Genomic DNA, 57671 nt, shown 5'->3' on the forward strand with positions numbered 1-57671 from the left:
CGTTGGCCGCGATCTCCAGGTCGGAGAGCTGCTCACGGCCGGTCTGCGAGGACGGCTGGTGGATCAGGACGCGGGCGTTCGGCAGCGCCATGCGCTTGCCGGGGGTGCCGGCGGCGAGCAGCACCGCGGCGGCGGAGGCCGCCTGGCCCATGCAGACCGTCTGGATGTCCGGCTTGACGAACTGCATCGTGTCGTAGATCGCGGTGAGCGCGGTGAACGAGCCGCCGGGGCTGTTGATGTAGATGGAGATGTCCCGGTCCGGGTCCATCGACTCCAGGCACAGCAGCTGCGCCATGACGTCGTTGGCGGACGCGTCGTCGATCTGCACGCCGAGGAAGATCACGCGCTCCTCGAAGAGCTTCGCGTACGGGTCGTACTCGCGCACGCCCTGCGAGGTGCGCTCCACGAAGCGCGGGACGATGTAGCGGTTGTCCACCTGCGGGCCGGTGTAGAGGCCGCTCGCGGACGCGCCGGGGAAGTTGTTCATGTGGGTGTTCACCATCCTGGTGGCGTTCTGTGGGCTGGGTTTCTCGGCGTACGAGAGATGCGGTGCGCGGTGCGGTGCGATCCGGTGGAGCCGGATCAGGCGCCGGTGCCGCCGCCGCCCGGAACGCCCGATGCGATCGTGATGATCTCGTCGATGAGGCCGTAGTCCTTGGCCTCTTCCGCGGTGTACCAGCGGTCGCGGTCGCCGTCGCGGATGATCGTCTCCACGGTCTGGCCGGAGTGGCGGGCGGTGATCTCCGCCATCCGCTGCTTGGTGCGCAGCAGGTACTGGGCCTGGATCTTGATGTCCGAGGCCGTACCGCCGATGCCGGCCGAACCCTGGTGCATGAGGATGTCGGTGTTCGGGAGCGCGAAACGCTTGCCGGCGGTGCCGCCGGTGAGCAGGAACTGGCCCATCGAGGCCGCCATGCCCATACCGATGGTGACCACGTCGTTCGGGATGTACTGCATGGTGTCGTAGACCGCCATGCCGGCCGTCACCGAACCACCGGGGCTGTTGATGTAGAGGTAGATGTCCTTGTCCGGCTCGGCGGCAAGGAGCAGGAGCTGTGCGGTGATCTTGTTGGCGATGTCATCGTCGACCTGCTGACCGAGGAAGATGATGCGTTCGCCGAGCAGTCGGCTGTAGACCTGGTCACCGAGGCCTCCACCGAGGGACGGCTCTCCGGCGGCGTAGGGCATCAGATTCGTCACGTATCCACCTGCTCGTCTCTGACGGCTCCGGCCGTCTCAGCGTCTTCGTACCGGGTGGGCCGGGACTCCCCGACCCTTCCTCTTCATGGACCCTAACGCGCAGGTGGGACAACGCCATCCCGCTTCCGCAACTGTTCGCTGGGAGCGCAAGCTCCGCAGTCCGCACAAGGGTTGTGGGGGGCGTCCGCCGATACGACGACGGGCTCCGGACGCGTTGGCGTCCGGAGCCCGTCGTGCGGGTTCAGCGCGAGGCTCAGGCCTCGGTCTTCTCCTCGGCGGCGTCGGCGGTGCCCTCGGCGGCCTCGACCACCTCGGTCGCCTCCTCCGTCGCCTCTTCGTCGTCCTCCAGCTCGACGACCTCACCGTTGGTGTCGATGACCTTGGCGGCCTCGACGACCACGGCCAGCGCCTTGCCGCGGGCGACCTCGCCGACGAGCATCGGCACCTGGCCGCCCTCGACGACGGCCTGGGCGAACTGGTCCGGGCTCATGCCGGAGGACTGCGCGCGCCGCAGGAGGTGCTCGGTGAGCTCCTCCTGGTTGACGTTCAGCTTCTCCTTGTTGACGAGCTCGTCAAGGATGAACTGGGTCTTGATGCCCTTGACGGCCTGCTCGGACGTCTCGGCCTCGAACTCCTCGAGGGTCTTGCCCTGGATCTCCAGGTACTTCTCGAGGTCGAGACCCATCTGGCCGAGCTGGTGGTGCTCCAGGTTGTGCTTGCGGGTCTGGACCTCGTCCGCGAGCAGCTTCTCCGGAATCGGGACCTCGGCGAGCTTCAGCAGCTCCTCGAGGACGCGCTCCTGGGCCTGGGTGGCCTGCTCGTACTGCTTGGTTTCCTCGAGGCGCTTGCGGCTGTCCGCCTTCAGCTCGTCCAGCGTGTCGAACTCGCTGGCCATCTGGGCGAACTCGTCGTCCAGCTCGGGAAGCTCGCGGGCGGCGACGGCGGTGACCTTGACGGTGACCTCCGCGTCCTTGCCCTCGGCGGAGCCGCCCTTCAGCTGGGAGGTGAAGGTGGCCTCGCCACCCGCCTCCAGGCCGGTGACGGCGTCGTCGATGCCTTCGAGGAGCTCGCCGGAACCGATGGTGTACGAGACACCCTCGGCCACGCCGTCCTCGAGGACCTCGCCCTCGACCTTGGCCTGCAGGTCGATGGTGACGACGTCACCCTCGACGGCGGCGCGCTCGACCGGGTTGGTCGAGGCGAAGCGCTCACGGAGCTGCTCCACGGCCTTCTCGACGTCCTCGTCGCTGACCTCGAGGGCGTCGACGGTGACCTCGATGCCGGAGTAGTCCGGGATCTCGATCTCGGGGCGTACGTCAACCTCGGCGGTGAAGGAGAGCAGTTCGCCGTCCTTCAGCTCCGTGATGTCGACCTCCGGCTGGCCGAGGACGTTGAGCTCACCCTCGTTGACGGCCTCGGTGTAGAACTTCGGGAGCGCGTCGTTGACGGCCTCCTCCAGCACTGCGCCACGGCCGAACCGCTGGTCGATGACCCGGTTGGGGATCTTGCCCTTGCGGAACCCCTTCACCGTGACCTGCTGGTTGATCTTCTTGTACGCCGCGTCGAGGCTGTCCTTGAGCTCCTCGAAGGGCACCTCAATGCTGAGCCGAACCCGGGTCGGGTTCAGGGTCTCCACGGCGCTCTTCACGGTTCGGTCTCCTTGGTGGCTGACTTCTTGGGGTTCTGCTCCACCGCACAGGAGGCGGCTTCGCGGACCGAGCCCGGTACATCAGACACACGGGCACGCATTTTGCATAGTAACGGCAAGGGGGAGAACTCCCACAATGCGATCTTGCCGGTGGTCGGGGTGGCCGGATTCGAACCGACGACCTTCCGCTCCCAAAGCGGACGCGCTACCAAGCTGCGCCACACCCCGTCGGTGCGACACGAAGGGTACATGCAGACAGGTGGTGCATCGGACGCTTTCCGCGGGCTTCGCCGGACTCGGCGCCGCGCGTCGTCATCGGGTGTGCGGGCAGACCCCGCGACCCGCTACGATGCTTCTCGTGCCGCGGTCCCCGTGACCTGCGGTGCGCTGTATGCGGGCGTAGCTCAATGGTAGAGCCCTAGTCTTCCAAACTAGCTACGCGGGTTCGATTCCCGTCGCCCGCTCCATGCTTCGGGCCCGGCTCGGCGGCTCCCCTCGGGGATGGCCGCCGGACCGGGCCCTTCGCATGTCCCGACCGTGCGCCGAGGCTGCGGCCCCGGGGGCGGCCGGACCGCCCTCGGGCCGGGATGCCTCAGAAGCTGATCTGGTTGATGCTCTGCGCTATCGAGTCCATGAACCTCTGGATCGACGGCGCCATGCCGGTCGACGCCAGGAAGAAGCCGAAGAGCACCGCGACGACCGCGGGTCCGGGCTTGATGGAGCCGCCTCGGATCATGACCACCAGGATGATCGCGAAAAGAAGCACCACAGACAGCGAAATGGCCACGACTGCTCACACCCTCGGTCGGTCCGCCTTGCCGGCCCGGAGGTGTGCGGCCACGCACTCCTCCGTTGCCTTCCATCGTGCCACCAACTCCCCTGTGGTCGCTGCCAGGTGACGGATAGACCTGGCGATATCGCGCCAACTTGCGCCCCCTGCGCCCCCTGTGCGCCGGTCACTTGACGAGGTCCGGGCGCAGTCCCGGCCGGACAGCCGCACGGACGGTGTCGCAGCGCTCAGCTGCGGAAATCCCGGAGTGCGCAGCAATTGAAACGGCGATCGTTTCCGTACTCACACAGTTTATTCACAGGCATTACCCGTGTCCGGGCGAGACGTAATTCCCGCACCCCAACTGCCTGCCGATATGCACGATTTAAGCGGGATTAACACGCCCATACCGGACAGATTTCGATGGTTTGGTATTTGATCCGACGGGAACACGCGATATCCGACGGCGGTTTTACGAATCGCAATCAAGACGTCTAGGGTGCCTGAGATGTTCCAAGCTCCGAACGTATTTCAGAGGGCCACGCTCCCACCGGCGACCCGGGAGTCGGAGCCCAGACGCCAAGCACCTTCGGCGACGGAGAACGGCCCCGTAGCGACCCCCGCCCGGCCTGCGCAGCCGGGCGGTGCCGAGCGGGCGGCCGGCGCGAAGAGGCGTGACGCCTACTTCGACAACGCGAAGTACCTGGCCATCGTGCTGGTCGCGGTGGCCCACTCGTGGGTGCCGGTCATGGACGGGAGCAGGGCCGCGCGTGCGCTGTACATGGTGACGTACACGTTCCACATGCCGGCCTTCATCATCATCTCCGGTTATTTCTCACGCTCGTTCGACATGAGCCCGGCCAAGGTGAAGCGTCTGGTCACCGGAGTCGCCGTGCCGTATGTGGTGTTCGAGACGGCGTACTCGCTGTTCCGGCGGTACGCGGACGATCCCGACGCCGCGATCACCCTGACCGAGCCCTGGTACCTGACCTGGTTCCTGGCCGCCCTGTTCATCTGGCGGCTCACCACACCGCTGTGGCGCAACCTGCGTCACCCGCTGGCGGTCTCGCTCGTCATCGCGTCCCTCGCCTCGCTCGCCCCCGGCATCGGCGACGATCTCGATCTGCCGCGCGTCCTGCAGTTCCTGCCGTTCTTCGTGCTCGGACTCCAACTCAGGCCCGAGCATTTCCAGTTGGTCCGCCGGCGCGAGGCAAGGATGCTCGCCCTGCCGCTGTTCGCCCTCACGCTGGTCTTCGCCTACTGGGCGGCGCCCCGGATGGAGCTGGGCTGGTTCCTGCGCAACTCGGCCGCCCAGGACATGGGAAATCCGTGGTGGACCGGGGTGGTGATGACGTTCGCGCTGTTCGGCTGCGCGACGCTGCTCACCGCCGCCTTCCTGTCCCTGGTCCCACGGCGCCACATGTGGTTCACGGTCCTCGGAGCCGGCACGATCTGCGGCTATCTGCTGCACGGGTTCATGGTGAAGGGCGCCACGTACGCCGGTGTCTTCGACCGGAACGAGTGGCTGATCTCCCCGACCGGTCTGGTGCTGGTCAGCGTCGTCGCCGCGGCCGGGGTGACGCTGCTGTGCACGCCGCCGGTGCGACGCGCCCTGCGCTGCGTGACCGAACCGGACTTGAACTGGGCCTTCCGGCGGGAGTCCGCGAAGCTCTGAGCGCGCGACATCACGCCCCTGGACATCCGCAGACACCGGAGCCCGGCCCACTCATGGGCCGGGCTCCGACGTGTTGGCTCAATCCTGCCGCTCGGCGGGTGGTCGCGGGGCGGCGAGCCCGAGCAGACCCCGTACCAGCGCATACTTCTCGGTCAGCCGGGTACGGGTCGCCGGTTCCAGCACCGCGAGGCGGGCCGGGTCGGCGTTGTGCGCGAGGTCGGCCTCCTTGATCAGCAGGGCGCCGGGCGTGGCCAGGACGCGCCGGGTGTACGCCGCCAACTCCTCGCCGTCCCGCTTGGTGACGGCCAGCACCATGTCCTTGACCTGCTGCGGAAGCGCGGCATCGGCCAGCCACCGCTCCGTCAGCGCGTCGTCCTCGACCGCGTCGTGCAGCCAGGCCGCGGCGATCTGTTCGTCGCTGCCGCCCCGCGCCCGCACCCCCTCGGCGACGGCCGCGAGGTGCTCGCCGTACGGCCGGCCCGCCTTGTCCCGCTGGGCGGCATGGGCCTCGCGGGCGATCGCCTCTACTTCGGCCAGGGTCAGTTGCGCTCGGGATGCGGTCATGGGGCGAGCCTAGGAGAGGCCGCATCGTCGGTACCCACCCGTTGCCGCGAGGCCGACGAGGTCGTCGAAGCCGTCCGGGCCGTCATAGTTGCATCGTCAATCGTTCGGTAAACTAATTACTGACGATTTCTTGACGCCCTCTTGACCTGACGATCTCCGACCCCACGAAGGATCAAGCTCATCGGACACGCAGACACGCTCATCGCCATGGGTGGCGCCTTCCTCGCCGCCGCAGTCCTCGCCCGCGTCGGCAGCCGCATCGGACTGCCGACCATCCCTCTGTTCATCCTTGCCGGGATCCTGCTCGGCCCGCACACCCCCGGCATCGTCCTCGTCGCCGACCCGCACGACCTGGAGATGCTCTCCGCACTCGGCCTGGTCCTGCTGCTCTTCTACCTCGGCCTGGAGTTCCACCTCGACGACCTCAAAGCGGGCGGCCGCAAGATGGCCGTCGCGGGCGGCGCCTATCTCGCCCTGAACGTCGGTGCCGGACTCGGCTTCGGCTTCGCGCTGGGCTGGGGTACGTCGGAGGCGCTGGTCCTCGCCGGGGTGCTCGGCATCTCGTCGTCGGCCATCGTCACCAAGGTCCTGGTGGACCTCGGCCGCATCGGCAACCCGGAGACCAAGCCGATCCTCGGCATCATCGTCGTCGAGGACGTGTTCCTCGCCCTGTACCTGGCGGCCCTCCAGCCCATCCTCTCGGGCGCCGACAGCCTCGCGTCTGCCGCGGTCGACGGGGGCAAGGCCTTCGGATTCCTGCTGATCCTCGCGCTGGCCGCCCGGTTCGGCACCAAGGTCATCGGCAAGCTCATCAACACGCGGGACGACGAGCTCCTCGTCATCTCCTTCCTCGGCGCCGCCGTCCTCGTGGCCGGCATCTCGGAGTGGTTCGGGGTGGCGGACGCCATCGGCGCCTTCATGGTGGGCCTGATGCTCGGCAGCACCACCTCGGGGGAACGCATCCTCAAGCTGGTGCACCCGCTGCGCGACGCCTTCGGAGCCATCTTCTTCTTCGCGTTCGGCCTCTCCATCAATCCCGGCGACCTGCCGACCGTGCTGTGGCCGGTGCTGGCCGCCGTGGCGGTGACCCTGGCCATGAACGTCGTCGCCGGACTCGCCGCCGCCAAGGTGTACGCGTTCGGCCCGCAGGCCACGGCGAACATCTCCACGACCCTGGTGGCGCGCGGCGAGTTCGCCCTGATCCTCGCCACGATGGCGGCGGGCGCGGGGCTGGACGAACGGCTCTCCCCGTTCATCGCGGGCTATGTACTGGTCCTCGCGGTCCTGGCTCCCCTGGCCGCCGGGCGCTCGCACTGGCTGGCCCGGTTGCTGCCAGGCGGGCGCGAGGCGGTTCCGCTCCCGATCCGGTGATGGACGGGTCCGCGTTGACGTACGTCCGGTTCGGGCAGGTTCCGTACGGTTCCGGATTCAGGACCGGCGCGACAGCAGCAGCAGCGCCCGGTCGTCGTTGACGTCCTTGGCGCAGGCCTCGATGAGATGCCAGGCCGCACCCTCGAAGCCGGTGGTCACATAGCGGTCGGCCTCGCCCGTCAGCCGGTCGATGCCTTCCGCGATGTCCCGGTCGGACGCCTCCACCAGACCGTCGGTGAACAGCATCAGGACGTCGCCGGGCGCGAGATGGCCCTTCACGGCGTCGAACTCCGCCCCGTCGTACACCCCGAGCAGCGGGCCCTCCGCCGCCATCTCCTCCCACTGGCCGCTGCCGGCGTGGAGCTGGAGGGCCGGCGGGTGGCCCGCCGAGAGGAGTTCGTAGTCGCCCGACTCCAGGTCCAGCACCAGATGGATGGAGGTGGCGAAGCCCTCGTCCCAGTCCTGGCGCAGCAGATAGCCGTTGGCCGCGGGCAGGAAGCCGTGCGGTGGCAGCGATCCGAGCAGTCCGCCGAAGGCTCCGGAGAGCAGCAGCGCCCGGGAGCCGGCGTCCATGCCCTTGCCGGAGACATCGGTGAGCACGGCCTCCAGGGTGCGGCCGCCGTTGGTGCGGGCCGCCACGACGAAGTCCCCGGAGAAGGACTGGCCGCCGGCCGGGCGCAGCGACATCTCGCGGTGCCAGCCCTGCGGGAGGCGGGGCAGGGCGCTCTGGATCCGGATGCGTTCGCGCAGGTCGAAGAGCATGGTGCCGCCGCGCCGCCACGGCACGCCGACCCGGGCGCGGAACTGGGCGAGGACCAGGCCCAGGAAACCGCAGGCGGCGACCGTCAGCACGGTGCCCGGGGTGACCCGGGCCGGTCCGTCCTCGTACGGGCCGAGCCAGAGGGACTCCACGATCAGGGCCGCGGCGGCGGTCGCGTACAGGCCGAGCAGGCTGGCGGGCCGCAGCAGGAGGCCGCCCGCGACGATCGGCAGGACGAGCACGGTCGGCGAGCACCACACCGGGTTCAGCAGGGTCGCGCAGGTGATCGCCGGAATGGTCAGCAGCAGCGCGGCCAGGGCGATCCAGTCCGAGCCGTCCCCGCGGAAGTAGTCGACCCCGGACCGGCGCAGGGCGGTGCGTACCCGGTGCGCCGATTTCCTCAATCGGGCCGGATATGTCTCTGCTCCTGCGCGTCGGGCCATTGCGGGGACCTTATCCACCCGGCGGGCTCCGGTGCAGGGGGACCCCTGTGACAATGTGTTCGAAATCGACTCGCCTCGCCGTGAAAGCCCTGGTAGGGATGGCATATGACAACAGAGCTCCGTGTTTTGCAGCCTTCCGAATGGAACAAGTGGTTCTCGTCCCTGGAGCTCGCGTTCGGTGGGTCCGAGGAGCCCGCCGAGCAGCGCGAGCAGTACAGGTCCGTGACCGAGTACGAGCGGTCGATCGGGATCTGGGACGGCGACGACGTGGTCGCGACGACGGGTGCGTTCACTTTCCGGTTGGCCGTGCCCGGCGGAGCGCTGGTCCCCGCGGCCGGGGTCACGATGGTGAGCGTCGCGTCCACGCACCGCAGGCGCGGTCTGCTGACCTCGATGATGCGCCGCCAGCTGGACGACGTACGGGCCCTGGGTGAGCCGATCGCGGTGCTGACGGCGTCGGAGCCGGAGATCTACGGCCGCTTCGGGTACGGGGCGGCGACCCGCCAGATGTCCCTGGCGATCGATACGGACCGGGTGCGGCTGAGCGTGCCCGAGGGCACGGACGAGGTGCGGCTGCGGTATGCGCGCGAGGACGAGGCGGTCGACGCGTGCGAGAGCGTGTACGCGCGGCTGGTTCCGGGCCGGCCGGGCACCCCGGCCCATGGCCCCGGCTGGGAGCGCAAGTCGCTGATCGATCCGGAGAGTTCACGGGCGGGCGGCTCGGCGCTGCAGTGTCTGCTGGCGGAACGTGACGGGGAGCTCGTCGGCTACACGAACTACCACATCAAGCCGGACTGGGACAATGCGGGCCCCAAGGGGCGCATCGTGGTGAGCGATCTGGCGGCGCTCGACCCGGCGGCCTACGCGGCGCTGTGGCGGTTCCTCTTCGCGATCGACCTGACGTCGACGGTCGAGGCACGGAACCGGCCGACGGACGACGCGGTGCTGCATCTGGTGTCGGACGTGCGGCGGTGCGACATCCGGCAGCGGGATTCGCTCCATCTGCGACTGGTGGACGTGGGCGCCGCGCTGGAGGCGCGGACCTACCGGGGGCCGCTGGACGTCGTGTTCGAGGTCGAGGACGCGTTCTGCCCCTGGAACGCCGGACGTTGGCGGCTGACGGCCGACGCGAAGGGCGGCGCGTCGTGCAAGCGTACCGAGGACGCGGCCGATCTGGCGCTGTCCGTACGGGAGTTGGGCACCGCGTATCTGGGCGGCGAGTCCCTGGGGTCACTGGCCCTGGCCGGGCGCGTCAGGGAGCTGCGGGCCGGCGCGGTGGCGGAGGCGTCGTCGGCGTTCCTGTCCGACGTGGCGCCGTGGCTGCCGCGGGGGTTCTAGGCGGGGTGCGGTAGCTGCCGCGGGGGTTCCAGGGTGGGTGCGGGTCCGTCCGGCGACAGGCTCTGTCCTCAAGCGCCGGACGGGCTTGATTCTGCCCGCGCGGGGACTCGGACACCGAGCGGCGTCGGCTGCGCCCAGCGCCCTGCGGGCGCTCTGTCCTCAAGCGCCGGACGGGCTGGATTGCGCCGGACAAGCCGGGGATATGCCTGACAGGCCGGAATGTGCCGGACGGGCTGGGAATATGCCTGACGGGCTGGGGATTCGAGCCCGTCCCGCGACTGGGGACAACGGTGCGGCCGGAGGCCGCACGCCGGTCGGGCCGGGACAGCCGCTACGCGGCCTGGCACCCCGGGCACCAGAACAGGTTCCGGGCCGCCAGGTCCGCCGTGCGGATCTCCGTGCCGCAGATGTGGCAGGCCTGCCGGGCGCGCCGGTAGACGTACACCTCGCCGCCGTGGTCGTCCACGCGCGGCGGGCGGCCCATCGCCTCGGGCAGGTGCTCGGGGCGCACGGTGTCGATGCGGTTGTTCCGTACGCCCTCGCGCATCAGCGCGCCCAGGTCCGACCAGATCGCGTCCCACTCGCGGCGGGTGAGGTCCTTGCCGGCCCGGTACGGGTCGATGCCGTGCCGGAACAGCACCTCCGCCCGGTACACGTTGCCCACGCCCGCGACGACCTTCTGGTCCATCAGCAGGGCGGCCACGGTGATCCGGCTGCGGGAGATCCGCTGCCAGGCACGCTCGCCGTCGTCGCCGCTCCGCAGCGGGTCGGGGCCGAGCCGGTCGTCTATCGCGCGCTTCTCCGCGTCGGTGATGAGGGCGCAGGTGGTGGGGCCGCGCAGGTCCGCGTGGTGCGCGTCGTTCAGGAGGCGGAGGCGGACCGTGTCAGTGGGCGGCGGGGCCGGGACCGTACCGAACTGGAGCTTGCCGAACAGGCCGAGGTGGATGTGGATCCAGCCGGTGTCCTCGAAGCCGAGGAAGAGGTGCTTGCCGTGGGCGTCCACCCCGTTCAGCACCCGGCCGTCGAGGAGGGCGGCGCTGTCGGAGAACTTGCCCTGCGGGCTGCTCACCCGCACCGGCCACCCGGCGAACCGGTCCAGGTGGTCCTCCGCGAGGCGGTGGATGGTGTGTCCCTCGGGCACGGCTGCGGATCTCCTCGATGAGGCGCGGGCGGACATGGCTGTGCCGCCGGGTATACCGGCGGCACGGTTCAGGGTAGGCGGTGGTCAGCCCTGCTGCGGGTGGTGGGCCGGGATCGGGGGAAGCTCGCCGGTGTTCTCGTACGCGGTGAGCATCTCGATGCGGCGGGTGTGCCGCTCCTCGCCCGAGTACGGGGTGGAGAGGAAGATCTCGACGAACTTGGTGGACTCCTCGGCCGTGTGCATCCGGCCGCCGATGGAGATCACGTTGGCGTTGTTGTGCTCGCGGCCCAGCGCGGCGGTCTGCTCGCTCCAGGCGAGTGCGGCGCGGACGCCCTTCACCTTGTTCGCGGCCATCTGCTCGCCGTTGCCGGAGCCGCCGATCACGATGCCGAGGCTGTCCGGGTCCGCGGCCGTCTTCTCGGCGGCGCGCAGGCAGAACGGCGGGTAGTCGTCCTGGGCGTCATAGATGTGAGGACCGCAGTCGACGACTTCGTGGCCCTGTGCCTTGAGCCACTCGACGAGGTGGTTCTTGAGTTCGTAACCGGCATGGTCGGATCCGAGGTACACGCGCATGGGAGGAGTGTGGCACGAGCGACGCCGGGTAACCGACGACGGGGTGCGGTGTGGCCCCGATGTGCGGGCCCTGTGTGGGCGATGCCACTGAGGCAACGATCCGGTCAAGGAACCGGAGGAATGGGTTCCGCTTTCGGGGTTCACCGGGCTTCAATGCATCGCTCGCCGCTCCACCACCGTGGCGCGGCGAGTCACGCAACCGAGTGATCCGAAAACGTAAGGATTCGATCCATGACGTCGCAGACGACTCTGGCAGGGCCGGGCCACCAGCCCGACGGGCCGGACCGTTCGGACCGGACGGGGCCCCGGGGCGGGCTCCAGGCGGGTCTCAAGAACCGTCACCTCTCGATGATCGCGATCGGCGGTGTCATCGGCGCGGGCCTGTTCGTGGGCTCCGGCGCCGGCATCGCCGCCGCCGGACCGGCCATCCTGCTGTCGTACGCGCTGGTCGGCCTGATGGTCGTCTTCGTGATGCGGATGCTCGGCGAGATGGCGGCCGCCCGCCCCGCCTCGGGCTCCTTCTCCACCTACGCCGACCAGGCGCTGGGCCGCTGGGCCGGGTTCTCGATCGGCTGGCTGTACTGGTTCTTCTGGGTCGTGGTGCTCGCCGTCGAGGCCACGGCGGGTGCCAAGATCCTGGAGAGCTGGGTTCCGGCGGTGCCGCAGTGGGGCTGGGCACTGATCGTGATGCTGGTGCTGACCGCGACGAATCTGGTGTCCGTCGGTTCGTACGGCGAGTTCGAGTTCTGGTTCGCCGGGATCAAGGTGGTGGCGATCGGCGCGTTCGTGATCGTCGGCCTGCTCGCCGTCTTCGGGGTGCTGCCCGGGTCGGACCATGCCGGATCCGGACTGGCCCACCTCACCGACACCGGCGGCTTCTTCCCCGAGGGTCCGGGCGCGATCCTCACCGGTGTGCTGATGGTCGTCTTCTCCTTCATGGGAAGCGAGATCGTGACGCTGGCGGCCGGTGAGTCGGAGAACCCGCAGCGCGCCGTGCAGAAGGCCACCAACAGCGTCATCTGGCGGATCGCCGTCTTCTACCTCGGCTCGATCTTCGTCGTGCTGACCCTGCTGCCGTGGAACGACCCGTCGATCCTCGACAAGGGCAGCTACGTCGCCGCGCTCGACGTCATCGGCATCCCGCACGCCGGCCAGGTGATGGACGTCATCGTGCTGACGGCCGTGCTGTCCTGTCTGAACTCCGGCCTCTACACGGCCTCCCGGATGGCCTTCTCGCTCGGCGGCCGCGGCGACGCTCCCAAGGCGTTCGCCCGGACCAACAAGCGGGGCGTGCCGCAGGCGGCGATCCTGTCCTCCGTCGTCTTCGGGTTCGTCGCCGTCTTCTTCAACTACCAGTGGCCCGACACCGTCTTCGCGTTCCTGCTGAACTCGTCCGGCGCTGTCGCGCTGTTCGTCTGGCTGGTCATCTGCTTCACCCAGCTGCGGATGCGCGGCATCATCCTGCGTGAGTCGCCCGAGAAGCTCGTCGTACGGATGTGGCTCTTCCCGTATCTGACCTGGGCGACCATCGCGATGATCTCGTTCGTGCTGGTCTACATGCTGACCGACGACGCGGGACGCGAGCAGGTGCTGCTCTCGCTGCTGGTCGCGGTGCTGGTGGTGGCCGTGTCCCTCGTACGCGAGGCGCGCAGGCGCCGGAGCGGCGAGCCGGCCGTGACCGTCGAGAAGTGATCATCCGTACCTGACGGACGTTTCCGGGGCGGGGCCTCCACGCCCCGGAAACGCGGAGGAGGCTCGCCGGTCGGGTGTCGCGATGCGACCCGGCGAGCCTCCTCAGTGGCAGCTACGGCATCAGCCGCGACGGCCGATGAGCTTCCAGGACGCCGGCAGCGCGCCCATCGCGAGCGCCGCCTTCAGCGCGTCGCCGAGCAGGAACGGCGTCAGGCCGGCCGCGATCGCGGCGCTCGCCGACATGCCGGTGGACAGCGCCAGGTAGGGCACGCCGACCGCGTAGATGATCGCGGAGCCGAGCACCATCGTGCCCGCGGTCCGCAGCACCGAGCGGTCGCCGCCGCGGCGGGCCAGGCCGCCGACCACGGTGGCGGCGAGCAGCATGCCGAGCACGTAGCCGAAGGAGGCACCGCCCGCGCCGGAGCTGCCGGCCGAGAACCACGGCATGCCGGCCATGCCGACGAGCGCGTACACGGCGAGCGCGAGGAAGCCGCGGCGGGCGCCGAGCGCGGTGCCGACCAGGAGCGCGGCGAAGGTCTGGCCGGTGACCGGGACCGGGGAGCCGGGGACCGGGACGGCGATCTGGGCCGCTATGCCGGTCAGCGCGGCGCCGCCGAGCACCAGGGCGGTGTCCACGGCGTAGCGGTGCCGGGCGGCGGGCAGCAGATCGGCGAGGACCGCTCCGGTACGGACGGGGGCGGCGGCAGCAGTGCTCATCGGGACTCCGCGGGGTGAGGGCAGGTGGGGACAGACTGGGGCTGACGTTAGCCGACGGAGCACGGCGGGATCACCATCAGCGGCCCACAAAGGGACGGTTGAGGGATTGGTGGGGTTCACACAAAGGGCGGCACGCAATCGCGGCGGGGCGTGATGCTCGTCACGGAGGTGGGACCAGATGCGGCGGCCGCCGAGCGGGAAGGCCTTCCGCGTCCGGACTGTGAATTCCCTCTAAAGCGAGGGTTCATGGCCGGGCGGGGCTCCACACGGCCGGGTGTGCGCGGCGTGTGAGCCTGGTGACCGTATAGCGGACAGCCGTTCCTCGTGAACGGGGCGCGTGTTCAGACTGTGTACCCGTCCCCCGTCTCACCGACCGAACAGAGCTCGTCCATGCCTCGGACCTCCGCGCCTCCCCCCACAGGCTCCCCGGCCGTCGCCTCCGCCACCGGAAGCGACTCGGCCCTCACCCACGGACTCAAGCAGCGCCATCTGTCGATGATCGCCCTCGGCGGTGTCATCGGCGCCGGACTCTTCGTCGGCTCCGGCGCGGGCATCGCCGCCGCCGGGCCCTCGATCGTCATCGCCTACGCGGTCTCCGGGCTGCTGGTCATGCTCGTGATGCGCATGCTCGGCGAGATGTCGGCGGCCAATCCGGCCTCCGGTTCGTTCTCCGTCCACGCCGAGCGGGCGATCGGGCCGTGGGCGGGGTTCACGGCCGGCTGGGCGTTCTGGGTGCTGCTCTGTGTCGCCGTCGGCCTGGAGGGCATCGGCGCCGCCCAGATCATCGGCGGCTGGCTGCCAGGGACCCCGGAGTGGGCCTGGGTAGCGCTGTTCATGGTGGTGTTCCTGGGGACGAACCTGGCCTCGGTGACGAAGTTCGGCGAGTTCGAGTTCTGGTTCGCGGCGCTCAAGGTCGCCGCGATCACGCTGTTCCTGGTGCTGGGCGTGCTGGCGATTCTCGGCGTGCTGCCGGGCACGGACGCTCCAGGGACCGCCAACCTCAGCGGCGAGGGCGGCTTCATGCCGAACGGGACCGAGGGCCTGGTCATCGGACTCCTCGCCTCCGTCTTCGCGTACGGCGGCCTGGAGACGGTCACCATCGCCGCCGCGGAGTCCGAGAACCCGGTGCGGGGTGTCGCGAAGGCGGTGCGGACGGCGATGTGGCGGATCGCGCTGTTCTACGTCGGCTCGATGGCGGTCATCGTCACGCTGGTCCCGTGGGACGACGCGAAGGTCGTGGAGGTGGGCCCGTTCTACGCGGCGCTGGACCACCTCGGCATCGGCGGCGCGGCGGAGATCATGAACGTGGTCATCCTGGTGGCGCTGCTTTCGGCGATGAACGCGAACATCTACGGCGCCTCCCGCATGGCCTGCTCGCTGGTCGCCCGCGGCCAGGGCCCGAAGCGGCTCGGCAAGGTCACCTCCGGCGTCCCGCGCACGGCGGTGCTCGTCTCGTCCGTGTTCGGCTTCCTGTGCGTGCTGCTGAGCTACTGGCGCCCGGACGACGTGTTCCCGTGGCTGCTCAACATGATCGGCGCGGTGATCCTGGTCGTCTGGATCTTCATCGCGGTCTCCCAGCTGATCCTGCGCGCCCGGCTGGAGCGCGAGGCGCCCGAGAGGCTGGTGGTGCGGATGTGGCTCTTCCCGGGCCTGACGGTGGTGGCGCTCCTCGCCATGGCCGGCATCTTCTTCCTGATGCTCCGCCAGCCCGACACCCGCGACCAGCTGCTGGCGACGGGTGCGCTGACGGCGGTCCTGATCGCGATCGGGGTCGTACGGCAGCGGCGCGCCGCTTCCCCCACGGACAAGTAGCCCCGGTACACGACACGCCGGGCGGGCCCGATCTCTCGGGCCCGCCCGGCGTTTTCGTGCGCCCGTGGACGCGTGGTCCTACGCCGAAGGACCGATGACCGCCCAGCCACTCCTACTGTTAGCCTGCTCTTGCATATAGGTTGCAATAACAACAGTTCAGCAGCTGGAGGGTTCGACCATGGCCACGTACACGCTCCCGGAACTCCCGTACGACTACGCGGCGCTCGAACCGGTCATCAATCCGCAGATCATCGAGCTCCATCACGACAAGCACCACGCCGCGTACGTGAAGGGCGCCAACGACACCCTGGAGCAGTTGGCGGAGGCGCGGGACAAGGAGGCGTGGGGCGCCGTCAACGGGCTCCAGAAGAACCTCGCGTTCCACCTCTCCGGCCACATCCTCCACTCGATCTACTGGCACAACATGACCGGCGACGGCGGCGGCGAGCCCCTGGCCGCGGACGGGGTCGGCGGCCTCGCGGACGCGATCACCGACTCGTTCGGCTCCTTCGCGGGCTTCAAGTCCCAGCTGACGAAGGCCGCGGCCACCACGCAGGGCTCCGGCTGGGGCGTCCTCGCGTACGAGCCGCTCAGCGGCAAGCTCGTCGTCGAGCAGGTCTACGACCACCAGGGCAACGTGGGCCAGGGCTCGGTCCCGGTCCTGGTCTTCGACGCCTGGGAACACGCCTTCTACCTCCAGTACAAGAACCAGAAGGTCGACTTCATCGAGGCGATGTGGCGCGTCGTCAACTGGCAGGACGTGGCCAAGCGCTACGCGGCCGCCAAGGAGCGCGCGGACGTCCTGCTGCTCGCGCCCTGAACTCCGGCGCACCGAGAACGTCCCGCCTCGTGATCGTCTTCTCAACTGTCGCCGGGCGGGCGGATGAAGGAAGGCCCCCCGCGAGGACGTGACTCGCGGGGGCCTTCCGTACGTGGACAGGGGTCCGGGTCAGCCGGTCAGCGGGCCGCCGAGGGCCGGCGTGGGAACGACATCCCCGGCGGGCGGTGCGGACACCCGGACCGCCTTCCCGTGGTCCGTCAGGGTCATGGTCGCCCTGGCAGCCCCCGGGAACCCCGTAAGCCATTCGAACTCGGTACGCAGGACCCGGCCGCTCTCGTCGACCCAGACGTCCGCCCGGACGGGAATGCCGGCGATCTCCTCCGGCATGCCGTCGACCTTGGCCCGCATGTCCTTCGTCATCCGCAGCGTGACGGTCTCCCAGCTGAGCGTGCCCCTGTAGTGCGTGGTGACCTCGCCCTTCACCATGGTCAGGCCGAGGCTCGAGACCCCGCGCATCTGCGCCACCTGTTCCAGGACGTGCCGGGGGTCGTTGGCCGGGGCGCGCAGCAGGTAGTGGGCCTCGGCCCGGTCCTGCCGGATCGACATCCAGGAACCGTTCATATCGGGGAGCCCACCCATGTAGACGGTGCCCCCGTGGAAGATCTCGTCCATCCGGACCGGCTTCTTGCCGGGGTCGTCCGGACTGCTGAGGCCGACACCGAGACGACCGCGGTTTCCCGCCCAGTCGAAGTCGCCCTTGACGGAGATGACGAAGGTGTTGGTGCCGTCCCCCATCGTGATCTCCTCGTCGATCCGGGCGCTGCTCTTCTGCGTCGCCGCCACCGCGGCGCGTATCGCCGCCGCGTGGTCGGTCTTCGGGGAGGGGGCTGCCGCGGGCTTGACCGTGGCCTCGGCCTTGGCCGGTCCGGATCCGTCGGAACAGCCCGCGCACAGCAGGGCCGCGACGAAGACGAGAGGAAGGAGGGTGCGCCGCATGAGAGCTCCGGAGAATGGTGGCCGCTGCACCGGCAGGTCACCGACACCGGGCGGGTGATCGTATCAACGCCGCCACGTCCCCCCGCCGTTGTCAGACCCCTGCCGCATGCTTCGTCCCATGGACTCCAAGGACTTCTGGAAGCTGATCGATGACGCGCGCACCCTGGTCGTCGACCCCGCCGACGCCGAGGCCGTGGCCGAGCGGGTGACGGCGCTGCTCGCCGAGCGGCCGGCCGACGACATCCTCGCCGCGCAGCAACTGCTGTGGGACCTGATGGCGGCTTCCTACCGGGCCCCGCTCTGGGCCGCGGCGTACACGGTCAACGGCGGCTGCTCGGACGACGGTTTCGACTACTTCCGGGGCTGGCTGATAGCGCAGGGCCGCGAGGTGTTCGAGCGCGTGGTGGCCGACCCCGACGCGCTGGCCGGACTGCCGGTCGTGAGGGCGGCGGCGACCGAGGGCGTGGATCTGGAGTGCGAGGCGGTGCTCGGGGTGGCGTGGGACGCGTACCGGGAGGCGACGGGCGAGGAACTGCCCGAGGGCACGTTCACCATCGACTATCCCGCACTGGACCCGGAGTGGGACTTCGACTTCGACGACGCGGAGCGGGTGGCGCTGCGGCTGCCGGAGCTGGACGCGCTGTACGGGTGAGGGGCGCGTGCTGCGGGGCCGGGCGCTGAGGGGCGGCCGGCTGTCGAGGGACGCGGGCTGCGGGGCCGGGCGGTGACCGGCCCCGCAGCGCACACCGTCAGTCGAAGACCGGGCCCTGCGTGCGGGTCCGCTTGATCTCGTAGAAGCCGGGGATCGAGGCGACCAGCAGCGTGCCGTCCCAGAGCTTCGCCGCGTCCTCGCCCTTCGGGGCGGGGGTGACGACCGGGCCGAAGAAGGCGATCTGCTCGCCGTCCGCGCCGGGCACCGCGATGACCGGGGTGCCGACGTCCTGGCCGACCTTGTCGATGCCCTCCTGGTGGGAGGCACGCAGTTCGGTGTCGTACGCGTCGGAGTCGGCGTACTCCGCGAGCTCGGCCGGCAGACCGACGTCCTTCAGCGCGGCCTCGATCGCCTCACGGGTGGGGCCTTCGCCCTGGTTGTGGAAGCGTGTGCCGAGCGCGGTGTACAGCGGGCCGACGATGTCGTCGCCGTGCTTCTGCTGGGCGGCGATCACCACACGGACCGGGCCCCATGCCTTGTTCTCCAGCATGTCGCGGTACTCGTCGGGCAGCTCGTCCAGCCGGTTCTCGTTGAGCACGGCCAGGCTCATCACGTGCCAGCGGACCTCGACGTCACGGACCTTCTCGACCTCCAGCATCCAGCGGGAGGTCATCCAGGCCCAGGGGCAGAGCGGGTCGAACCAGAAATCGGCGGGGGTCTTGCCGGTCACCGTGCTGTTGTCAGACATCTCTCTCCTCATGAGGACCGATCGCATCCTGTGGCCGAGAACACCGCCGGAGGCTTCCGCCATTCCCGAATGCCGGGCCGGAAGACGGCATGGGAGGATCAAAGTATTCGAACGTGACACAAAGGAGTGTGCTCGTGCCCGGTGAGAACCTGTCCCGCGACGAGGCCCGTGAGCGGGCCGAGCTGCTGACCGTCGACGGTTACGACGTCGAGCTCGACGTCCGCTCCGCGGTCGGTGGCCCCGACGGGGAGGGCGAGCAGACCTCCGGTCCGCGGACCTTCCGTTCGGTGACGACGATCCGGTTCCGCTCGGCGCGCGCCGGTGCGACGACGTTCGCCGATCTGATCGCCCCGTCCGTGAACGCGGTGACCCTGGACGGCACGGCACTCGACCCGGCCACCGTCTTCGACGGGGTCCGCGTGACCCTGGCGGACCTGTCGGAGGGCGAGCACGTCCTGGTGGTCGACGCGCAGTGCGCGTACAGCAGGACCGGCGAGGGCATGCACCGCTTCGTCGACCCGGAGGACGGCGAGGTCTACCTCTACACCCAGTACGAGCCGGCGGACGCGCGGCGCGTCTTCGCCAACTTCGAGCAGCCCGACCTCAAGGCCCCCTACCGCTTCCAGGTGACGGCCCCCGAGGCGTGGACGGTCTGGAGCAACGGGGCCGAGGAGTCCCGCGACGGCGGGGTGTGGCGGTTCGCCGAGACCAAGCCGATCTCGACGTACATCACGGCGGTCGTCGCCGGTCCGTACCACTACGTGACCGACTCCTACAGCCGGACCTTCGACGACGGCACCACGCTGGACATCCCGCTCGGCGCGCTGTGCCGCAAGGGACTCGCCCGGCACTTCGACGCGGACGACGTCTTCCTGATCACCAAGCAGGGCCTGGACTTCTTCCACGACAACTTCGACTACCCGTACCCGTTCGGCAAGTACGACCAGGCCTTCGTACCCGAGTACAACCTGGGCGCGATGGAGAACCCGGGCTGTGTCACGTTCCGCGAGGAGTACATCTTCCGCGGGAAGGTGACGCGGGCGTCGTACGAGAGCCGGGCCAACGTCATCCTGCACGAGATGGCGCACATGTGGTTCGGCGACCTCGTCACCATGCAGTGGTGGGACGACCTGTGGCTGAAGGAGTCGTTCGCCGACTTCATGGGCGTCTTCGCGATGGTGGAGTCCACCCGGTTCGAGGACGGCTGGATCACCTTCGCCAACAACCGCAAGTCCTGGGCCTACCGCGCCGACCAGCTGCCGTCCACCCACCCGATCACGGCCGACATCCGTGACCTGGAGGACGCCAAGCTGAACTTCGACGGCATCACGTACGCCAAGGGCGCCTCGGTGCTCAAGCAGCTGGTGGCGTACGTGGGGCGGGACGCGTTCCTGGAGGGCGCGCGGCGCTACTTCAAGAAGCACGCCTACGGCAACACGCAGCTGGGCGACCTGCTGTCGGTGCTGGCCGAGACGTCCGGCCGGGACATGACCACCTGGTCGCGCTCCTGGCTGCAGACCGCCGGCGTCAACTCGCTGACCCCGGTGGCGACCTACGACGCCGCGGGCCGGATCACCGAGCTGGCCGTCCTCCAGGAGGCGGCCGAGTCCCACCCGGAACTGCGGCCGCACCGGGTCGCGGTCGGCCTGTACCGGCGTACGCCCGCCGGTGAACTGGTGCGTTACGCGCGGGTCGAGGCGGACGTGGCGGGTCCGCGCACCGTGATCACGGAGCTGGCCGGGGCCGAGCGGCCCGAGCTGATCCTCGTCAACGACGACGACCTGACGTACTGCAAGGTCCGCTTCGACGAGGTCTCGCTGGCCACGCTCAGGGAACACCTGGGCGACATCACGGACCCGCTCGCGCGCGCCCTGTGCTGGTCCGCGCTGTGGAGCCTGACCCGGGACGGGCTGATGCCGGCCCGCGACTTCGTCTCGCTCGTCCTGGCCTTCTCCGGCCGGGAGACCGACATCGGCGTGCTCCAGATGCTGCACACCTGGACCCGGACGGCGCTGACGTACTACGCCGCTCCTTCGTGGCGCGAGGAGGGCGGCCGGGCGCTGGCCGAGGGCGCGCTGCGCGAGCTGCGGCTCGCGGCGCCGGGCAGCGAGCCCCAGCTGGCCTGGGCCCGCTTCTTCGCGGCGGTCGCCTCCTCGGACACGGACTTCCAGCTGCTGTCCGGGCTGCTCGACGGCACGGCCCGGATCGACGGGCTGGACGTCGACCAGGAGCTCCGCTGGGCGTTCCTGTCCCCGCTGGTCTCGCACGGCGTGGCCGACGAGGCGGCCGTCGACGCCGAGCTGGCCCGCGACGACACGGCGTCCGGCAAGCGGCACCACGTGCGCTGCCTGGCCTCGCGGCCGTCGGCCGCGGTGAAGGCTCAGGCGTGGGCCGGCGTCGTGGAGTCGGACGCCCTGTCCAACGCGCTGGTGGAAGCCACCATCCTGGGCTTCTCGCAGTCCTCGCAGCGGGAGTTGCTGGCGCCGTACGCGGCCCGGTACTTCGAGGTGATCGAGCGGGTGTGGGCCGAGCGGTCCATCCAGATCGGGATGGCCGTGGTCAAGGGCCTGTTCCCGGACCTCCAGGACGACCCCGCCACCCTGGCGGCGACCGACGCGTGGCTGGCGGAGCACACGGATGCGGCGCCGGCGCTGCGGCGGCTGGTGCTGGAGGCCCGGGACGACCTGGGCCGGGCGCTGCGGGCCCAGGCGTGCGACTCGGCCGCGGTCTAGGAACGGTTCCCGCGTGACGTCCTCGCCGGGGTGCCGGTCACCTCGGCGAGGGTTCCGTCCTCAAACGCCGGACGGGCAGGCTCGGGGCGTGCGCCCCAGGCGCCCGGCCGACGCGGCACGCCCCCGGTGACCGGCGCATAATCCCCGGCGGGTCCGCCCTTTTCGGCTGTCGAACGTCCGTACTTCAGGACGGCGTTGTCCTGGAATGTCGACGGACCTGTAACAGGCGTTAAGGCACCGGCCCCGAGCGGGATACACCGGAGCATGAACTCGGACACCCCGCTCTCCCCCAGCCACCATCGCGTCACCGCCGTCGCCCGCCAACGTGTACTGTCCGCCGCCCAGTTGAAGGCCCACGGGGTCTCCCCCACACAGGCCGCCGAGCAGTGCCGGACCGGCGGGCCGTGGCAGCAGCCGCTGCCCGGTGTCTTCGTCCTGCACCCGGGGCCGCTCAGCGGCCGGGAGCGGCTGCGGTCGGCGCTGCTGTACGCGGGACGGCCCCCGGCCGCCGGGCGCCGGACCGTACCGGCACAGGCCACAGGCGCGGATCCCGGTTACGGCGAGGCGATGATCACCGGCCTTGCCGCACTCTCGTTGTACGGCTTCGCCGCAGCGCCGCCCACCCTCGCCACGGACCGCATCGACGTGCTGGTGCCGCGCGTCCGGCGACTGCGCTCGGCCCGGTACGTCCGCCTGGTGCGCAGTTCCGATCTGCCGCGGCCGGAACACGTGGAGGGCCTCCCGGTGGCGCCGGTGGCCCGCGCCCTCGCGGACGCCGTCGCCGGGCTCGGGGACCCCCATGCGGTGCGCCGGCTGCTCACCGAGGCGGTCCGCGGCGGCCACTGCGAACCCGCGGTCGTGGTAGGCGAGTTGAACCGCGCGAAGGTGCTCGACCGCCCACAGGTGGTGAACGCCGTGGACTCGCTGCTGGCCGAGGGCCGGGCGCTGGCGGAGGAGCGGCTGTACGACATGGTGCGGACCCACGGACTCCCGGAGCCCTTGTGGAACGTGGATCTGCGGCTGCCCGGCGGCCCGCATCTGGGCGCGGTCGACGCCTACTGGCCCGAGGAGGCGGTGGCCGTGGAGCTGGACACCAGGGCCCCGCGCCACAGCCGGCTCGACGACGACCACCGCCGGCGGGAGCACGAGGCCGAGTGGTCCGCGTACGCCGCGCGGCGCGAGCACCTGGAGCGGCTGGGCGTCACCGTCGTCCATCTCACCCCGCGAAAGCTGCGGGACGCGCGGGGGCAGCAGGCGACCGTGGTGCGGACGGCTTTGATGGCGGCGGCCGACCGCGAACCCGCGGCGTACGTGATGATCCTGCCCCGGTGAGGCCTCCACTCCACCCGTATGCACTGTTTCGTCCCATGTGACGCTTCGGCACCACTGGCGGAAGTCCGCCATGTCCACAACTCGCCCCTCACAACTCTCCACAAACCCCTGTCATTTACGAAAGGGTGAGCGGTCATCCGGTACCGATTTCCGGACTCTCTCTTTCACATACAGGGATGCTGATGACCTCCGAATCCCCCAGCTCCATACCCGGGGCGAGACGCGTGGCCCGCGTCGCGGCCGCCGCCGGACTGGTGGCCGCCCTGGCCGCCACCGGCGCCGCCCCCGTCTTCGCGGCCGACGACCCGGCCCCCGCACCCGTCAAGACCGCCGCCGGCGGCAGCACGGCGGACAAGCTCGGCACGGCCGACGCCGAGGTTCTCACCCAGGCGAAGGCCAAGGGCGAGAAGAACATCACGATGATGGTCGCCACCGCTCCCGGTGCGACCGAGCAGGTCACCGAGCAACTGGACGCCGTCAAGGGCTCCGTGCTCGGGCAGGCCTACGACAAACTCGGCTATGTGCGGGCCACCGTGCCCACCGCGGCCGCCGAGGCCACCATCAAGGCGGCCTCGAAGCTGTCCTCGGTCCACGGCATCGATCTCAAGCAGGAGATCGTGCTGGACGATCCGACGCCGTCGGGCGACCGGGCGGCCGGCAGCCGGGCCTCGGTGAAGTCGACGGGGACCTACCCGGCGCCCGGGAAGAACACCCCGGCCAAGAACCCGTACAACCCGTCGTTCGAGACGGGTGCGGTCGACTTCGTCAAGCAGCACCCGAAGGCCGACGGCCGCGGCATCACCATCGGCATCCTCGACTCGGGTGTCGACCTCGGCCACCCGGCGCTGCAGAAGACCAGCACCGGTGAGCGCAAGATCACCGACTGGGTGACGGCCACCGACCCGGTCAGCGACGGCGACGGCACCTGGCTCCAGATGACGGACGCCGTGTCCGGCCCGACGTTCACCTACGGCGGCCGTACCTACTCGGCCCCGGCGGGTTCGTACCGGATCAAGGTGTTCAAGGAGGCCGCCACCAGGGGTGGCGACATGGCGGGCGACCTCAACCGTGACGGTGACACCACCGACACGTGGGGCGTCCTGTACGACCCGGTCACCGGCACCACCCGAGTGGACCTGAACAACAACGCGGACTTCTCCGACGACGCCGTCCTGAAGCCGTACAAGGAGAAGCACCAGGTCTCCTACTTCGGTACGGACGACCCGCGGACCGATGTCGTCGAGCGCGTCCCGTTCGTCGTCGAGACCCGCAAGAACGTCGTGTACAACGCGGCGGGCGACACGTCCGACTTCGTGAGCATCGGTGTCATCGAGTCCGAGCACGGCACGCACGTGGCGGGCATCACCGCCGCGAACGGCCTGTTCGGCGGCAAGATGAACGGTGCCGCACCCGGCGCGAAGATCGTCTCCTCGCGTGCCTGCACCTGGTCCGGCGGCTGCACCAACATCGCGCTCACCGAGGGCATGATCGACCTCGTCGTGAACCGCGGCGTCGACGTCGTCAACATGTCGATCGGCGGACTGCCGCCGCTCAACGACGGCAACAACGCCCGCTCGGAGCTGTACAAGCGCCTCATCGACATCTACGGCGTCCAGCTGGTCATCTCGGCCGGCAACGACGGTCCGGGCGTCAACACCATCGGTGACCCCGGCCTCGCCGACCACGTCATCTCGGTCGGCGCGTCCATCTCCAAGGAGACCTGGGCCGCGAACTACGGCTCCGGCGTCACCAAGAAGTACGACATGCTCCCGTTCTCCTCGCGCGGCCCGCGTGAGGACGGCGGCTTCACACCGACGCTGACGGCTCCCGGCGCGGCGATCAACTCGACGCAGACCTGGCTGCCCGGCGGACCGGTCAAGGAGGCGGGCTACTCCCTCCCGGCCGGCTACTCCATGCTCCAGGGCACGTCGATGGCCTCCCCGCAGGCCGCCGGCGCGACCGCGCTGCTGCTGTCCGCCGCGAAGCAGAAGCACATCGAGCTGCCCCCGGCCGATCTGCGCACCGCGCTGACCAGCACCGCCACCCAGATCAAGGGAGTGCCCGCGCACGCCCAGGGTGCCGGTCTGATCAACATCGTCGCCGCCTGGAAGCAGATCGAGAAGCAGGGCGCCCCGGCGCACGAGTACACGGTCAAGGCCCCGGTCGACACCGCGATCGACTTCGCGCTGAAGACCCCCGGCTTCGGCACCGGCCTCTACGACCGCGAGGGCGGCCTCAAGGCCGGCCAGAAGAAGTCGTACGACGTCACGGTCACCCGCACCACGGGCCCGGACAAGGACGTCAGGCACAAGCTGTCCTGGAAGTACAACGACGGCACCTTCACGCTGACCGGCCCGAGCACCGTCTCGCTGCCGCTCGGCAAGCCGGTGACGGTCAAGGTCCAGGCGAAGCCGGGCAGCGCGGGCGTGCACAGCGCGATCCTCCAGGTCGACGACGCGAAGACCTCCGGTGTGGACCAGCAGATCCTCGCCACGGTCGTCGTCTCCAAGGAGCTCGTGAAGCCGGGCTACGCGTACACGGCGTCCGGCTCGGTGCAGCGCAACGGCACCACGTCGTACTTCGTGACCGTGCCGGAGGGCTCCAAGACCCTTGAGGTCGCCATGAGCGCCCTGCGCTCGGGCAGCCAGACCCGCTTCATCTCCATCCACCCGTACGGGGTCGCGGTGGAGGACAGCGGGACGCCGTTCTGCTACCCGAACTACGAGAACCCGGCCAACACCTGCCGCCCGGACGTACGCTCGTACGCCGACCCGCAGGCCGGTGTCTGGGAGATCGAGGTCGAGGCCCGGCGTACGTCGCCGCTGCTGGACAACCCGTACAAGCTGGACGTCTCGCTGCTCGGCGCGACCTTCGACCCGGCGGTGCAGACCATCGCCGAGGCGAAGATCGGCACCCCCGCAGCGGTGGACTGGACGGTCACCAACAATGCCGGTGACCTGGCGGGCAAGCTCAAGGGCGGCTCGCTGGGCTCGGCCGACGTCGAGCGACCGTCGATGTCCACGGGCGACGAGTACGTCAAGGAGGTGACCATCGGTGCGGGCGTCGAGAAGCTGGACGTCGCCATCGGCGGTACCTCGGACGCCAACGCCGACCTGGACCTGTACGTCTACAAGGGCACGGCCGAGGTGGGCTCCTCCACCACGGCCGGTTCCGAGGAGTCCGTCAGTCTGGTGAAGCCCGCCGCGGGCACGTACACGGTCGTCATCCAGGGCTACGACGTCCCGGCCGGCACGACCGAGTACGACTACCGCGACGTGTACTACTCGCCGTCGCTCGGCGCGATCAACGTCGACGAGTCGAAGGCCGTGGACCTGGCCAACGGCGCATCGGCGCAGGTCAGTGCCGAGGTCGCGGTCGCCGGGGCTGCTCCCGAGGGCCGGCAGTTCTTCGGCGAGGTCCAGATGGTGAACTCCCGCGGCACCGCCGCGGGCACCGGCAGCGTCGTGATCGAGAAGGTCACGCCGTAACCGCGTCGCGGTGACCATGTGATCCGTACGACAGTGGGGCGGGCGCCCGGCGGGCGCCCGCCCCACTGTGCTGCGCGCCACGTGTCCGCAGGTCGGACAATGGATTGGACAAGGAAGCCGTGGACAGACGCATCATGAAGCGGCAACCATGCCCGTTCGTACGTCTGAGGGAGTTCCCGTGAAGGTCGGAATCGTCGGCGCCACCGGTCAGGTCGGCACAGTCATGCGCAGCATCCTGGCCGAGCGGAAGTTCCCGGTGGCCGAGCTGCGGCTCTTCGCCTCCGCTCGCTCCGCGGGCTCCACGATCGCCTACGAGGGCACCGACATCACCGTCGAGGACGCCTCCACGGCCGACTACACCGGCCTGGACATCGTCCTGTTCTCGGCCGGTGGCGCGACGTCGAAGGCGCTCGCCGAGAAGGTCGCCTCGCAGGGCGCCGTCGTGATCGACAACTCCTCCGCCTGGCGCAAGGACCCCGAGGTCCCGCTGGTCGTCTCGGAGGTCAACGCCCACGCGATCGCGAACCGCCCCAAGGGCATCATCGCCAACCCGAACTGCACCACGATGGCCGCCATGCCCGTGCTGCGCCCGCTGCACGAGGAGGCCGGTCTCCGGACGCTGACCGTCGCCACGTACCAGGCGGTGTCCGGTTCCGGGGTGGCCGGTGTCGCCGAGCTGCACGGCCAGGCGTCCAAGGTCGTGGCCGACGCCGACAAGCTGACCCATGACGGCGGCGCCGTCGACTTCCCCGAGCCCGCCGTCTACAAGCGCCCCATCGCCTTCAACGTGCTGCCGCTGGCCGGCTCGATCGTCGACGACGGCTCCTTCGAGACGGACGAGGAGCAGAAGCTCCGCAACGAGTCCCGCAAGATCCTGGAGATCCCGGAGCTGAAGGTGTCCGGCACCTGCGTCCGCGTCCCGGTCTTCTCCGGCCACTCGCTCCAGGTCAACGCCCGTTTCGACCGCCCGATCAGCGTGGAGCGTGCGTACGAGCTGCTGAAGGACGCGCCCGGGGTCGAGCTCTCGGAGATCCCGACCCCGCTCCAGGCGGCCGGCCAGGACGCGTCCTTCGTCGGGCGGATCCGGGTCGACGAGACCGTGGAGCACGGGCTCGCGCTGTTCGTCTCCAACGACAACCTGCGCAAGGGCGCCGCGCTGAACGCGGTGCAGATCGCGGAGCTGGTCGCGGCGGAGCTCGCGGGCTGACGGCGTCCGGCCACGTGGCGGGGGTCCGGGGGCTCTGCCCCCGGACCCCCGCTCCTCAATCGCCGGAGGGCTTGGACCTCACCCGGCGAGGCTGGTTCCCGGGCGCCGTACCTCGAAGTGCCAGCAGCCGTACTCCACCGCCCGCACGTGCACCAGTGCCACCTCCGGGTCGGCGAACGCCTCCGTGATGGCCTCGTCGTAGCCCCGCGCCTCGTCCGCCGGGATCTCCATCAGCCGGCCGCCCACGATGTGACCGTCCGCGTTGTAGCGCCGGACCGTCCGCAGCGCGCCCGCCCGGGAGAACGGATAGCCGGGCCGGTCCGCCGCAGGCCCCTCACACTCTTCGGCGTGGATGAAGACCGGGCCCTGCTCGTCGTACGCCCCGGGGCGGGCCCAGGTGGCCGCCGCCCAGCGCCGCAGCGGCGCGTACGACACGAGGGCGATCCTCTCCCCCACCTCGTTGCCCCGCAGGCAGCAGCGCAGCGGGCTGCCCGCCTCCGTGGCGGTGTACGGGACGCAGGGGCGCCCCGCGTCGTCCGTGTCCCGGAGTTCCTTCAGCGCGGCCGGGTCGATCGCGCGTGCCTCGTAACTGGTCATACGACGAGAATGGCCCGCCCCACCGGCGCGGTCCGGCGGAAAATGGACATCGCCCTGGGCACGGGTCACGTGGAAGGATGACCGGAAACATCACATATCAAGGAGATGACCGCGTGCCTGGCACGAATCTGACCCGCGAAGAGGCACAGGAGCGGGCGCGCCTGCTGACCGTGGACGCGTACGAGATCGATCTCGACCTCTCCGGAGCGCAGGAGGGTGGGACCTACCGGTCCGTCACCACCGTGCGCTTCGACTCCGCCGAAGCCGGTGCGGAGACCTTCATCGACCTGGTCGCCCCGGCGGTCCACGAGGTCGAGCTGAACGGCAGGGCGCTGGACGTCGCGGCCGTGTTCCGTGACTCCCGGATCGCGCTGGCGCATCTGGAGGCGGGTGCCAACGAGCTGAAGGTCGTCGCCGACTGCTCGTACACCAACACGGGCGAGGGCCTGCACCGCTTCGTCGACCCGGTCGACGAGCAGGCCTACCTGTACACCCAGTTCGAGGTCCCGGACGCGCGCCGGGTCTTCGCGAGCTTCGAGCAGCCGGACCTGAAGGCGACCTTCCGGTTCACTGTGAAGGCCCCGTCCGGCTGGACCGTGATCTCCAACTCGCCGACGCCGGAGCCGAGGGACGACGTCTGGTCGTTCGAGCCGACGCCGCGCATCTCCACGTACATCACGGCCCTGATCGCGGGCCCGTACCACTCGGTGCACAGCAGCTACGAGAAGGACGGCCAGACCGTCCCGCTCGGCATCTACTGCCGCCCGTCGCTCGCCGAGTACCTCGACGCGGACGCGATCTTCGACGTGACGCGGCTGGGCTTCGACTGGTTCCAGGAGAAGTTCGACTACGCGTACCCCTTCGCCAAGTACGACCAGCTCTTCGTCCCGGAGTTCAACGCGGGCGCGATGGAGAACGCGGGCGCGGTCACCATCCGTGACCAGTACGTCTTCCGTTCCAAGGTGACGGACGCGGCGTACGAGACGCGGGCCGAGACGATCCTGCACGAGCTGGCGCACATGTGGTTCGGCGACCTCGTGACCATGGAATGGTGGAACGACCTGTGGCTGAACGAGTCGTTCGCCACCTACACCTCGATCGCCTGCCTGGCGTACGCCGACGGTTCGCAGTGGCCGCACTCCTGGACGACGTTCGCCAACTCCATGAAGACGTGGGCGTACCGCCAGGACCAGCTGCCCTCGACGCACCCGATCATGGCGGACATCCGTGACCTGGACGACGTCCTGGTCAACTTCGACGGCATCACGTACGCCAAGGGTGCCTCGGTCCTGAAGCAGCTGGTGGCGTACGTCGGCATGGACGCGTTCTTCCAGGGCGTCCAGGCGTACTTCAAGGCGCACGCGTTCGGCAACACGCGGCTGTCCGACCTGCTGGGCGCGCTGGAGGAGACCTCCGGGCGCGACCTGAAGACCTGGTCGAAGGCGTGGCTGGAGACGGCCGGCATCAACATCCTGCGCCCGGAGATCGAGACGGACGAGGACGGGCACGTCACCTCGTTCACCGTGCTCCAGGAGGCGCCCGCGCTGCCCGCCGGCGCGAAGGGCGAGCCGACGCTGCGGCCGCACCGGATCGCGATCGGCTGCTACGACCTGGACGCCGCGTCCGGCAAGCTGGTCCGGACGGACCGGATCGAGCTGGACGTCGACGGCGAGCGGACCACCGTGCCGTTCCCGGCCGGCACCGCGCGCCCGGCCGTCGTCCTCCTCAACGACGACGACCTCTCGTACGCGAAGGTCCGCCTCGACGAGGAGTCGCTGCGGGTCGTCACGGAGCACCTGGGCGACTTCACCGAGTCGCTGCCGCGCGCCCTGTGCTGGGCGTCGGCCTGGGACATGACGCGCGACGGCGAACTGGCCACGCGCGACTACCTCTCGCTCGTCCTGTCCGGTGTGGGCAAGGAGTCGGACATCGGCGTCGTCCAGTCGCTGCACCGTCAGGTGAAGATGGCGCTGGACCTGTACGCGGCGCCGGAGTGGCGCGAGGCCGGTCTGACGCAGTGGACCGAGGCGACGCTCGCGCACCTGCGCGCCGCGGAGCCGGGCAGCGACCACCAGCTGGCGTGGGCCCGCGCGTTCGCGGACACGGCCCGCAACCCGCAGCAGCTCGATCTGCTGCAGTCGCTGCTCGACGGCACCGAGGCGATCGAGGGCCTGGCCGTCGACACCGAGCTGCGCTGGGCGTTCGTGGAGCGGCTGGCCGCCACGGGGCTGCTCGACGACGAGGAGATCGACGCCGAGTACGCGCGCGACCGGACCGCGGCGGGCGAACGCCACGCGGCGGCCGCCCGTGCGGCGCGGCCCTCCCAGGAGGCGAAGGCGGAGGCGTGGGCCTCGGTCGTCGAGTCCGACAAGCTGCCGAACTCCCTCCAGGAGGCGGTCATCGGCGGGTTCGTCCAGACCGACCAGCGCGAGCTGCTGGCCCCGTACACCGAGAAGTTCTTCGCCGCGGTGAAGGACGTCTGGGACTCGCGGAGCCACGAGATGGCCCAGCAGGTCGCGATCGGTCTCTACCCGGCGCTCCACGTCTCGCAGGAGACCCTGGACGCCACGGACGCGTGGCTGGCCTCGGCCGAGCCGGGCGCCGCGCTGCGACGGCTGATGTCGGAGTCGCGAGCGGGCGTGGAACGGGCGCTGAAGGCCCGGGCCGCGGACGCGGCGGCGGCGACCGCGTAGGTGTGATCCGAGGGCGGGGGCGGGTGTCGCGGACACCCGCCCCCGCTGTGCGTGGGGCGCGCGAACCCCGGTGAAGGCCGTGTGAGCCCGTGGTGTAGGTTCCGGGCACGCCATGGGGGTACCTGGCGTTTCGCGGCAGCTGGGCTGCCGCCTTTATCCGGGGGGATACCGTATGCGAAGAATCCTGGCCGTTTCGGGCTCGGTGGCGCTTCTTGCCACCGGGGCTCTCGCGGGGGCCGTGCCCGCCGCTGCGGTCGACAATTTCGCCTTTGAGATGGGGCGCGACTGGACGCTCATGCCCGGCGAGGGCCGTGCCGAGCTGGGTCCGGACGGCTGGTACAACGAGGCCGACGGGACCCTGGTCTACGCCCTGAGCAAGAAGCAGCTGAACGACCCGGCCTGGGCCGCCGGGGGTGTACCGGCGGGGCTCACCGTCGAGCTCGGCTCGGACTGCAAGGCGGCCGCGGTGGCCGGTGTCTATCTCTGCGACGCCCACGGCCAGGTGACCTCCCCGGAGGTCTCGGCCACGGCGACGGCGGCGGACGGCACCACGGCCTACGTCGGGCTGGCGTACGCACCGAGCGGAACGAGCGTCGACAAGGCGGTCAAGGAGGCCCAGACCGCGGCGACGTTCTCCGAGGACGGTCTGCACGCCGCGCGCACCCTCACGGTCAAGTCGGCCGAGCACGTCGCGCAGAACACGCTCGCGCTGAACACGCCGACGCTGACGGCGGGAGGCTCGGTCACCCAGTCGATCACCGTGCACGCCGTGGACACGGGGCACCTCTCGATCACGTTCGCCCCCGCCGAGGGCCAGCGCGGATGGGAGGAGTCCGAGGCCGACATCAGGATCGACTCGGTCTCGCGCGGCGACAACGCGACCTGCGACCACACGCTGGGATCGGTGGCCTACGGCGAGGTCCGCTGTGACGTCACCCCGGGCGACGTCACGATCGACTACACGCTGAGCGCCGGAGCGAAGACGGCGGCGTGGAAGGTCACCGCCTCCGCGGTGTACGAGGTCTACAACTGGGGCACCCACAACCCGGAGGCGTCGAGCAGCTTCGCGATCGACAGCCCGTACCCGGTCAGGCCGCACCACCTGCTCCTGGCCCGCGGCAAGGACGGGCTGCTCCGCTCCCATTACGGGACCGGCAGCGCCTCGGAGCCCTTCCGGGACTTCGAGGAGGTCATCGGCCGCGGCTGGAACATCTACAACCAGCTGACGAAGCTCGCCCCGGTCACCGTGCAGGCGGGCGGGGGCGGGGTGGTCGGCCGCGACACCTCCGGTGTGCTGTGGCACTACCGCACGAGCGGCGACTGGAACACGCTCACCGGGCGGACCAAGGTCGGTGGCGGCTGGAACGCCTACAACAAGCTGTCGGGTGTCACGGACGTGACGGCCGACGGCACGGCCGATCTGCTGGCCCGCGACACGTCGGGCGTGCTGTGGCTCTACCGGGGCACCGGCACCGGCACGGCCCCGTTCGCCGCGCGGACGAAGGTCGGCGGCGGCTGGGGCGTGTACAACGAGCTCACCGGCGCGGGCGACGTGACCGGTGACGGCCGGGCCGACGTGCTGGCCCGCGACGCCTCCGGTGTGCTCTGGCTGTACCGGGGCACGGGCAAGGCGGCGTCGCCGTTCACGGCGCGGACGAGGGTCGGCGGCGGCTGGAGCGCATACCGCTCGATGACCTCGCCCGGTGACCTGACCGACGACGGCCGGGCCGACCTGGTCGTCCAGGACAAGTCCGGTGTGCTGTGGCTGTACCGGGCGACCGGCAGCGCGACCACCCCGTACGCGGCACGCGTCAAGGTCACCGGCGCGGGCGAGACGTCGACGATCAGCGGGTACAACACCCTGCTCTGACCGTCCCGCAGGACGCGGCCGAGGGCCCGGACCGGTGTACGCAGCCGGTCCGGGCCCTCTCGCGTGACGGGTGCGCCCGGTGTGAACCGCCCGGCGAACGGGGCGCGGGGCTCAGCCGTTCGCCGGGCGGTGGTCGTGGGGCCTGTTACGCGCCCGACTCCTCGTAGCGGCGGGCCAGTCCGGCCGCGCCGGACTCCGTCAGCGAGCCGTGCAGGCGCATCCTGGCCACTCCGCCGTCGGGGAAGGCGTCGAGGCGTACGTGGGTGACGACGGCCCGGGCGCGGAGCGGGAAGCGGTGCAGGGTGTCGGGCTGGAGCCTGGTGCGCGGGATGATCTCGAACCACTCGCCCGTCTCGCCGTTACGGCCCTGGAGGGCGATCCAGCCGGCCGCGTTGCCCTTGAGGTAGGCCGTGTCGATCTCGACCGCGCGGACCGCGCCCTGGGCGGGCAGCCGGAAGCGCACCCAGTCGTTGGTGTCGCGGACACGGCGGCGGCGGTTCTCCCAGCCGTCGTCCATCTTGCGGGAGGTACCGGGCAGGATGATCTGGGTCGGCGAGGAGTAGAAGCGGTCCGAGGCGTCCTCGTAACTGCCGCCGTTCAGGACCGAGATCAGGTCGAAGGTGCCGAGCGTCGCGAGCCAGGACGGGTCGGGGAGCACCTCGCCGTGCACCCGCAGGCGGGCGATGCCGCCGTCGGGGTGCTGGCACAGGCGCAGGTGGGTGTAGCGGCGGCCGCCGGTGATCTCGAAGCCGTTGGCGGCGTGGCCGCGTACGGGGGTCGGCGGGACGATCTCGTCCCACTTGACGTCGTCGGCGAGGAGTTCGGCGGGGCCGGGCGAGCCCGCGACGGAGGTGGCCTGGACGGAGACGCGCTGCGGGTAGTTGCCGCGGAAGTGGGCCGTGTCGACGACGATGCCGCGGATGATGCCGGGGGCACCGAGGCGGATGAGGGCCCAGTCGTGCTCGTCCGGGGCGGGAAACGGGTGGGCGGCGTCCGCGCCGCGCCGGCGGCGGGTCTCCCAGCCGTCCATGATCTTGCCCTTGTGGCCGAAGTGCTCCGGGTCGAAGACGGCGCGCTCGCGGACCAGGAGGTTCTCGCGCTGGGCGAAGAACTCGTCGTTGGCGGCGATCACGCCCGCGCCGAGACGGCGGTCGGCGAGGTCCACGAGCTCGGTGAAGGGGAGGTCGGTGGTGCGGTAGTCGGCGTACGGGTCACCACCGCCGTACGGGGCCGCGTCGTTGGCGTGGGGGTCCTCGTGCTGGTTCTCATTCTGTCCGAAGGTCATGGGGTCACTGTCGTACGAGCGAAGCCATTAGGTCCATCGAAAGTTTTCGCATGAATCGTTAAGGACGGCTGAATGATGGGCTGAACGGCTGTGCCGCCTCGCGCAGCGCCGCGAGCACCCGGGCCACCGCCGGGCCCTGCTCGGCCCCCTGCCGGACCGCGGCCACCACATGGCGCCGGGGACGGTCCGCTTCGAGGACCCGCATCACCACACCGTCCCGGTTCTGCCGCTCCGCCGACGCCATGCGGGGAATCAGCGCGATGCCCATGCCCGCCTCGACCATGGCGAGGATCGCGGTCCAGCCGGAGGCGCTGTGCGCCTGCTCCGGCACGAAGCCCGCGGCCTCGCACGCGGCCGTGGTGATCTCGGACCAGGGTCCCGAGCCGCCGAAGATCCATGGCTCGGCGGACAGGTCCGCCAGCCGCAGCCCGGGCGCGCCCGCGAGCCGGTGGCCGGCCGGCAGCGCCACGTCCAGCGGGTCCGCGAGCAGCGGCAGCACGGCGAAGCGGGGGTCGCGCGCGGTCGGAGCGTGGGCGGCCAGCGAGAGCGCCAGGTCCACCTCGCCGGCGACGAGGAGTTCGTAGGCCTGCGCCGCCTCGGCCTCCCGGACCCGGACGTCCGGCCCCGGCCGGTCCTCGTCCCGCAGCGCCTGCACGGCCGGTACGACGAGGGCGGGGACGGCGGTGGCGAAGGCGGCGATCCGCACCTCGCCCGCCTCGCCGTGCAGATAGCCGGTCAGTTCGGCGTCGGCGCGCTCCAGTTGGGCGAAGACCGCCTCCGCGTGGCGGAGCACCAGGTGGGCGGCGTCGGTCAGGCGCACGCGCCGGCCCTGTGCCTCCAGCAGGGGCACGCCGAGCTGCCGGGAGAGGTTGGAGAGCTGCTGGGAGACGGCCGACGGGGTCATCAGCAGTGCCTCGGCGGCCGCGGTGACGGTGCCCCGGTCGCGCAAGGTGCGCAGGATGCGGAGCTTCTTGACGTCCCACTCGATCATGGCCGCAACCTACCGGGCGGACCGTGCACCGCTCCGGGACCGGGACCGGGTCCGGACATGCGAATGCGCCGCTCGGTACGTGGGTACCGGCGGCGCACCCGGGATGTCCTGGGTGTCCGGTGGGGGGACTAGGCCTGCTTCTTGGACTTGTCGAGGACCATGACCAGGCCCGCGATGACCGCGAACAGGGCCAGAGGGGCCACGACGAACAGACCGATCGTGTCGATCACGCTCAGGCCCGGTCCCGGGTCGTCGCCGTCGTCGCGGGTCAGCGCGAGCGCGGGGGACGACATCAGCAGCATCATCAGCGTCGTTCCGGCAGCGACCGCGCCGGCGCGCATAGCGTTCTTCTTGTCCACGGTGCAAACGTAGCGAACGCCTACGAGGGCCGCGCGCCCGGGGGTGCCGTACGGGTCCTCGGAGGCTCCTGACGGGGTCGGAGTACTTCCATCAGCCGGTGCAGCCGCGGCGAGGCGGCGAGTTCCTCCAGCGTGACCGGGCGGCCCTCTGCATCGGCGATGGGCAGCCGCCAGTTGGGGTACTGGTCCCAGGTGCCCGGCAGGTTCTGCGGGCGGCGGTCACCGATGGTGTCGGGGAGCCAGACGCCGGCCATGCGGGCGGGGGTGCGCAGCAGGAAGCGGTGGACGGCGCGGACGGCGGCCTCCTCGTCGTCGCCGCCCTCGGGGAGCAGGCCGAGGCGGGAGAGGAGGCCGAGCCATTCCGCGGTGTCGGTGCCGTCCTCGGTGCGTTCCTCGTCCAGCGGGCGGGTGAGCAGGCCGAGGCGGTGGCGCAGCGTCACATGGTCGCCGGTCAGCCGGGCGGCGGTGGACGGCAGGTCGTGGGTGGTGGCGGTGGCCAGGCAGTCCTCGCGCCATTCCTCCGGGGCGAGGGGGCGGCCGGTGCCCGACCAGTCGCGCTCGAACCAGAGAACGGAGGTGCCGAGGACGCCTCGGCGGGCGAGCGCCTCACGGACGCCGGGTTCCACGGTGCCGAGGTCCTCCCCTATGACGACCGTGCCGGCGCGGTGGGCCTCCAGGACGAGGACGGCGAGCATCGCCTCCGCGTCGTGACTGACGTAGGTGCCCTCGGTGGGCGGACGTCCTTCGGGCACCCACCAGAGCCGGAAGAGGCCCATGACGTGGTCGATGCGCAGAGCCCCGGCGTGCGCGAGGAGGCCGCGCAGGAGTCCCCGGTACGGGGCGTAGCCGGACGCGGCGAGGGCGTCGGGTCTCCAGGGCGGCAGTCCCCAGTCCTGGCCGCGGGCGTTGAAGGCGTCCGGGGGCGCGCCGACGGACATGCCGTGCGCGAAGGCGTCCTGCTGGGCCCAGGTGTCGGCGCCGCCCGGGTGCACCCCCACGGCGAGGTCGTGGACGATCCCGACGGCCATGCCCGCGTCCTTCGCGGCGCGCTGGGCGGCGGCGAGCTGAGCGTCGGTCAGCCAGGCGAGCCGGCAGTGGAAGTCGACCCGGTCCAGCAGTTCACCGCGGGCGCGGGCGGTCTGCGGGGAGCGGGGGTCACGCAGGGCGTCCGGCCAGGTGTGCCAGTCGGAGCCGTGCACCTCGGCGAGGGCGCACCACAGGGCGTGGTCCTCCAGGGCCTGCCCCTGCTCGGCGAGGAAGTCGCAGTAGGCGGCGCGGCGGCCCGGTGTGAGAGGGACGGCGACGAGGATGTCGAGGGCCTGCCGCTTGAGCTCCCAGACGGCGTCCCGGTCGATCAGGGCGCCCTTGTCGAGCACGGCCTCGCTGAGTTCGGCGGCCCGGCGGCGCAGGTCGTCGAGGGCGGCGGGGTCGGGCGCGTGCCCGTACTCGGGGACGGACTCGATGCGCAGGTGCACGGGGTCGGGGAACCGCCGCGACGACGGGCGGTAGGGCGAGGGGTCGGTGGGGTTGCCGAGGACCGCGGCGTGCAGCGGGTTGACCTGGACGAAGCCGGCGCCGAGGCAGCGCCCGGACCAGGAGGCGAGATCGGCGAGGTCGCCGAGGTCGCCCATGCCCCAGGAGCGGGCGGAGAGCAGGGAGTAGAGCTGGACGAGGAAGCCGTGGCTGCGCCCGGGCGGCTGCGGCACCCGGGCCGGGGCGACCACGAGCGTGCAGCTCTCCGTCACCGGCCCGCCCGAGCCGCTCCGCCGGCCCGAAGCACCCGCGCGGGTTTCCCGGTCCGGCCCGTCCGCGCCGGTTTCCCGGTCCGGCGCGCCCGGGGCCCGGACGGTCAGCCGGTGCACCCCCAGCGGCGGCTCGGTCCACCAGCCGGGCGCGGCGGGGGGCCGCGACGGGGCTCCTTGCCCGGGCGCCGCGGGGCCCGCCACCGCGGCCCGCGATTCGGCCGGGCGGGATTCGGCCGGAACCGTACCCCCGGCGGGGACGCGCATCGGGGCCGGCGGGGCCTCGGCGGGCTCCTCCGGGCGGATGGTCAGTTCCGTGCCGGGCGGCAGTGCGGTCAGGGCCGGGGGCAGCGGCTCTCCGGCCCAGACCACCAGCGTGGCCGGGAGCAGCCGGGAGCCGGCCGCGGACTCGGCGGCGGCGAGCGCCTCCCGTACCGCTTCGGGTGTGGTGGCGTCGACGCCGAGCGCGGCGAGCACCGCGACGACCGTGCTCTCGGGGACGGGCACCGTGACATCGGCGGACGGGGAGAAGGAGGTGGCGACGCCGTGCAGTGCGGCGAGCCGGGACAGGCCCATTCAGACTCCTGGGGACTCCATGCCCCGAGCGCTGCCGGAAGAAGCCGGCTCGCTGGTCAGCGGGGCGAGGACGGCGAGCGGGGGTTCGCTGGTCAGAGGTGTGGCGTCGGCGAGCGGAGGCTCGCTGGTCAGGGGTATGGCGTCGGCCAGCGGCGCCTCGCTCGTGAGCGGGCCGGGCGTGCTCGGAGTGGCCGGGGGCGCGCTGATGTACGGGGCGGGACCCGGTACCTGTTTGGACAGGGCGGAGAGCAGAAGCTGCGCGGCGGCGGGCATGGTGGCCTCCTGGCCGTGGAGAGCAGGACACAGCAGACCTACCCAGCGGACGCGGCCGCAGACGTAGGCGTTATGACAACGAGTTCAACGTGCTCCGGGTCACATTCCGTTCCCCCGGGGCGTGTTCTCCGTAAAACGTCCGCTTGTTTCGGCCATTCGGCGTGGTCTTTCGCGTGTGCCGCCGACCGGTGAGAACCCTCCACCGAGGCCGTCATATCGGGCATTCACCCCATGGTGACCATGCGCATTGACACTCTCGCGCGCGGGTGGTGGGCTCGGAGCCCACCAGTGGGCGCGTAGGGAGACGGGTATGCAGCTCAGGCGCAGGAAGCACGCGACGGCCGTCGCCGTGGCCGTGCTCGGCGGGCTGCTCTCCGCGGGGGCCCCGGCCGCCGTCGCCGCCCCCTCCCCGCCCGGCACCCATCCCCTCACCACACCGGACCGCACCGACGCCGCCGCGCCGCCCGCCGTGTGGCCGCGGCCGCAGAGCATCAAGGTGTCCGGGTCCTCGGTCCCGCTCTCCGGCGAGGTGACGCTCGTCGCCGGCGACGGCGCCGATCCGTACGCCGTCGAGGCGCTCCGCCAGGTGCTGCGCGACGCGGGCGTGCGGTCCGTCCACGAGGCGCTGCCCGGCGGCGGGCCCGTCATCCGGTTCGGCGGCGACGGTGCCGTGGACGCGCTGCGTACCCTGCGCGCGCCCGACCGTGCCGATCTGCCGTCCGGCGGCTACCGCGTCGCGGTCGGCCGGGTCGCGGGCCGGGACACCGTCGCCGTGGACGGCGTCGGCGACGACGGCCTGTTCCACGCGGTGCAGACGCTGCGTCAGCTGGCCGGGGGCGGCCGGATCGCCGGCGTCACCGTCCGGGACTGGCCGGCCGGCGCCGTACGCGGGATGACCGAGGGCTTCTACGGCCGGCCGTGGTCCCAGGAGGAACGGCTCGCCCAGCTCGGCTTCATGGGGCGCACCAAGCAGAACCGCTACCTCTACGCGGCCGGCGACGACCCGTTCCGGCAGGCGCGATGGCGCGATCCGTATCCCGCCGAGCGGCGCGCCGAGTTCCGCGCGCTGGCCGCGCGGGCCGCCGCCGAGCATGTGACGCTCGGCTGGGCCGTGGCTCCGGGCCAGTCCATGTGTCTGTCGTCGGACCGCGACGTGAAGGCGCTGACGAAGAAGATCGACGCGATGTGGGCCCTGGGCGTGCGGGTCTTCCAGGTGCAGTTCCAGGACGTCAGCTACAGCGAGTGGCACTGCTCGGCCGACGCCGACACGTTCGGCAGCGGCCCGGAGGCGGCGGCCAGGGCGCAGGCCCGGGTCGTGAGCGCCGTGGCGCGGCACCTCGCGGAGCGGCATCCGGGCTCGGAGCCGCTGTCCATGATGCCGACGGAGTTCTACCAGGACGGGGCGACGGACTACCGGACCGCGCTCGCCGGGGAGCTCGACGAGCGGGTCCAGGTCGCCTGGACCGGCGTCGGGGTCGTGCCGAGGACCATCACCGGCGGCGAACTGGCCGGTGCCCGCACCACGTTCCGCCATCCGCTGGTCACCATGGACAACTACCCGGTCAACGACTACGCCCAGGACCGGATCTTCCTGGGCCCGTACACCGGCCGGGATCCGGCGGTCGCCATCGGTTCGGCGGCGCTGCTGGCCAATGCGATGGAGCAGCCGTCCGCGTCCCGGATCCCGCTGTTCACCGCCGCCGACTTCGCCTGGAACCCGAAGGGGTACCAGGCGCAGGAGTCCTGGCAGGCGGCCCTGGACGATCTCGCGGACGGCGACGCCCGCAGCCGGGACGCGCTGCGCGCCCTGGCGGGCAACAGCGCGGGGTCCGTGCTGGGCGGTGACGAATCGGCGTATCTGCGGCCGCTGTTCGCCGCGTTCTGGAAGTCCCGTACGGCCGACGGCGCCCCGGCCCGCGACGAGGCGGCGCGCCGGCTGCGGGCCGCGTTCACGGTGATGCGCGAGACCCCGCAGCGGCTGACCGGGCTGGCCGACGGGCACCTGGACGACGAAGTGCGTCCGTGGAGCGAGCAGTTGGCGCGCTACGGCCGGGCGGGCGAGCTGGCCGTCGATCTGCTCCAGGCGCAGGCGCGCGACGACGGGGCGGCCGCCTGGCAGGCGTCGCTGGCCCTGGAGCCGGCGCTCAAGGCCGTGAAGACGGGCGGCGCGACGGTCGGCAAGGGGGTGCTCGGTCCGTTCCTCGACCGGGTGCGCAAGGAGTCCGCCGCCTGGACGGGCACGGACCGCGACAACGGCACGGTGGCCGAGGGTCCGGGCAGCTACACCCTGAGCTTCGACCGGGTGCGCCCGCTGGAGGCCGTCACCGCGATGACGGTGCCCGGCGACGACTCGACGGTGTCGGGCGCGACGGTTCAGGCCCATGTGCCGGGCGAGGGCTGGCGGAGCCTGGGCGCGCTGTCGGCGCGGGGCTGGACCCAGTCGCCGGGCCAGGGCGTGCGGGCGGACGCGGTCCGGATCAGCTGGCCGGCCGCCACCCCGGCGCTCACCGGCGCCCCGCCCCTGATCATCCCGCCGCTCGCGGGTGCGGCCCCGTCCGCCGGAACGGCCCCCCGCGTGCGCTCCCTGGTGCCGTGGTTCGGCGACGAGCCCGCCGCCCGGCTCGCTCTCGCACGCGGGGAGACGGACGCCGAGATCGGCGGCGAGCCACTGCGGGTCGAGGCCCGGCTCTCCGCGCGCCGCCCGGCCGAGGTGCGCGGCGCGCTCACCGCGAAGGCGCCCAAGGGCATCAAGGTGCGGGTGCCGAAGCGGACGACGGTGCCGCGCGGCTCCCGTACCGAGGTGCCCGTGGAGATCACCGTCCCCGCGGACACGCCCGCGGGTGAGTACGCGGTGCCGTTCTCCTTCGGCACCGAGGAGACCACCCTGACCGTCCGGGCCTTTCCCCGCACGGCGGGCCCCGACCTGCTGCGTACGGCCACCGCCTCCTCGTCCGGGGACGAGACCGCGGACTTCCCGGCGTCCGCCGCCTCGGACGGCGACCTGGAGACCCGCTGGTCCTCCCCGCCCGAGGACGGCGCCTGGTGGCAGGCCGAACTGCCGGCCCCGGCCCGCGTCGGCCAAGTGGTGCTGGACTGGCAGGACGCGTACGCCTCCCGCTACCGCGTACAGGTCTCCGCCGACGGGCGCACCTGGCGCACGGCGGCCACCGTCCGCGACGGCGGGGGCGGGCACGAGTCCGTCCGGATGGACGCGAAGGACACCCGTTTCATCCGGGTCCAGGGCGACGGACGGGCGACCGAGTACGGCTACTCCCTCTGGTCGGTCCAGGCGTACGCCGTAGCGGAGTAGCCCGCCCGGCGGGCCGTCGCACCACCCCCGGTCCGCCCTTCCCCCACCGCCTCGTGTTCTCACCCACGCCGAAGTATTCACTCAGTACATATACCGAGTATATAGTCACGCCCCATGAGCACCCGTCACATTCTTCTGGGCCTGCTTGCCGGAAGCCCCTGCCACGGCTACGACCTCAAACGGCGCTACGACGAACTCTTCCCCCAGGCCCGCCCGCTGGCCTACGGGCAGGTCTACACGACCCTGCAACGCCTGGTGCGGGACGACCTGGCCGCCGTGGAGGGCACCGACTCCGACGGCGGCCCCGAGCGCACCCTGTACCGCTCCACGGACCGCGGCGCGGACGAACTCGCCTCCTGGGCCCAAGGCGTCACCCCGCCCGCTCCGTTCGTCACGAACGAGATCTTCGCCAAGGTCGTCATCTCGCTCCTGGTAGCGGGGGCCGAGGGCGGCGAACGGACGGCGGAGGCGGCCACGTACCTCCGGGCCCAGCGTGCCGCCCACATGGTGCGCATGCACGAACTGACCGGTCTCAAGACCACACCGGGCGCCGACCTGAGCACCGTCCTCTCGGCCGACTACGCCCTGGCCCATCTGGACGCCGACGTGCGGTGGATGGCCACGACGGCCACCCGTCTCACCACCCTGACCGCGGAGGTCGACGCAGTATGAGCACACAGACCGAGCAGCCCCACGGGGCAGCGGAACCGATGATCAGAGCCACCGGCCTGACGAAACAGTACGGAAGGTCGCAGGCCCTGCGCGGTGCCTCGGTCACCCTCCGGTCGGGCGAGATCCTCGCCGTCACCGGGGCCAGCGGCAGCGGGAAGTCGACGCTGCTGCACTGCCTGGCGGGCATCGTCCGCCCCGACGAGGGCGAGGTGTCGTACGGCAGGGAGCGGCTGGACCGGGCGTCGGAGAACCGCCTCAGCGAGCTGCGGCGCACCGATTTCGGCGTGGTCTTCCAGTTCGGGCAGCTGATCCCCGAACTCACCGTGCACGACAACGTGATGCTGCCGCTGCTCCTCGCGGGGACCGCCCGCGCCACGGCGCGGGACCGGGCGGACGAGTGGCTGGAGCGCTTCGGTGTGCGCGGACAGGCCGCGCTGCGGCCCGGGGAGCTGAGTGGCGGCCAGGGCCAGCGGGTGGCGCTGGCACGGGCGTGGGTGACGGGTCCGAAGGCCGTCTTCGCGGACGAGCCGACCGGGGCCCTGGACTCGCTCGCCGGGGAGCAGGTGATGACCGCGCTGGTGCACGCCGCCCGCGAGTCCGGCACCGCGGTGCTGCTCATCACGCACGACGCCCAGATCGCGGCGTACGCGGACCGGGAGGTGTGGCTGCGGGACGGGGCCGTCCACTCCGGCGCCACGCCCTTCGTCGTCCAGGAGCACGCCCAGAGCGCCCGGGAGGCCTCCCGCCATGAGGGCTGACGCACGTATCGCCTGGATCCTGGCCCGCGGCTCGGACCGCCGCGAGTGGTGGCGGATCGCGCTCACCGCGGTGGGCGCCCTGCTCGCCACGGTGTTCGCGCTCGCCGCGATCACGGTCGCCGCGGTCCGGGGACAGGTCTCGATCCCGTTCGCACACGGCCTCCTGAACCAGCCGGGCGAGCGCGCCGGCGTGGTGGTCGCGCTGCTGCTCCTGCTCGTCCCCGTGCTCGGTCTCCTCGGCCAGTGTGCCCGGATCGGCGCCGTGCACCGCGACCGGCGGATGGCCGGGCTCCGGCTCGCCGGGGCGTCACCCGCGCAGGTGCGCCGCATCAGCGCGCTGGAGTCCGCGCCGGTCTGCCTGGCGGGGTCGGCCGGCGGGCTCGCCGTCGTCGTCGTGGCCCTCGCCGTCCAGGGGCACACACCGCCCGCGACGGCCTGGGCGGCCTTCGTGGTGGTCGTGCTCGGCGTGCCGGTGGCCGGCGCGCTGGTGAGTGTGCTGGCCCTGCGCCGCGTCGTCGCTTCGCCGCTCGGCGAGGTACGCCGGGTGCGGCCGGAGCGCGGGCCCCGGGGGTTGCAGATCCTGCTCGTCGCGGCGCTGGCGGTCGCCGCCGGGGCGTACGCGCTCGTGGTGCGGGACAGCAGCCCGTCCGCGGCGTCGTTCCCGATGCTGGTGTTCGGCCTGGTGTCCCTCACCGGCGCGGGCGCGGTCTGGGCGGCCGGCGCGTCGGCGGCCCACATGGGCCGGCGGCTGGCGGCGAGCGCGAAGAGCCCGGCGGTCATGATCGCCGCGGGGCGGCTCCGGGACGACCCGTGGGCCGCCGCGCGCACCCATGCCGCGCTGCTCCTGGTGACCGTGGTCGGGATCGCCTTCGTGGGGGTGCGGGAGGTGGTGCTCGCCGACCTGCGCGGGAAGGGCGTCCACACGGCGGCGGACCTCGCCTTCTACACCAACGGCATCGACCTCACCGGGGCCGCGATCCTGGTGGCCCTGGCCATCAGCCTCTTCGGCCTCGCCGTGGGCACGGCGGAGTCACTCGCCTCCCGGCGCAGGGGCCTCGCGGCCCAGACCGCGGCCGGGGTGCCGCACACGGTGCTGGCCCGGGCCACGCTCCTGGAGACCGCGCTCCCGCTGGCCCCCGCGGTCCTGCTCGCGACCCTCGGCGGCATGGCGGTCCACCTGGCCTACACCGCCGTGGCCGCGCCCGGCACGGCTCCGTCCCTGCTGCCTCTGCTCGTCCCCGTGGCGGTGTACGCCGCGTGTCTGCTGGCCGCCGCGACGTCGTTGCCACTGCTGCGCCGCATGGCTCACCCGGCGGAGCTGCGGTTCGCCTGACGCCCGGCGCGAGGCGTGGGCTCGGGAGCCCGCGGACACGGAAGGAGACCTGCCCCGCAGACACGGAAGCCCGGATCGTCAGGCTGAGATGCCGTCGATCCGGGCCATCGCGTCGTCCGCGCCGAAGGGTTGCAAGTAGGGCAGCCAGCGCGGGTCGCGGTGCCCCGTGCCGATGATCCGCCAGGCCAGTCCGGTCGGCGGCGCGGGCTGCTGGTGCAGCCGCCAGCCGAGCTCGGGCAGATGGCGGTCGGCCTTGACGTGGTTGCAGCGGCGGCAGGCGGCCACCACGTTGTCCCAGGCGTGCTGTCCGCCGCGGCTGCGCGGAATGACGTGGTCGACGCTGGTCGCGGCGGCGCCGCAGTACATGCAGCGCCCGCCGTCCCTGGCGAAGAGCGCCCGGCGGGTCAGCGGGACGGGCCCCCGGTAGGGCACGCGCACGAACCGCTTCAGCCGGATGACGCTCGGGGCCGGAACAGCACGGGTGGCACTGTGGATGAAGGCGCCGGACTCCTCAAGACACATGGCCTTGTTCTCGAGGACGAGGACGAGCGCGCGACGGAGCGGTACGACGCCGAGCGGCTCGTACGACGCGTTGAGAACCAGGACATGCGGCACGTGGACGCCTCCTTGTACGCCGGCGGCGCGTGGCTCGCGCCGGGACGATCCGGTCTCAGTCTCCCCTCCTGCCTGGTCGAAGCGCCACCACGTGCGGGTAACGGGCCGGAAGGATTTTCTTCCGGGACCCTGCCGCCCGTACGACGGGACGCGCCGGAACAGGCGCTTCGGGGGCCTGCCCGCCGCGAGCGCGCCCGGTGTGCGATCGGCCACAGACCGCTCGCACACACCGCCTCGCGGGACACGTCCCTTACCTCTTCCCTATCCCCGGGTGAGACGCGTCTCTCCCCTCCCTCACGGCAACGGAGCATTCCGGATGCCCCGTTAGTGTGGTTGTTCAGCGCTCGCCCAACTGGAGGTTTCGCCGTGTCCTTGTCCGTCCTGTTGGCCGCAGCCCCGTCGCCCGAGCCCGGCGGCTCGCTGGACGAAGCCGCGAAGCAGGCCGGCAACGCCGCGAGCTGGGTCGAGGAGAACTGGTCCACCTGGCTGAACACCGGTCTGCGGATCGTGCTCATCGCCGCGATCGCGATCGCGTTGCGCATCGCCGTCCGCCGCACGCTGACCAAGCTCATCGAGCGCATGAACCGCAGCGCCCAGGCGGTGGAGGGCACCGCGCTCGGCGGCCTGCTGGTCAACGCGGAGCGGCGCCGGCAGCGCTCGGAGGCGATCGGCTCCGTACTCCGTTCGGTGGCCTCGTTCCTGATCCTCGGCACGGCCGCCCTGATGATCCTGGGCGCGTTCGAGATCAATCTGGCCCCGCTGCTGGCCTCCGCGGGCGTCGCCGGTGTGGCCCTCGGCTTCGGCGCCCGCAACCTGGTCACCGACTTCCTGTCCGGCGTCTTCATGATCCTCGAGGACCAGTACGGCGTCGGCGACACCATCGACGCGGGCGTGGCCTCCGGAGAGGTCATCGAGGTCGGCCTGCGGGTCACCAAGCTCCGCGGTGACAACGGCGAGATCTGGTACGTCCGCAACGGCGAGGTGAAGCGGATAGGCAACCTCAGCCAGGGCTGGTCCACCGCCGGGGTCGACGTACAGGTGCGCCCCACGGAGGACCTGGACCGGATCCGTACCGTGATCACCGAGGCCGCCCAGCTGATGGCCAAGGACGACCCGTGGACCGAGCGCCTGTGGGGTCCGGTGGAGATCCTGGGCCTGGACAGCGTGCTGCTGGAGTCGATGACGGTCCGGGTCACCGCGAAGACGATGCCGGGCAAGGCGCTGGGTGTGGAGCGCGAGCTGCGCTGGCGTATCAAGCGCGCCTTCGACGAGGCGGGCATCCGCATGGTCGGCGGCATCCCGGCCCAGCCGGACGAGCCCTCGGCCGCCGACCCCACGGCCGCAATGGCCGCCCCTTCGGCGTACGCCTCGGCCACCTCGCCCCAGTCCCTGGCGGCGACCCCGATCCCGCCGGCGACGCCGAACATCACGAAGTAGCGCGCGGCCGCACGCCGCACGGACGAGGGGCACCCCGCGAGGTCTGCGGGGTGCCCCTCGTCCGTGGTGCGCGGGCAACCCGATCGGGCTCGCGCGGCGTCGGGTATCCACGCCTCCGTGACACCGCGCCGGCCCGGGCCGTAACGCCCCCGCGCAGGTAACGCTTTGGTTGCCACCGCGGTGCGGACCATTGACGCCCCGGTGACGCGCGCCCTACGGTCCTCCCACCGAATAGGAAACTTTCCTAACAGAGGGCAGGTGCAGTGACCATGGCCGGAACCACGCCGGGCACCCCCCGCGTTCTGCGCGCCATGAACGACCGCGCCGCCCTCGATCTCCTCCTGGAGCACGGGCCCCTGTCGCGGACCCGGATCGGGAAGCTGACCGGGCTCTCCAAGCCCACCGCCTCCCAGCTACTGGCCCGGCTGGAGGCGGCCGGGCTGGTCGTCGCGACCGGGACCGCGGCCGGGCGGCCCGGGCCCAACGCGCAGCTGTACGCCGTCAACGCGTCGGCCGCGCATGTCGCCGGTCTCGATGTGAACGCCCAGCGGATCGTCGCCGCCGTCGCCGATGTGACGGGCGAGACGGTCGGGGAGTTCGAGCTGCGGACCCCCGGGCGCCGCGCCGACAGCGTGGTCCGGCAGGTCGCGGAGGCGCTGGACGGGGCCGTCAAGGAGGCCGGGCTGACCCGGTCCGACGTGCACCGGGTCGTCATCGGCACGCCGGGCGCGTTCGACCCGGGCACGGGCCGGCTGCGGTACGCCTCGCACCTGCCCGGCTGGCACTCCCCCACGCTGCTGGACGAGCTGGCGGCCTTCCTGCCGATGCCGGTGGAGTACGAGAACGACGTGAACCTCGTCGCGGTGGCCGAACAGCGGCTGGGCGCGGCGCGGGGACACGAGGACTTCGTGCTGCTGTGGAACGAGGAGGGCCTCGGCGCCGCCCTCGTCATCAACGGCCGGCTGCACCGCGGCTTCACCGGCGGCGCCGGCGAGGTCGGCTTCCTGCCGGTGCCGGGCGCCCCGCTGGTCCGCCAGGTCACCAAGGCGAACGCGGGCGGCTTCCAGGAACTGGCGGGCGCCCAGGTGCTCGCCCGGCTGGCCCGTGAGCTCGGCATCGACGACGAGGCGGTGCGCGGCCCGGGCACTCATCACGAGATCGCGTCCCGCCTGGTGGGCCGGGCGGCCGAGGCCGAGGAGCAGGGCGGTGGCGGGCCGTACGGCCGGCTCCTCGACCGGTTCGCCACCGGGCTGGCCACCGGTCTCGCCTCCATGGTCGCCGTCCTGGACCCCGAGGTCGTCGTGCTGTCCGGTGAGCTGATCGCCCGCGGCGGCGAGCCGCTGCGGGTCCGGGTGGCCGCCGAACTCGCCGAACTGGCGGCGTCACGGCCCCGGCTGATCACCGGCGAGGTGACCCGACGCCCCGTCCTGCGCGGCGCACTGGAGAGCGCGCTCGCCACCACCCGCGACGAAGTGTTCGACACCTCGCGCTGACCCCGCACCTCCACATACCCCTTCCTTCCCCCTGTCCCAACCCTTCATCGGGAGACCTCACCATGTCCGGAAACCGCCGGAAGCCGGCCGTCGCGCTCGCCGCGACCGCCGCGATAGCCCTGTTCGCCTCCGCCTGTACCGGTCAGAGCGGCTCCGGTGCCAGTGATGACGCGTCCAAGGAGACGACCATCAACTTCTGGCACGGCTGGAGCGCCCCGAACGAGGTCAAAGGCATCCAGGCCACCATCGACGCCTTCCAGAAGGCGCATCCCAACATCCATGTGAAGGTCGTCGGCAACATGACCGACGACAAGATCAACCAGGCGCTCCGCGCGGGCGGTTCCAAGGCTCCGGACGTCGTCTCGTCGTTCACCACGAACAACGTGGGCAAGTTCTGCTCGTCGAAGGCGTTCGTCGACCTCAACCCCTTCCTGAAGAAGGACGGGATCGACGCGGACGCAACCTTCCCGAAGGCGATGAACGAGTACACGCAGTTCGACGGCGTGCGCTGCACGGTGCCGCTGCTGGGCGACGCGTACGGGCTCTACTACAACAAGGACGCGTTCGAGGACGCCGGGATCACGAGTCCGCCGAAGACCTGGTCCGAGTTCGCCGCCGACGCCAAGAAGCTGACGAAGACCAGGGGCGACTCGTACGAGCGGCTCGGTTTCATGCCGAACTACCACGGCTACGAGTCGACGACCGAGCACTACCTCGGCAGCTGGAACCCTTCGTACTTCGACGCGGACGGCAAGTCGAACATCGCCAAGGACCCGGCCTTCGCCGACATGCTCACCACCCAGAAGAAGCTGGTGGACTCGCTCGGCGGCTACCGGAAGCTGGAGAAGTTCCGTACCGGCTTCGGTGACGAGTGGGGTGCGAAGCACCCGTTCCACACCGGGCAGGTGGCCATGCAGCTGGACGGCGAGTGGCGGCTCGGCATGGCCGAGGACACCAAGCCGGAGTTCGAGATCGGCGTGGCCCCGATGCCCGTCGCCGACGACGAGGCCGACACGTACGGCAAGGGCTATCTGACCGGCACCATCGCCGGGATCGCCGCCACCTCCGAGAAGCAGAACGCCGCCTGGGAGCTGGTGAAGTTCATGACGACCGACACCGACGCGGTGGTGAACTTCGCCAACGCCATCCACAACGTGCCGTCCACGCTCGCCGCGCTGAAGTCGCCGAAGCTGAAGTACGACCCGCGCTTCAAGACCTTCCTGGACATCGCGGCCAACCCGAAGTCGACCACCACCCCGCCCTCGGTGAACGGCGGCGCGTACCTGACGTCCCTGCAGAACCTCGGCTTCGAGATCGAGAAGGGCAACCAGAAGGACGTCAAGGCGGGCCTGGAGAAGACCGCGAAGGAAATCGACGCGGCGATCGCCCAGGCGAAGTAGAGCCGACGCGATGAGCACGTACACACTCCGTTCGAAGCGCCGCCGCTCGGCGCTTCGGACGGCGGCCTTCATGTCGCCGTGGCTGATCGGGTTCTGCGTCTTCTTCGCCTACCCGCTGATCTCCACGCTCTATTTCTCCTTCACCAGCTACGACGGTTTCTCGGCCCCCGAGTTCAGCGGGCTGCAGAACTGGTCGTTCGTCTTCAACGACTACCCGCTGTTCTGGCCGGCGCTGCGCAACACTCTCTGGCTGGTCCTGGTCATGGTGACCTGCCGCGTGGTCTTCGGGCTCGGTGTCGGTCTGCTGATCACCAAGATCAAGACAGGTGCCGGGGTCTTCCGAACGCTGTTCTACCTGCCGTACCTGGCGCCGCCGGTCGCCGCGACGCTCGGCTTCGTCTTCCTGCTCAACCCGGGCACCGGACCCGTCAACTCGATCCTCGGCGATCTCGGGATGGGAACGCCCGGCTGGTTCACCGACGCCACCTGGTCCAAGCCGGCGCTGACCGCCCTCGCGGTGTGGGGGGTGGGCGACCTGATGGTGATCTTCATGGCCGCGCTCCTCGACGTCCCCAAGGAGCAGTACGAGGCGGCGGAGCTGGACGGGGCGAACCCGTACCAGCGGTTCCGCTTCGTCACGCTGCCGAACATCTCGCCGATCATCATGTTCGCCGTGGTCACCGGCATCATCCAGACGATGCAGTACTACACCCAGCCGCTCGTGGCCGGGAAGGTCGCGTCCGGTGTCATGGGCGGCTCGGGGCAGCAGTTCGAACCCGGCTATCCCGACAAGTCGACACTGACGCTTCCGCAACTGGTCTACAACCTCGGTTTCCAGCGCTTCGACTACGGCTCCGCCTGTGTGGTCGCGCTCGTTCTCTTCGTCCTCGCCATGGCGTTCACCGCACTGCTGATGCGGCGCCGCAGCGGACTGATCCAGGCAGGTGAGTGACGTGGCGCAGGTACTCGACACCCCGAAGGCAGCCGGCCCGGCGAGTGACCCCGTCACCCCGGCCGAGCGGGTCGCACGCCGCAAGGCGCTGCTGCACTGGATCGGTGTGCACTCGCTCGGCGTCGCGGCCGCGCTCTTCTTCGTGCTGCCGTTCGTCTTCCTCTTCCTCACCTCGCTGATGAGCGACCAGCAGGCGCTGACCCGTGACCTCTGGCCGCACCCCTTCGAGTGGAGCAACTACAAGGAGGTGTTCGACACTCCGGGCTTCCTGACCTGGTGGAAGAACACCCTGCTGTACGCGGGTCTGGGCACCGTCCTCACGGTCGTGTCCTCGCTGCCCGTGGCGTACGCGCTCGCCAAGTTCCGCTTCCGTGGCCGGCATCTGTCGCTGATGCTCGTCATCTCGATGATGATGCTGCCGCCGCAGGTCGTCGTCATCCCGATGTACCTGTTCTGGGCCAAGCAGCTGGACATGTCCGGCACGCTCTGGCCGCTGATCATCCCGATGGCGTTCGGCGACGCGTTCTCCATCTTCCTGCTGCGGCAGTTCCTGCTGACCATCCCCAACGAGTACCTGGACGCGGCGAAGGTCGACGGCTGCGGCGAGTTCCGCACCCTGCTGCGCGTCGTGATCCCGATGGCCAGGCCAGGCATCGCCGCCGTCGCACTCTTCCAGTTCTTCTACGCCTGGAACGACTACTTCGGCCCCCAGATCTACGCCTCCGAGAACCCGGCGGCCTGGACGCTGAGTTACGGACTGGAGTCCTTCAAGGGCGCACACCACACCGACTGGAACCTGACCATGGCCGCGACCGTTCTGGTCATGGCCCCTGTGATCGTCGTCTTCTTCTTCGCACAGAAGGCATTTGTCGAGGGCGTCACACTGACCGGAGTAAAGGGCTGATTCATGAAGCTCGCAGTAGTGGGTGGCGGGTCCACCTACACACCTGAACTGATCGACGGATTCGCACGGCTGCGGGACACCCTGCCGGTCGAGGAGCTCGTGCTCGTCGACCCGGACGCCCACCGGCTCGAACTCGTCGGCGGCCTCGCCCGGCGGATCTTCGCCAAGCAGGGCCACCCGGGGAGGATCGTCACCACCTCGGACATCGACGCGGGCGTCGCCGACGCCGACGCGGTCCTGCTCCAGCTGCGCGTGGGCGGCCAGGCCGCCCGCAACCAGGACGAGACATGGCCGCTGGAGTGCGGCTGCGTCGGACAGGAGACCACCGGGGCCGGCGGCCTCGCCAAGGCCCTGCGCACCGTCCCCGTCGTCCTGGACATCGCCGACCGCGTCCGGCGCACCAACCCGGACGCCTGGATCATCGACTTCACCAACCCGGTCGGCATCGTCACCCGGGCGCTGCTCCAGGCCGGGCACAAGGCCGTCGGCCTGTGCAACGTGGCCATCGGCTTCCAGCGCAAGTTCGCGGCTCTGCTCGACGTGACCCCCGGCGAGGTGCACCTCGACCACGTCGGGCTGAACCACCTGAGCTGGGAGCTCGGGGTGCGCCTCGGCGGCCCCGAGGGCGAGAACGTGCTGCCGCGGCTGATCGCCGAGCACGGCGACGCGATCGCGGACGACCTGCACATGCCGCGGGCGGTCGTGGACCGGCTCGGCGTGGTGCCCTCGTACTACCTGCGCTACTTCTACGCCCACGACGAGGTCGTGCGGGAACTCGGCACCAAGCCCTCGCGGGCGGCCGAGGTCGCCGCGATGGAGAAGGAACTCCTCGCCATGTACGGCGATCCGGCACTGGACGAGAAGCCGGCGCTGCTCGCCAAGCGGGGCGGCGCCTTCTACTCGGAGGCGGCCGTGGACCTGGCGGCCTCGCTGCTCGGCGGCGGCGGCTCCGCGGTGCAGGTCGTCAACACGTACAACAGGGGGACGCTGCCGTTCCTGCCGGACGACGCGGTGATCGAGGTGCAGGCGAGGGTCGACGGGACCGGCGCGACGCCGCTCGCCGTGCCGGAGCTGGACCCGCTGTACGCCGGTCTGATCGCCAACGTGACGGCGTACGAGGACCTGGCGCTGGAGGCCGCGCTGCGCGGTGGCCGCGGCCGGGTGTTCAAGGCGCTGCTCGCGCACCCGCTGATCGGCCAGTTCGAGTACGCCGAGGCGCTCACCGACAAGCTGGTCGCGCACAACCGGGAGCACCTCGCGTGGGCGTGAACGGTTCGGTCCTCGCGATCGACGCGGGGAACAGCAAGACCGATGTGGCACTCATCGGTGAGGACGGCACCGTGCTGTCCACGGCCCGCGGCGGCGGATTCCAGCCGCCGGTGGTCGGTATCGGCACGGCTGTGGACGTACTCGGCTCGGCGGTGGAGCGGGTGCTGGTCTCCGCCGGTGCGGACGCCGGGTCCGTCGCCCATGTGTCCGCCTGCCTCGCCAACGCCGATCTGCCGGTCGAGGAAGAACAGTTGACCGAGGCCCTGCACGCCCGTGGCTGGGGCCGCACGGTGGAGGTCCGCAACGACACCTTCGCCATCCTGCGGGCCGGGGCCGACGAGCCGCGCGGGGTGGCCGTCGTCTGCGGTGCGGGGATCAACTGCGTCGGCATGACACCGGACGGGCGGACCGCGCGCTTCCCCGCGATCGGCCGGATATCCGGCGACTGGGGCGGCGGTTCGGGGCTCTCCGAGGAGGCGATGTGGTTCGCCTCGCGCGCCGAGGACGGGCGCGGCGAGCCGACCGAGCTGGCCCGGACGCTGCCCGCGCACTTCGGGCTCGGCTCGATGTACGCGCTGATCGAGGCGCTGCATCTGGGCCGGATCGCGTCGGAGCGGCGGCATGAGCTGTCTCCGGTGCTGTTCACGACCGCGGCGGCGGGCGACGCGGTGGCGCGCGGGCTGGTGGACCGGCTGGCCGAGGAGGTCGTGGCGCTGTCCTCGGTCGCGCTGTCCCGGCTCGGCCTGCTCGACGAGGCGGTGCCGGTCGTCCTGGGCGGCAGCGTGCTGGCCGCCCGCCACCCGCGGCTGGACGACCGGATCGGTGAACTCCTCGCCGTACGCGCTCCCAAGGCGGTGGTGCGGGTGGTGAAGGAGGCCCCCGTGCTGGGTGCCGGGCTGCTGGGCCTGGACCACACGGGCGCGGCGCCGGAGGTGCACGCCAGGCTCCGTACGCAGTACGTCTGACCGGGACGGGCGCGCCGGTTGTCGGAGGCGTCCCGTAGCCTTCGGGTTACGGGGCGTCTTCTTCGCTTGGGAACCGATCAGTTGCCCCGGACGTGTTCATGAGTGGGGGACCGATCCGCTCAGGGGTTCGCTTGCTTCGGGGAATGCTTGCTTCGGGGATCGCTTCGGGGATTGCTTGCTTCGGGATGGCTCGGGGGATCGCTTCGGGGATGCTCGGGGATTGCTCCGCCGATCGTCTTGATCGGCGGCGTCGGCCTTGATCGAATGCTGTGTGACCGCGGCTGATCGGAGTCGGCTGCTTCGTGGACCGGTGCAGGATCCGTGCGTTCGCCTGTGGACGCCGGTCCCTGCGGCCATACTTCTGGCCGGGTACCAGTCCCCCGATCGGCCGGGGGGCGGGCCACCGTCAGTGACCGAGGGGGAGGTCAAGTGACATACCCGCCGAATGTACGCCCGGCGCCGCACCACGCGCCGGAGCAGCAGCCTGCGCCGGCGGCCGTGCCCGCGCCGCCGCCGCACAGTGTCCGGGCGGTCGTGACGGAGCGGCTGCGTGCCGCGGCGACCACCGAGCCGGGCCGGCTCCAGATCATCGGGGCCGTGCTGGCGCTGCTCGTCGTGGCGTTCGGGGCGGTGACGGCGTTCGAGATCAGCGACCGCGCGGCTGCGGCGAACGACGTGGTGGAACGCAGTCAGCCGCTCAGCGCGGACGCGGCGGGCATCTACCGTTCGCTGGCCGACGCGGACGCGGCGGCCGCGAGCGGTTTCCTGGCCGGTCCGCAGGAGCCGCGCGCGGTGCACGACCAGTACGTGAAGGACATCGACGACGCCTCCCGGCTGCTGGTGAAGGCCGCGGCCAACACGGACGCGTCGACGAAGTCCGGCCACGAGATCACCACGCTCAACAAGGAACTGCCGCGCTACACCGGGCTGATCGAGCGCGCCCGTGCCAACAACCGGCAGGGCCTGCCGCTGGGCGGCGCCTACCTCCGCTACGCCAACCAGAAGATGGCGAACGAGTTGCTGCCGGCCGCCGAGCGGCTGTACACGGCGGAGACGGACCGGCTCGACCAGGACTACCACTCCGCACGGACGTGGCCGTTCTTCTCCCTGGGCGTCGGCGTCATCGCGCTGGCCGTCCTGTTCTGGGCCCAGCGGCGCAACTACCGCAGGACGAACCGGGTGTTCAACCACGGCCTGCTCGCGGCGACCGCGGCGGCCACCGTGGTCCTGCTGTGGCTGGCGGTGGGGCACTCGGTGGCCCGGTCCGATCTGGCCGAGGCCAACACACACGGCCAGCAGTCCCTGGACGTGCTCAACCGGGCGCGCATCGACTCGCTGAAGGCGCGCTCCAGCGAGAACCTCACCGTGGTCGCCCGCGGTGCGGTGCTCACCGCGGACGGCAAGAGCGACAAGTACGAGACCGACTACGGCACGGGCATGAAGGCGCTCGGACAAGAGCTGAGCAAGGCCGCGAAGTTCGCCGAGGAGACCGACGACTCCGAGGGCGCCAAGCCCGTGGCCGACGCCATCGCGGCCGTCACCGAGTGGCAGGGCCGCCACCGGACCGCCCGCAAGACGGATGACAGCGGCGACTACGACACCGCGCTGGAGCAGATCATCGGGGCCGAGGACTCGACGGGTGAGTCGTTCAGCCGGGTGGACGAAGCGCTGCGGAAGGCGCTCGCCCACGAGCAGAGCGAATTCACCCGGGCCGCCGAGGACGGGCGCGGGGCCCTGGGCGGGCTGCCGATCGGCGCAGCGGCCCTTGCCGTGCTCGGCGCGGTGGCGGCGATCGTCGGCGTCAACCGCAGGCTCTCGGAGTTCCGGTGACAGGGGGAGCGATGACAGCGAAGGACCCGAGGACGGGCCCGGGGACGGCCCGCGGGGGCCGCCCGCACCGACTGCGCGGCTGGGGCGGGGTGACCGCCATGGCAGCGGCCTGCGCGGTGACGGCATCGCTGACCCTGCTGCCGCTCTCCCACAGCGGCAAGGACGCCTTCGACGCGCCGGGGGCGGGATCGGGGACGGCCCACGCCGTCCAGGCCCGGGCGGACGACTGCACGGACCCGGAGGCCAGCCTGCTGCCCGGCCGGGCGGAGGGCGACGCGATCAAGCGGATCAAGGACCGCGGCAAGCTGATCGCCGGCGTCGACCAGAACAGCTTCCAGTGGGGCTTCCGCAACCCGGAGTCCGGGAATCTCGAAGGCTTCGACATCGATCTGGTGCGGGCCATCGCCAAGGACATCCTCGGCAGCCCGGACAAGGTGATCTTCCGGGCGATCCCCACCAACCAGCGGATCGCCGCGCTGCAGAACGACAAGGTCGACGTCGTCGTCCGGACGATGACGATCAACTGTGCCCGGCTGGACCAGGTGTCGTTCTCCACGGCCTACTTCCAGGCCGGTCAGCAGGTCCTCGCGCCGAAGGAGGACCCGAAGAAGGGTCCGGAGAAGGACAAGCCGATCACCGGCTTCAACTCCTCGCTGGCCGGAAAGCGGGTCTGCACCGCCGAGGGCTCCACCGCGTACGAGGCACTGGAGAAGGAGTCGTTCGGCTCCGTGTTCAAGGACGAGCACGACGGCAGCGCGGCCGACGAGGACAAGCTCACCGTCCCCAACCAGCTGGACTGCCTGGTACGGCTCCAGATGGGCGAGGTCGACGCGGTCGTCACGGACAACGCCCTCGCGGCCGGCCAGGCCGCCCAGGACCCCGCCGTGGAGCTCAAGGGCGCCCCCTTCACCACCGAGTACTACGGGGTGGCCACGAAGAAGGGCGCCGACGACCTGGTGTCCCGGGTCAACAAGGTGCTGGTCGACTACCGCGCCGGTGGTGCGGAAAGCCTGTGGATGCAGTCGTACCGGAAGTGGCTGCAGGACGGTCTGCCCGGGATAACGGCGCCGCCGGCGCCCAAGTACCGGGACTGACACGTACCGGTGCCAGGACCGTTCCCGGCCGGCGAGCAACTGACGACCGGCCGGCGGTCGACAGCACTGATCCTGCCGGGCCCCCCGCCCGGCAGGAAGAGCGGAGAGGTGATCGATGGGCGTCGCGGGCCCCTTCCCCAGCTACGCGGCCCGGCCTCCCGGCCCCGTCATGGACCGGGACGAGGCCGACCGAGCGCTGGCCCGGCTCGGTGCGGAGCACGAGGCGATCGAGACCTCGCTCCTCGCCCTTCAGGACCACGCCGGGCGCCGGCTGCTGGAGGGCGCCGAGCTCACCGGTGTCACCAAGGAACGCTGGAGCGCCACCGAGCAGTCGATCACGCTGCTGTGGAGCTACTTCGACGCGTACACGGGCGCCCTGAACCGGGCGCGCGAGGTGCGGGCCCGGCGCCGTCAGCCCAACCGCGAGGACCTGGTGGCGCTCACCGAACTGCTGCGCGGCCAAGGGGTCACGGTGGCACACGCCGCCGCCGGCCACGATCCCTCGATCACCGGCCCGGCCCGGCTCTCGGAGCACTTCACGCTGGAGGACCTGGTCCACCGGATGAACGAGCTGTACGCGCGCTCGCTCGACATGGTCGTCGCCTCCGACTCCGTGTGGTCGGCGATGCCCGCCCGGATAGACCTGCTCGCCGCCGAGCTGCGCCGCACATACTCGCTGGCGCACTCGGTCGGCGTCCGGCCCGGGGAGCACCCGGCAGGCGATGACCTGGAGTCGATCGTCCAGGAGCTGACCACGCTGCGGGTGCAGGTGATCTCGGACCCGCTGGCGTTCTGGCTCCCGGGGCCCGGCAGTTCGGCGCCGGGCGGCGGACGCCCGGACACGACGCGCTACGACCGGGCTGCCCGGGCGCTGGACGAGGTGCGCCGGGAGGTCGAGGCGGTGCTCGCGGTCCGGCAGGACGCCGAGCAGCGCCTCGTCCAGCTGCGCGACGTCCTGTCCCGGGCCGATCGCACCCTGGCCGAGGCCAGGGCGGCGCGCGGTGAGGTCCTGGCGAAGATCGCCGCCTCCGAGGTGCCCGCGGTCAACGGCCCGCCGACGGCGCTCCAGGAGCGGCTGGCCGCCGCGTCGGAGTACCGCAGACACGCCCAGTGGCACCGGCTCTCGCCGCTGCTGGAGTCCCTGGAGCAGCAGGCCGACGAGGAGTTGCTGCGGGCCCGGGAGCAGCTGACGGCGGTCACGGCGCCGCTGGCCGTGCGGGCGGAGCTGCGTGGCCGGCTCGACGCGTACAAGGCGAAGGTGGCCCGGCACGGGCTGGCGGAGGACCCGTTCCTCATCGAGCGGTACGACGCGGCGCGCCGGATGCTGTGGAGCGCGCCGTGCGATCTGCGGGTCGCCGCGCTGACGGTGCAGCGCTATCAGGACGCGGCACTGGACATGCTGGCCGGGCGCGGGCCGTCCGGCCCCGAGGACCGGCGGGGGCACCCATGACAGGTGCGGGGACTTCGGGGCACAAGGTGTGCGGGACGGGTAGTGACGGAGCGTCGTGGCCGCCGCGGCGGCGGGGCGGACAGGGGGAATGACCATGAGTACGCAGTGCCAGCGCCCCGCGTGCGAGGGCAGTTACGAGGACATGGGCGGCGGTGAGCTGTACT

General features: G+C 71.2%; 46 protein-coding genes and 2 tRNA genes (2 of these 48 running past the window's edge). 28 read left to right on the forward strand and 20 right to left on the reverse strand.

Annotation, left to right across the window (positions count from 1 at the left end; all coding sequences use genetic code 11):
* From EAO72_RS19905 to EAO72_RS19920, 4 genes are all read right to left on the reverse strand, one after another.
* A protein-coding gene (locus EAO72_RS19905) for an ATP-dependent Clp protease proteolytic subunit (protein WP_148018685.1) crosses the window boundary here: on the reverse strand, positions 1 to 502 show its 5' portion. The gene continues 182 nt to the left of window position 1, outside the view; the window shows 502 of its 684 coding nt (coding positions 1-502); its start codon is at positions 500 to 502; the stop codon falls past the left edge of the window.
* A gap of 80 nt (positions 503 to 582) precedes the next feature.
* A complete protein-coding gene (locus EAO72_RS19910) occupies positions 583 to 1188 on the reverse strand; it encodes an ATP-dependent Clp protease proteolytic subunit (RefSeq protein WP_018551584.1) in 606 nt (201 codons plus the stop codon).
* A 265-nt stretch (positions 1189 to 1453) separates the two neighbouring features.
* Entirely contained in the window at positions 1454 to 2848 is a 1395-nt protein-coding gene (tig, locus tag EAO72_RS19915; protein ID WP_148018686.1) for a trigger factor, read from the reverse strand.
* 151 nt (positions 2849 to 2999) lie between these two features.
* Positions 3000 to 3076 (reverse strand) — tRNA-Pro (locus EAO72_RS19920).
* 165 nt (positions 3077 to 3241) lie between these two features.
* Between EAO72_RS19920 and EAO72_RS19925 the strand changes: the two genes are divergently transcribed.
* A tRNA-Gly gene (locus EAO72_RS19925) sits at positions 3242 to 3315 on the forward strand.
* Positions 3316 to 3440: 125 nt separating this feature from the next.
* On the opposite strand, the gene EAO72_RS19930 is transcribed toward EAO72_RS19925, so the two are convergent.
* A complete protein-coding gene (locus tag EAO72_RS19930) occupies positions 3441 to 3635 on the reverse strand; it encodes a hypothetical protein (RefSeq protein WP_148018687.1) in 195 nt (64 codons plus the stop codon).
* A 490-nt stretch (positions 3636 to 4125) separates the two neighbouring features.
* On the opposite strand from EAO72_RS19930, the gene EAO72_RS19935 reads away from it, so the two are divergent.
* Positions 4126 to 5292 carry an acyltransferase family protein gene (locus EAO72_RS19935; RefSeq protein WP_148018688.1) on the forward strand — a complete coding sequence of 389 codons (1167 nt, stop codon included), beginning with the start codon at positions 4126 to 4128 and terminating at the stop codon, positions 5290 to 5292.
* Between the two features lie 78 nt (positions 5293 to 5370).
* Here the strand turns inward: EAO72_RS19935 and EAO72_RS19940 are convergent, their stop codons facing one another.
* Positions 5371 to 5856, reverse strand: coding sequence for an HD domain-containing protein (locus EAO72_RS19940; protein ID WP_148018689.1), 486 nt, complete (start codon positions 5854 to 5856; stop codon positions 5371 to 5373).
* A gap of 207 nt (positions 5857 to 6063) precedes the next feature.
* On the opposite strand from EAO72_RS19940, the gene EAO72_RS19945 reads away from it, so the two are divergent.
* On the forward strand, positions 6064 to 7227 hold the full coding sequence (locus EAO72_RS19945; RefSeq protein ID WP_148018690.1) for a cation:proton antiporter: 1164 nt from the start codon (positions 6064 to 6066) through the stop codon (positions 7225 to 7227).
* A 57-nt stretch (positions 7228 to 7284) separates the two neighbouring features.
* Here EAO72_RS19945 and EAO72_RS19950 read toward each other — a convergent pair whose 3' ends face one another.
* Positions 7285 to 8430, reverse strand: a complete 1146-nt coding sequence (locus EAO72_RS19950; protein WP_148018691.1) for a PP2C family protein-serine/threonine phosphatase — start codon at positions 8428 to 8430, stop codon at positions 7285 to 7287.
* Positions 8431 to 8535: 105 nt separating this feature from the next.
* On the opposite strand from EAO72_RS19950, the gene EAO72_RS19955 reads away from it, so the two are divergent.
* Positions 8536 to 9768, forward strand: a complete 1233-nt coding sequence (locus EAO72_RS19955; RefSeq protein ID WP_148018692.1) for a GNAT family N-acetyltransferase — start codon at positions 8536 to 8538, stop codon at positions 9766 to 9768.
* A gap of 331 nt (positions 9769 to 10099) precedes the next feature.
* Here the strand turns inward: EAO72_RS19955 and EAO72_RS19960 are convergent, their stop codons facing one another.
* Positions 10100 to 10909, reverse strand: a complete 810-nt coding sequence (locus EAO72_RS19960) for an Fpg/Nei family DNA glycosylase (RefSeq protein ID WP_148018693.1) — start codon at positions 10907 to 10909, stop codon at positions 10100 to 10102.
* Between the two features lie 84 nt (positions 10910 to 10993).
* Positions 10994 to 11482: a ribose-5-phosphate isomerase gene (locus EAO72_RS19965; protein ID WP_148018694.1), complete on the reverse strand. Its 489-nt coding sequence runs from the start codon at positions 11480 to 11482 to the stop codon at positions 10994 to 10996.
* A 231-nt stretch (positions 11483 to 11713) separates the two neighbouring features.
* Between EAO72_RS19965 and EAO72_RS19970 the strand changes: the two genes are divergently transcribed.
* Positions 11714 to 13174, forward strand: coding sequence for an amino acid permease (locus tag EAO72_RS19970; RefSeq protein WP_148018695.1), 1461 nt, complete (start codon positions 11714 to 11716; stop codon positions 13172 to 13174).
* A 120-nt stretch (positions 13175 to 13294) separates the two neighbouring features.
* On the opposite strand, the gene EAO72_RS19975 is transcribed toward EAO72_RS19970, so the two are convergent.
* On the reverse strand, positions 13295 to 13891 hold the full coding sequence (locus EAO72_RS19975) for a biotin transporter BioY (RefSeq protein ID WP_148018696.1): 597 nt from the start codon (positions 13889 to 13891) through the stop codon (positions 13295 to 13297).
* Positions 13892 to 14281: 390 nt separating this feature from the next.
* Here EAO72_RS19975 and EAO72_RS19980 point away from each other — a divergent pair, with 390 nt between their 5' ends.
* Both EAO72_RS19980 and EAO72_RS19985 read left to right on the forward strand, forming a co-directional pair.
* Entirely contained in the window at positions 14282 to 15703 is a 1422-nt protein-coding gene (locus EAO72_RS19980) for an amino acid permease (RefSeq protein ID WP_148018697.1), read from the forward strand.
* A gap of 178 nt (positions 15704 to 15881) precedes the next feature.
* The gene (locus tag EAO72_RS19985) at positions 15882 to 16523 is read left to right on the forward strand and encodes a superoxide dismutase (protein WP_148018698.1); all 642 of its coding nucleotides are present in this window, start codon (positions 15882 to 15884) and stop codon (positions 16521 to 16523) included.
* Positions 16524 to 16652: 129 nt separating this feature from the next.
* Here the strand turns inward: EAO72_RS19985 and EAO72_RS19990 are convergent, their stop codons facing one another.
* On the reverse strand, positions 16653 to 17480 hold the full coding sequence (locus EAO72_RS19990) for a LolA-like protein (RefSeq protein WP_148018699.1): 828 nt from the start codon (positions 17478 to 17480) through the stop codon (positions 16653 to 16655).
* 118 nt (positions 17481 to 17598) lie between these two features.
* Between EAO72_RS19990 and EAO72_RS19995 the strand changes: the two genes are divergently transcribed.
* Entirely contained in the window at positions 17599 to 18132 is a 534-nt protein-coding gene (locus EAO72_RS19995; protein ID WP_148018700.1) for a DUF4240 domain-containing protein, read from the forward strand.
* A gap of 97 nt (positions 18133 to 18229) precedes the next feature.
* Here the strand turns inward: EAO72_RS19995 and EAO72_RS20000 are convergent, their stop codons facing one another.
* Positions 18230 to 18880, reverse strand: a complete 651-nt coding sequence (locus EAO72_RS20000; protein ID WP_148018701.1) for a mycothiol-dependent nitroreductase Rv2466c family protein — start codon at positions 18878 to 18880, stop codon at positions 18230 to 18232.
* 134 nt (positions 18881 to 19014) lie between these two features.
* Between EAO72_RS20000 and pepN (EAO72_RS20005) the strand changes: the two genes are divergently transcribed.
* The 4 genes from pepN (EAO72_RS20005) to EAO72_RS20020 all read left to right on the forward strand — a co-directional run bounded on the left by pepN (EAO72_RS20005) (position 19015) and on the right by EAO72_RS20020 (position 27639).
* Positions 19015 to 21612 carry an aminopeptidase N gene (gene pepN, locus EAO72_RS20005; protein ID WP_148018702.1) on the forward strand — a complete coding sequence of 866 codons (2598 nt, stop codon included), beginning with the start codon at positions 19015 to 19017 and terminating at the stop codon, positions 21610 to 21612.
* A gap of 264 nt (positions 21613 to 21876) precedes the next feature.
* Complete coding sequence (locus EAO72_RS20010) at positions 21877 to 22944, forward strand: hypothetical protein (protein ID WP_148018703.1); 1068 nt, start codon at positions 21877 to 21879, stop codon at positions 22942 to 22944.
* Positions 22945 to 23120: 176 nt separating this feature from the next.
* Entirely contained in the window at positions 23121 to 26432 is a 3312-nt protein-coding gene (locus tag EAO72_RS20015) for a S8 family serine peptidase (RefSeq protein ID WP_187285142.1), read from the forward strand.
* 178 nt (positions 26433 to 26610) lie between these two features.
* Positions 26611 to 27639, forward strand: a complete 1029-nt coding sequence (locus EAO72_RS20020; RefSeq protein ID WP_148018705.1) for an aspartate-semialdehyde dehydrogenase — start codon at positions 26611 to 26613, stop codon at positions 27637 to 27639.
* 78 nt (positions 27640 to 27717) lie between these two features.
* On the opposite strand, the gene EAO72_RS20025 is transcribed toward EAO72_RS20020, so the two are convergent.
* Complete coding sequence (locus EAO72_RS20025) at positions 27718 to 28236, reverse strand: DUF1203 domain-containing protein (RefSeq protein WP_148018706.1); 519 nt, start codon at positions 28234 to 28236, stop codon at positions 27718 to 27720.
* A 113-nt stretch (positions 28237 to 28349) separates the two neighbouring features.
* Here EAO72_RS20025 and pepN (EAO72_RS20030) point away from each other — a divergent pair, with 113 nt between their 5' ends.
* Complete coding sequence (pepN, locus tag EAO72_RS20030) at positions 28350 to 30929, forward strand: aminopeptidase N (RefSeq protein WP_148018707.1); 2580 nt, start codon at positions 28350 to 28352, stop codon at positions 30927 to 30929.
* Between the two features lie 172 nt (positions 30930 to 31101).
* Complete coding sequence (locus tag EAO72_RS20035) at positions 31102 to 32799, forward strand: FG-GAP repeat domain-containing protein (RefSeq protein ID WP_187285143.1); 1698 nt, start codon at positions 31102 to 31104, stop codon at positions 32797 to 32799.
* Positions 32800 to 32944: 145 nt separating this feature from the next.
* Here the strand turns inward: EAO72_RS20035 and alc are convergent, their stop codons facing one another.
* The 5 genes from alc to EAO72_RS20060 all read right to left on the reverse strand — a co-directional run bounded on the left by alc (position 32945) and on the right by EAO72_RS20060 (position 38025).
* On the reverse strand, positions 32945 to 34084 hold the full coding sequence (alc, locus tag EAO72_RS20040; RefSeq protein WP_148018709.1) for an allantoicase: 1140 nt from the start codon (positions 34082 to 34084) through the stop codon (positions 32945 to 32947).
* A gap of 58 nt (positions 34085 to 34142) precedes the next feature.
* The gene (locus EAO72_RS20045) at positions 34143 to 35075 is read right to left on the reverse strand and encodes a LysR family transcriptional regulator (RefSeq protein ID WP_148018710.1); all 933 of its coding nucleotides are present in this window, start codon (positions 35073 to 35075) and stop codon (positions 34143 to 34145) included.
* Positions 35076 to 35203: 128 nt separating this feature from the next.
* Positions 35204 to 35434, reverse strand: a complete 231-nt coding sequence (locus EAO72_RS20050; RefSeq protein ID WP_148018711.1) for a hypothetical protein — start codon at positions 35432 to 35434, stop codon at positions 35204 to 35206.
* 20 nt (positions 35435 to 35454) lie between these two features.
* Complete coding sequence (gene malQ, locus EAO72_RS20055; RefSeq protein WP_148018712.1) at positions 35455 to 37752, reverse strand: 4-alpha-glucanotransferase; 2298 nt, start codon at positions 37750 to 37752, stop codon at positions 35455 to 35457.
* The gene (locus EAO72_RS20060) at positions 37753 to 38025 is read right to left on the reverse strand and encodes a hypothetical protein (RefSeq protein WP_148018713.1); all 273 of its coding nucleotides are present in this window, start codon (positions 38023 to 38025) and stop codon (positions 37753 to 37755) included. It lies immediately after the preceding gene.
* A 310-nt stretch (positions 38026 to 38335) separates the two neighbouring features.
* On the opposite strand from EAO72_RS20060, the gene EAO72_RS20065 reads away from it, so the two are divergent.
* From EAO72_RS20065 to EAO72_RS20080, 4 genes are all read left to right on the forward strand, one after another.
* The gene (locus tag EAO72_RS20065) at positions 38336 to 41335 is read left to right on the forward strand and encodes a beta-N-acetylglucosaminidase domain-containing protein (RefSeq protein WP_148018714.1); all 3000 of its coding nucleotides are present in this window, start codon (positions 38336 to 38338) and stop codon (positions 41333 to 41335) included.
* Positions 41336 to 41449: 114 nt separating this feature from the next.
* Positions 41450 to 42007: a PadR family transcriptional regulator gene (locus EAO72_RS20070; protein WP_148018715.1), complete on the forward strand. Its 558-nt coding sequence runs from the start codon at positions 41450 to 41452 to the stop codon at positions 42005 to 42007.
* Positions 42004 to 42765 (forward strand): ABC transporter ATP-binding protein, encoded by a 762-nt coding sequence (locus EAO72_RS20075; RefSeq protein ID WP_148018716.1) that lies wholly within the window; start codon positions 42004 to 42006, stop codon positions 42763 to 42765. Before EAO72_RS20070 ends, EAO72_RS20075 begins: the two co-directional genes overlap by 4 nt.
* The gene (locus tag EAO72_RS20080) at positions 42755 to 44098 is read left to right on the forward strand and encodes an FtsX-like permease family protein (RefSeq protein ID WP_148018717.1); all 1344 of its coding nucleotides are present in this window, start codon (positions 42755 to 42757) and stop codon (positions 44096 to 44098) included. The genes EAO72_RS20075 and EAO72_RS20080 overlap by 11 nt, the downstream gene beginning before the upstream one ends.
* 78 nt (positions 44099 to 44176) lie before the next feature.
* Here EAO72_RS20080 and EAO72_RS20085 read toward each other — a convergent pair whose 3' ends face one another.
* Positions 44177 to 44713 (reverse strand): HNH endonuclease, encoded by a 537-nt coding sequence (locus EAO72_RS20085; RefSeq protein ID WP_148018718.1) that lies wholly within the window; start codon positions 44711 to 44713, stop codon positions 44177 to 44179.
* A 366-nt stretch (positions 44714 to 45079) separates the two neighbouring features.
* Between EAO72_RS20085 and EAO72_RS20090 the strand changes: the two genes are divergently transcribed.
* The 10 genes from EAO72_RS20090 to EAO72_RS20135 all read left to right on the forward strand — a co-directional run bounded on the left by EAO72_RS20090 (position 45080) and on the right by EAO72_RS20135 (position 57507).
* Positions 45080 to 46150 (forward strand): mechanosensitive ion channel family protein, encoded by a 1071-nt coding sequence (locus EAO72_RS20090; RefSeq protein WP_148018719.1) that lies wholly within the window; start codon positions 45080 to 45082, stop codon positions 46148 to 46150.
* A gap of 269 nt (positions 46151 to 46419) precedes the next feature.
* Positions 46420 to 47643: an ROK family transcriptional regulator gene (locus EAO72_RS20095; protein WP_148018720.1), complete on the forward strand. Its 1224-nt coding sequence runs from the start codon at positions 46420 to 46422 to the stop codon at positions 47641 to 47643.
* A 62-nt stretch (positions 47644 to 47705) separates the two neighbouring features.
* Positions 47706 to 49043: an ABC transporter substrate-binding protein gene (locus tag EAO72_RS20100; protein ID WP_148018721.1), complete on the forward strand. Its 1338-nt coding sequence runs from the start codon at positions 47706 to 47708 to the stop codon at positions 49041 to 49043.
* 10 nt (positions 49044 to 49053) lie between these two features.
* The gene (locus EAO72_RS20105; RefSeq protein WP_148018722.1) at positions 49054 to 49995 is read left to right on the forward strand and encodes a carbohydrate ABC transporter permease; all 942 of its coding nucleotides are present in this window, start codon (positions 49054 to 49056) and stop codon (positions 49993 to 49995) included.
* A 1-nt stretch (position 49996) separates the two neighbouring features.
* Complete coding sequence (locus tag EAO72_RS20110) at positions 49997 to 50899, forward strand: carbohydrate ABC transporter permease (RefSeq protein ID WP_148018723.1); 903 nt, start codon at positions 49997 to 49999, stop codon at positions 50897 to 50899.
* A 3-nt stretch (positions 50900 to 50902) separates the two neighbouring features.
* Positions 50903 to 52168 (forward strand): 6-phospho-beta-glucosidase, encoded by a 1266-nt coding sequence (locus EAO72_RS20115; RefSeq protein WP_148018724.1) that lies wholly within the window; start codon positions 50903 to 50905, stop codon positions 52166 to 52168.
* Positions 52159 to 53133, forward strand: a complete 975-nt coding sequence (locus EAO72_RS20120) for an N-acetylglucosamine kinase (protein ID WP_148018725.1) — start codon at positions 52159 to 52161, stop codon at positions 53131 to 53133. The genes EAO72_RS20115 and EAO72_RS20120 overlap by 10 nt, the downstream gene beginning before the upstream one ends.
* Before the next feature lie 429 nt (positions 53134 to 53562).
* Positions 53563 to 54963, forward strand: a complete 1401-nt coding sequence (locus EAO72_RS20125) for a hypothetical protein (RefSeq protein WP_410090479.1) — start codon at positions 53563 to 53565, stop codon at positions 54961 to 54963.
* Positions 54964 to 54974: 11 nt separating this feature from the next.
* Positions 54975 to 56057 (forward strand): glutamate ABC transporter substrate-binding protein, encoded by a 1083-nt coding sequence (locus tag EAO72_RS20130; protein ID WP_187285144.1) that lies wholly within the window; start codon positions 54975 to 54977, stop codon positions 56055 to 56057.
* 115 nt (positions 56058 to 56172) lie between these two features.
* Positions 56173 to 57507 carry a hypothetical protein gene (locus EAO72_RS20135; RefSeq protein ID WP_148018726.1) on the forward strand — a complete coding sequence of 445 codons (1335 nt, stop codon included), beginning with the start codon at positions 56173 to 56175 and terminating at the stop codon, positions 57505 to 57507.
* Between the two features lie 132 nt (positions 57508 to 57639).
* Here EAO72_RS20135 and EAO72_RS44320 read toward each other — a convergent pair whose 3' ends face one another.
* Positions 57640 to 57671: the 3' end of a hypothetical protein gene (locus EAO72_RS44320; RefSeq protein WP_459112824.1), read on the reverse strand. 259 nt of this gene lie beyond the right edge of the window; only the last 32 of its 291 coding nucleotides appear in the window; its start codon lies off the right edge, out of view — the gene reads right to left on this strand; the stop codon is at positions 57640 to 57642.

Origin of the sequence: Streptomyces sp. OR43 (genome assembly GCF_008042275.1) — a bacterium.
Lineage (GTDB): Bacteria > Actinomycetota > Actinomycetes > Streptomycetales > Streptomycetaceae > Streptomyces.

What these genes read in the sequence shown, in the direction of transcription:
- EAO72_RS19910 (WP_018551584.1), bottom strand. Translation starts at nt 1,188, where the DNA reads ATGCCCTACGCCGCCGGAGAGCCGTCCCTCGGTGGAGGCCTCGGTGAC.
- EAO72_RS20130 (WP_187285144.1), top strand. Translation starts at nt 54,975, where the DNA reads ATGACAGCGAAGGACCCGAGGACGGGCCCGGGGACGGCCCGCGGGGGC.
- EAO72_RS20060 (WP_148018713.1), bottom strand. Translation starts at nt 38,025, where the DNA reads ATGCCCGCCGCCGCGCAGCTTCTGCTCTCCGCCCTGTCCAAACAGGTA.
- EAO72_RS20115 (WP_148018724.1), top strand. Translation starts at nt 50,903, where the DNA reads ATGAAGCTCGCAGTAGTGGGTGGCGGGTCCACCTACACACCTGAACTG.
- EAO72_RS19975 (WP_148018696.1), bottom strand. Translation starts at nt 13,891, where the DNA reads ATGAGCACTGCTGCCGCCGCCCCCGTCCGTACCGGAGCGGTCCTCGCC.
- EAO72_RS19940 (WP_148018689.1), bottom strand. Translation starts at nt 5,856, where the DNA reads ATGACCGCATCCCGAGCGCAACTGACCCTGGCCGAAGTAGAGGCGATC.
- malQ (WP_148018712.1), bottom strand. Translation starts at nt 37,752, where the DNA reads ATGGGCCTGTCCCGGCTCGCCGCACTGCACGGCGTCGCCACCTCCTTC.
- EAO72_RS19970 (WP_148018695.1), top strand. Translation starts at nt 11,714, where the DNA reads ATGACGTCGCAGACGACTCTGGCAGGGCCGGGCCACCAGCCCGACGGG.
- EAO72_RS19965 (WP_148018694.1), bottom strand. Translation starts at nt 11,482, where the DNA reads ATGCGCGTGTACCTCGGATCCGACCATGCCGGTTACGAACTCAAGAAC.
- alc (WP_148018709.1), bottom strand. Translation starts at nt 34,084, where the DNA reads ATGACCTTCGGACAGAATGAGAACCAGCACGAGGACCCCCACGCCAAC.
- EAO72_RS20135 (WP_148018726.1), top strand. Translation starts at nt 56,173, where the DNA reads ATGGGCGTCGCGGGCCCCTTCCCCAGCTACGCGGCCCGGCCTCCCGGC.
- EAO72_RS20025 (WP_148018706.1), bottom strand. Translation starts at nt 28,236, where the DNA reads ATGACCAGTTACGAGGCACGCGCGATCGACCCGGCCGCGCTGAAGGAA.
- EAO72_RS20105 (WP_148018722.1), top strand. Translation starts at nt 49,054, where the DNA reads ATGAGCACGTACACACTCCGTTCGAAGCGCCGCCGCTCGGCGCTTCGG.
- EAO72_RS20065 (WP_148018714.1), top strand. Translation starts at nt 38,336, where the DNA reads ATGCAGCTCAGGCGCAGGAAGCACGCGACGGCCGTCGCCGTGGCCGTG.
- EAO72_RS20000 (WP_148018701.1), bottom strand. Translation starts at nt 18,880, where the DNA reads ATGTCTGACAACAGCACGGTGACCGGCAAGACCCCCGCCGATTTCTGG.
- EAO72_RS19955 (WP_148018692.1), top strand. Translation starts at nt 8,536, where the DNA reads ATGACAACAGAGCTCCGTGTTTTGCAGCCTTCCGAATGGAACAAGTGG.
- EAO72_RS20070 (WP_148018715.1), top strand. Translation starts at nt 41,450, where the DNA reads ATGAGCACCCGTCACATTCTTCTGGGCCTGCTTGCCGGAAGCCCCTGC.
- EAO72_RS20075 (WP_148018716.1), top strand. Translation starts at nt 42,004, where the DNA reads ATGAGCACACAGACCGAGCAGCCCCACGGGGCAGCGGAACCGATGATC.
- EAO72_RS19935 (WP_148018688.1), top strand. Translation starts at nt 4,126, where the DNA reads ATGTTCCAAGCTCCGAACGTATTTCAGAGGGCCACGCTCCCACCGGCG.
- EAO72_RS19980 (WP_148018697.1), top strand. Translation starts at nt 14,282, where the DNA reads ATGCCTCGGACCTCCGCGCCTCCCCCCACAGGCTCCCCGGCCGTCGCC.
- EAO72_RS20015 (WP_187285142.1), top strand. Translation starts at nt 23,121, where the DNA reads ATGCTGATGACCTCCGAATCCCCCAGCTCCATACCCGGGGCGAGACGC.
- EAO72_RS19995 (WP_148018700.1), top strand. Translation starts at nt 17,599, where the DNA reads ATGGACTCCAAGGACTTCTGGAAGCTGATCGATGACGCGCGCACCCTG.
- EAO72_RS20035 (WP_187285143.1), top strand. Translation starts at nt 31,102, where the DNA reads ATGCGAAGAATCCTGGCCGTTTCGGGCTCGGTGGCGCTTCTTGCCACC.
- EAO72_RS19950 (WP_148018691.1), bottom strand. Translation starts at nt 8,430, where the DNA reads ATGGCCCGACGCGCAGGAGCAGAGACATATCCGGCCCGATTGAGGAAA.
- EAO72_RS19945 (WP_148018690.1), top strand. Translation starts at nt 6,064, where the DNA reads ATGGGTGGCGCCTTCCTCGCCGCCGCAGTCCTCGCCCGCGTCGGCAGC.
- EAO72_RS19985 (WP_148018698.1), top strand. Translation starts at nt 15,882, where the DNA reads ATGGCCACGTACACGCTCCCGGAACTCCCGTACGACTACGCGGCGCTC.
- EAO72_RS20080 (WP_148018717.1), top strand. Translation starts at nt 42,755, where the DNA reads ATGAGGGCTGACGCACGTATCGCCTGGATCCTGGCCCGCGGCTCGGAC.
- EAO72_RS20045 (WP_148018710.1), bottom strand. Translation starts at nt 35,075, where the DNA reads ATGATCGAGTGGGACGTCAAGAAGCTCCGCATCCTGCGCACCTTGCGC.
- EAO72_RS19990 (WP_148018699.1), bottom strand. Translation starts at nt 17,480, where the DNA reads ATGCGGCGCACCCTCCTTCCTCTCGTCTTCGTCGCGGCCCTGCTGTGC.
- EAO72_RS20095 (WP_148018720.1), top strand. Translation starts at nt 46,420, where the DNA reads ATGGCCGGAACCACGCCGGGCACCCCCCGCGTTCTGCGCGCCATGAAC.
- EAO72_RS20010 (WP_148018703.1), top strand. Translation starts at nt 21,877, where the DNA reads ATGAACTCGGACACCCCGCTCTCCCCCAGCCACCATCGCGTCACCGCC.
- EAO72_RS20100 (WP_148018721.1), top strand. Translation starts at nt 47,706, where the DNA reads ATGTCCGGAAACCGCCGGAAGCCGGCCGTCGCGCTCGCCGCGACCGCC.